The sequence below is a fragment of the Gemmatimonadaceae bacterium genome, assembly GCA_020851035.1.
Classification (GTDB): Bacteria; Gemmatimonadota; Gemmatimonadetes; order Gemmatimonadales; family Gemmatimonadaceae; genus JACMLX01.
On record JADZDM010000007.1, the window covers coordinates 115344 to 173014 of the forward strand.

The window sequence follows — 57671 nt, forward strand, 5'->3', positions numbered from 1 at the left end:
CGAGGTCGGTGCCCGTGCGGATCGCGGCCTTCGTCTCACGCGCCGCGAGCTCGACGAGGAACTGGGTGCGCATCAGGGCGGCATCACCCGGGTTGTCCTCGACGGCCTTGCGGATGATCGGGAGCGCAACGCCCGGGTTGCCGGCGCCGGCAATCGCCTTCGTCACGTCTTCGACCAGGCGCGTGTTCGTCGGATCGGCTGCGATCAGGCCCGTGTAGGCCTGGATCATCTTGTTGGCGTTCGCCGTGTCACGCGGATTGGCGAGGTTGCGGCGGCGGTAGATGTCGCCGGCGATGGACAGCGCGCGACGGCTGCGCGAGTCGATCGCGAGGATCTCCTCGGCCATGGCGAGCTGCGCCTCGTCGGAGGCCTTCGTCTCGAACATCGCATTGAGCAGGCAGGTGCGCGCGATCACGGCCTTCGGGAAGAGGGCGATGCCCTCCCGGGCGGCGGCCATGGCGCGGTCCCAGTTCTTCTCCCGTGCGGCGTTCACGCAGTTCCGCTCCGGCACGAGCTGCTTGCGGGCCTCGACCAGCTCGGCCGAGAGCAGCTTGGCGGCGTCGCCGGCCTTGGGCGCCGTGGCGAGCGTGAGCGGCTGGGCGAGCGACGGGTCACGAACGAGGTGCAGCGTCGCTTCCATGCGCCAGGACTCACCCTCGCGGCGGACGGTGCCCTGCACGAACTCGTCGGCGCGCAGCTGCCGGCCGAGCTCGCGGGCGTCGTTCGACGACAGCGGCTCGTCCTTGCGATAGCCCGAGGCCTCGAGCACCGCATTGATCTCGGTGTTCGGGATCTGCCAGAGCTGCTTGTACGGCACCTCGGAACTCATGCGGCTCCGCAGCGCGTCGGCGGCCTGCACGCCAGAATTGCCAGGGGTGGCACTCCGGAACGTCAGCACCATCATCCGCGGGGTGTTGGGATCCGGAGCACGGGCCACCTGCGCTTCCAGCGCGGTGGTCAGGGTGCCGGCAACAAGCCCGAGCCAGGCGATTTGAGGAATCCGGACGCTCACTTACGACCTCCACGATGGTGATGCCAAATGAGCTGCCGCGTCGTGCCGCAGCCCCGAGATCTGCAGGTGGGCGAAGAGGGGTTCGAACCCCCGACCCCCTGTGTGTAAGACAGGTGCTCTAACCAGCTGAGCTATTCGCCCGACGGACTCTCCACCCCTGCAGACGACCACATCAGGCCTTCACGCAGTTGTAGTGCCCCCCGGGCGGAAAAGTGCCCGCCGCCCGTAACAGTGGCAAGCGCCGCATGGCAACGAAGTGCGCCCGGCGCATGCACTTAACCGGATCGTAACGTTCGCACGCCGGCGTCGGCGAGCGCGGGTGTTCGGCCTACTTCAGGATCGCGACCGGGACCAGCACGCAGTACCCCAATACGAGGAGCACGGGGGCAAACGTTGTACCGCCGCGGGCCAGGTCCGCATAGCCCAGCAGCAGCGCAGCAGCAGCGAGCCCCCACCACAGCAGGGGACGGCGCGGAGATTCCGACTCGGAGGTAGCCATAGGACGTGAGGCTACGCGTTCCGCGCGGGTGGGTCAAGCATCGGGGGGCAGCCGGGGCGGCACGGGGGGCAGGCTGCCCAGCAGCGCGTCGAGCGCCGAGCTCTGGGCGGCCCGCTCGAGCAGTGCCTCCCGGGCGCGCATCGCGTCGAGGCGCGCGCGCTGCGCGTTGCGCCGGCGGCGGTGGAGGGGTACCAGCAGCGCCAGCAGGAGGAGGGTGCCGATCGCCCCGTCCGCCACGAGGGCCAGGAAGCCGAAGCTCCAGCGGGTGCGCTGCTGCCAGTCACGCTCGAAATCCCCCGCGGTGACGGCGGCAGCGCGCCGGAGCGCGAGATCGAAGCTCCCGCGCTCCTTCCAGGCCGCGAGCAGCGGGCCGAGCCCGCGCTCCCGGTCGATGGCCGCCAGGTCGGAGACCGCGCGGAGCGCGAGCGCGTACCCCGCCCTCGCCTCGCCGCTGCGCGGATTCGAGAGCAGCGAATCGAGGCCGGCAAGGGTGGGCACGCCGCGGAACACCAGCGCGGCGTTGGTGGCGAGGAAGCCCGTGGTCCGCTCCTCACCGGCGGCGTAGCTGGCGTAGCCTTCGTCGAACCAGCGGGTCGACGCGCCGCCGAGATGGTCGTACAGGGCGAGGTGCGCGAGTTCATGCCGGAGCACCACCAGCGGATCACCGGCGGACGACGGCGCTCCCCGCCCCTGCATCACGATGCGCTGCTGGCCGACGAAGGCGAGGGCCGCGGTCCAGGGAAAGGCGGACCGACCGGCCCACTCGGTGAACGTGGCGGCGTCGGGGGCGAGCATCACCAGCACGCGTGCGCCGCTGCGCGGCAACCCCGGGAAGGTGTCCCGCGCCATGGCGGAGCGCAGCAACGCGTCGGCCAGCGCCGCGTCGGGCGCATAGTGCAGGATGGTGAAGCGGCCGGCATCCCGCCGCAGCGCCCCGGGTGGTGCCGCCGGCAGCGGCCCGGCGGCCAGCAGCGCACACGCGCCCAGCGCGAGCGCGCCGCACCAGCGCCTCAGGCCACGCGCGAGGGAGCGCCTCCGTCCGCGATCGTCACCAGCATCTCCCGGCAGCGGGCACTCCATGGATTGAACTTGTTGACGTCGGCTGCCTTGCGCCACGTGGCGATCGCATCGTCGGTGCGCTCCGCGAACCAGTACACGCGACCCAGCTCGAAGCGGGCCTCGATGAGGTTCGGCCCGAGCTCGATGGCCCGCAGCAGCGCGCCGATCGCCTCGGCGTACTGCTGCTGCTCGAAGTACACGAGACCGAGGTAGAAGTGCGCGTACAGGGTGGCCTTGCGATCGGTGTCGAGCGCGATCGCACGCGTCAGCAGGGCGATGGCCTGGTCGAACTGGCGGCGCCGCAGGTGCACGAAAGCGACGTTGATGGTCGCGAGCGCGTGGTCGGGAATGCGATCCAGCACGTGGTCGAACAGGGCCAGCGCCGCGTCGAACCGCCCCTGCGACATCTGCGCCCAGCCCAGCAGCGTCTCCGCCTGCGCATCGCCGGGGTTGAGCGCGAGCGCCTTCTCCAGCGACTCCTCGGCGGCGGGATAGTCGCCGGTGGCGATGCGGCTCCAGCCCCGCTCGACGAAGGTGGAGGCATTCAGCTCGTCGATGACGCGCGGCTGCCCCTGCACCGGCGTCCCGAACGCCGAGCGGACTTGCGGGGCGCTGCGCGGGGTGGGCGTCACCATCGCCGGCGTCGAGACCACGGCCGCGGTGCTGACCGCCGCCTCGTCCTCCAGCAGCGGGTCAGCCGACGGGAACGAGACCTCGAGTGCGGTCACGGCGCCAGGGGTCTCGACGGGCGACACCGGCGCACCCACGGCCGGCGGCGCGACAACGGCCGGCGTGGCCGGCGCGGCGGGCACGAACTTCACCTTCCACCCGTCCACCAGCGCCTTCACGTCGTGCTGCAGCGCGTCGATGACCTGCGCGTGCAGCGCGACGGACCGGTGCAGGAGGAAGATCCGCTGCTTCAGCGCAAGCGCGTCGCTCGAGTCGACGCCTGCCACCGCCAGCTGGCGGGTGAGTTCGTCGACCTGCGCACGAAGGTGGCTCAGCAGGTCTTCGGCTGAGGGGGGGATGATCGTCACGTACTCTCCGAAATGCGACACTGCGGCTGCCCGGCCGCGAACCCTCTGGACGCGGCTGCTGGAAACAAGAGTATCGGCTGCAGCGATCCGATCACAGACACCGTGCGCGTGCTCCGGGAAGGGTCAGGCCGGGTCGAACGTCGGCGACGGCACGCGCCGCCACCCCCGTACAGTCGCGCCTGCCAGAATCGTGCGCGCGCATCCGGCGACGGGTCAGGAGGCGCGGCGGATGGCCTCGAGGCTGACCTGCGCCTGCCGGTTCCCCGGATCGAGTTCGAGGACGCGCTGCCAGCACCGCTGGGACTCCACCACCTCACCGCGCTGGTATCGCAATTCACCCAGCTTGAGGTAGATGTCCGGCCCCAGGGCCGGCTCCAGCCGCACGGCACGCTGGTACGACTCGATCGCGTCGTCGTAGCGCGCGACGCGGTGCGCGAGATCCCCGACCGTCTTCTGGAACGGCGCGAGGTTCGCCGCGTGGAGCATGCCCCGCTCGACGGCGGCCGCGGCGGCGGTGAGTGCGCCGCGCGTCAGCATCAGTGCCGCGTAGTTGGCGTGCAGGACGCCGACGGAGGGGTGCGTGCGGATGCCCTCCTCCAGCAGCGCCTGCGCCTGGTCCGCATCGTCCCGCGCCGCCGCCACCAGCGAGGCGTAGTGGAACCAGATCGCCGGTGGTGCATCGCCGTCGAAGCGCGTGCGCGCCGACGCCAGCAGCTGCTCGGCACGGGCGTAGTCACCGAGGCGGAACGCGTGCAGTGCGCGGGACAACTCCACCTGCGGCAGCGACGCGCCGCCGATCTGCACCGCGCGCTCGATCATGCGCGCCGCGTCGAGCTCACGACCCAGCCCCTCGTACGCCAGGGCGAGGTGGTGCAGCATGACCGCACCCGTGTCATCGAGCTGGGCGAGCGGCTCCAGCCAGCCCACCGCGTCGTCCCACGCGCCGCGCCGCAGTGCGAGCAGTCCGAGCTGATGGCGGGCCGTCGGCTCGTTCGGTGCCGACTCGACCACCTTCCGGAACTCGCGGGAGGCATCCTCGATCATCCCCGCCTTCGACAGCGCGAGGCCCATCTTCAGTGCCTTCTCGGTGGCGCTGATGCCGGCATCGTGCTCATCGGCCGGCGCCTCGGGCTGCGTGACGGCGATGAGCAGGCCCTGCGAGTGCAGTTCGTACATCGCCTTGCCGACCGCGAACTCGCCCAGCCCGGAGCGCTCGATCACGGCGCGGATCGAGCGGCGGCCGTCGAGGAGGTGCGAGACCTCGGCGAGCTCACCGGAGAGCGGATCGGAGAGGCCGGCGCGGGCCGCGTCCATCTCGAAGACCATGTCGAAGCTCGGGAACCGGCGCTCGACCAGCGACCACTCGTCGGTGCGGCGCGCCCCTTCCATCAGCAGCGACTCGGGGTTGATCGAGACCGTGAGCTGGCGGCCGTCGGGATGCACGTCGGGCTCGAAGGTCCAGATGCCCTGCGTCCAGGTGAAGAGCGAGAAGACCGCCTCCTCGACCAGCGCCCGCAGCTCCCGGTCCACCACGTCGCGTGAGACGAATCCCGCCTCGACGAGCAGCTCGCCGAGCCGACGGCCGGGGTGCTGGAGCTGCAGGCGGAGCGCCTCGTCGAGCTGGTCGCGATTGATGTGTCCGCGCTTGACAAGCGAGTCACCGAGGCGGTCGCGCCGGTTGACGATCGCCCCGAACGAGATCTTGCCCTGCTGGAAGAACACCGACCCGAACTTGGTGCCGTCGACGATGCTGAGACAGCCGGTCTTCTGGCCGAGCGCCAGGAGCTGCAGGACGTCGGGGAAGCTCGCTTCCTTGAGACTGCCGCGAATGGCCATCAGTCGGCGTCCTCGATCAGGCGGGCGGTGAGGTCGGGCCAGCGGTGCACGAAGTTCTCGGTGTCGCCCATGAGGTGTCGCGTGCCGCGCCGCGGCGCCGCGGCGCCATCCAGCTCCGCCGCCACGAAGGCCGGGGTGATCGGTGCACCGGCCAGTGCCGCCGCCGCGTGCAGGCGCCGCACCACGTTCAGGACATCACCCACGGATCGCGCCGGCCGGTCGGCGAGGTGCGAGACGACCTGGTCGCTGACGATGGTGTGGTGCGTGTCGAAGTACTGGTGGATGAGCGCCGCGCGTTGTGCGATGTCGGGGCTGCCCAGCTCGACGACGAGGCCCTGCGCGAAGCGCGTGCGCAGGCGGTCCTCGAGCGTCGCGAGCTGGTTCGGCGGCACACTCGAGGTGAGCACCACCTGCCGGCCGGCACTCTGCAGCGCGTTGAACAGGTGGAAGAGCTCATCCTGCGTGCGCTCCTTCCCGGCGACGGCCTCGATGTCGTCGAGCAGCAGCGCGCCGGCGTTGCGATAGCGCGCGCGCCACTTCTCCACCGCCCCCTCGCGCAGCGCGGTGATGAGCTGCTCCGCGAAGACCGAGGCGCCGACGCAGGCCACCGTCTGCACGCCGGCGTCGATGAGCGCGTTGCCGATGGCATGGAGCAGGTGCGTGCGACCGCTGCCCGAGGGGCCGGTGATCACCAGCGGCACGTACTGCGTGCCCGGCGCGCCGACCACCGCACGGGCCGCGCGGAGCGCGAGCTGGTTGGCGCGACCCTCGTGCAGGCCGGCGAAGGTCCACGCCGGCTCCGGGCGCGGCGGCGGCTCGATCGCGCTCACGGCCTGCTGCACCAGCGCGTGCGCCTCCTTCACCCGCTCCGGATCGCGGAAGATGGCCTGGCCGCTGAGCGAGGCATCGGCCGCCGACCCTTGCCGCTCGAGGTCGCGCAGGTACTCGACGGCGGCGCCGAAGGTGGCGAGCAGGCCGTCGACGTCGGGCGCCTCGCGCAACTGGAGCGCACGATCGAGCACCGCCACGCTGATGCCCTCGGCCCGCCAGCGCGAGGCGGCATCGGCCAGGCGCACGCGCCACTCCTCGACCTGCTCGACCACGGCCGTCGCGACTTCCTGCACGAAGGTGTCGTAGTCCCCCGGACGCGGGGCCGGCTCGACCTCGGCCTCGGCGTGGATGATGACGTTCGCGAGCGGCGTGTGTCCGCGCAGCCCGACCAGCCGGCGCACGTCGGAGACGCCGATGGCGGCGTCACTCATGCCCTGCAGCGCGAGCAGCCGGTTCAAGCCGCCCTGCAGCTCGCGGATGTTCGAGAAGTCCACCCGCGCCAGCTCCTCGAGCACGCCGTCACGGAACCGCGCCGCACGCTCGGCCTGGAGCTTCTGCAGGATCGCGACCCGCGTCTCGTAATCGGGGATGCCGACGTCGACGATCAGGCCGCCGGTGAGCCGTGTGAGCAGGCGGTCGGTGACGTCGGTGATCTCGTCGGGCGGCCGGTCGCTGGACATGACGATCTGCGTGCCGCGCCCCTGGAGCACGTTGAAGAGGCGCAGCAGCTCACCCTGCACCTCGGCGCGGCCGGTGAGGAACTGCACGTCATCCAGCAGCAGGATGCCGGCCGATTCGTAGCGTCGCTTGAACGTGTCGAGCCGTCCGCCTTCGGTGGCCTGGTGGAACTCCTCCATGTAGTCATCGAGCGCCACGTACTCGACGCCGAGGGAGGGCTGCTTGTCGCGCGCAGCATGGCCCACCGCGTGCATCAGGTGCGTCTTGCCGAGGCCGGACGCGCCGTACACGAAGAGCGGGTTGTACAACACACCGGGTGCGTCAGCGACCGCCTTCGCGGCTGCGACGGCGAGGCGATTGGACGAGCCGGTGACGAACGAATCGAAGCGGAGGCGTTGATCGAGTTTCATGGGGTCTGCGGTGTCCAGCCAACGACGACTGGCCTACCGGATTGGGCACTTGAGTCCGCTTGCCCAACAACCGTACAGCTCACCTGCCTGGCACCTGCTCACCCAGGCAACATGGCTACCCCGTCAATCTACCGCCACGTCCCCGACTCCAGCCGTCAGCCGAGGCCCTGGGCCAGCCGGCGCATGGTGAGCCGGAGCAGGCCGAGGTTGGTCCACGGCTCGGCGACGGTCACGAGGAGGAGATCGCCCTGCGGGACGGCGCACACGCGGCCGCGCTCGCCTTCGAGGTGGAGGAAGCCCGGCTCGGTGCCGTCGGCGGCGGTGGCGGCGAGGGCGGCCCGCGCGTAGAGGCGCGCCGCGAGGGCGGCGATGGCATCGGCATCGGTGCCGATGTGGACGTTGCCATCGACGACGATCCCGTCCGTCCGGGAGACCACCAGTGCCGCATGGACGCCGGCGGTATGCATGAGCTCCTCGACCACGCGGTCGTAATTCGCCATGACGGACTCCATCAGAAGCCGTCCGCGGCGGCCCGCGCCGTCGCGACCCGGAGGAGGGCCCGCACGCGGCCGATCGGGACCTGCCGGCCGACGCTCAGCACCGTCAGCGACCCGGCAGGTGCCGGTGCCAGGGCGAGCGTGTCGCCGGCCGTCTCGAGCACCAGCGCGTGCCAGGCCCCGAGGTTCAGGTGCTTCATCGCACGCGCGGCGTCATCGCCGACACCGGCGACGGCGGCGGCCATCGCCTCGAGCACCGCCATGTCGTCGGACGGCTGCGGACTCGCGAGCAGCAGGCCGTCGGCATCCGCCACCAGCGACCGCACGACCTCCGGCCGTGCCGGCGCCGAGGCAATGGTCGCAGAGAAGCCCGAAATGGCAGGATACGAGGCGGTGGGATACGCCGCGCCGGTGGTGCGACCGTTCGGGATCCGTCCCGGCTCCACGCGCGTGTTCACCCTGGGCGTGAAGCGGTGCCCGTTCGGCATGCCGCCGTTCGGCCCATTGGATGCGGCCGCGCCGTTGCCGTCGGCGCCCGAATAGCGGTCGGGCGTGGGCGGTGCGCCGCCGTTGCCGTGGCCATGCGCCGGCGCCGGTTCGTGCTGCCGCGCGCGGTCCCAGTGTGCCGATGCGGCGGACAGGTCGCCGCGTGCTTCAGCGATGCGCGCGAGCACCATCAGTGCGGGCGCGTGCGAGGGGTGACGTTCGAGGCCGCGCGTCGCGAGGCGCTCGGCGGTCTCGAGGTCGCCCTGTTGCCGCAGTGCCTCGGCCAGGTCCGCGAAGACGAGACTCTGCGGATCGGTCGCAAGCACACTGCTCCAACGGCGGATGTCGTCAGCTGCCGGCATGGGCGGAGATCAGTTCCTGTAATTGCGCCGCAGCGTCGCGTGCGATCCGCACCCGCGCCGCATCGGGCGCCGTTGGTGCTGCTGCAAGATAGTGCTCCCACGCGCTCAGCGCCGCACGGTACTCCCCGCGGCGGGCTGCCACGTAACCGAACTGTTCCTGCGCCTCGGGCAGGAGCGGATCGAGCTGTACCGCAGTCCGCACCTCCTCCGCCCAGTCGTCGGGGCGGCCGAGGCCCAGCAGCGCGCGTCCGGCGAGGACGTGCGCGGCGGCATTCCGCGGCGCATGCCCGATGGCGGTGCGGGCGGCGGCGAGCGCGGCCTCGAAGCGGGACTCGGCCAGCGCCCGGCGCGCCTGCGCGGTGAGCATCGCGACGCCGGCCGTGGCCTCCCCGTCGTCCCGGGTGGCCCCCTGCGCATCGGTGGTGAGCGCGCCCAGCGCCGACCACCGCGAGATCCAGCGCGCGGTCTCGAACACGCGCATCCCTGCCGCGGAGGCGATCTGGCGGATGGTCCGGCATCCGTCCACACAGGAGAGCACCCGCCAGCCGTCGGCGGGCACGGCGAGCTCCCCGTCCCCGTCACAGTCGCAGACCAGCGGCACCGCGCCCAGCGACCCGATGCGGGCCTCGATCGCCGGCCACTCGTCGCGGCGACGTGCCGCATCGAGGAAGAGCTCCTCCCCGGACAACGTGAGGCTGGTGGTGGGCTCGAGGGCGCTGGCGGACTCGCCGTCGGTGAAGGAGAACGAGCCCTCGTCGAAGGTGGTGAGCTCGAAGCAGAGGTCGTCGATCAGCCGCCGCGCGACCGTATCACGCATCCGGGCACTGATGACCCCGGTCTCGACGAGGCCATCGACGAGCGAGCGTGGTGGAGTCTGGCGGCTGGCCCAGGTAGCCGCCGCGCCGCGATCGTCGGCATCCACGAGTCCGGCGTGCGTGAGCGCCCCGAGCAGCGGTTCGGGCTCGTCGTCCCAGCGCGCCGCCGTGATGGACCCGTCGAGGAATCGCAGGATCGCCCCGCGCGCGCCGGCCCCGCCGGTCACGCGGAGCGTGCCGGAGCGACGGCCACCGGTCAGCAGCTGGAAGACCTCGGCCAGCCCGAGGTCGCGAAGTGCCCCCTCGAGTGCCATCAGCCCGTTCCCCGCCGCACGGAATCGATGATCACGGGGGTCTGCGGCACCGCAGCATCGTCGTACTCGGCGAGCGCGAGCCGCGCCCGTGTCGCCCATCGGTTCTCGCCGTTCGCGCCGCCGCTCCGGGTGGCGACGCGCCAGTGCGCCAGCGCCTCGGACTCGCGGCCGGCGCGCTGCGCCATGTACCCCTGCAGCGTGCGCACCCCCGCATGGTCCGGTGCAACGGCGGCGGCCCGGGCGATCGCATGCAGCGCCTGCTCCTCACGATTCAGCGCGAGCAGCGCCTCCGCGAGCGCCACCAGCAGGTCCGGATCACGGGGATTGGCGCGCAGCGGGCGCACCAGCGCCTGCATGCCGTCGCTGGGCCGGCCCACATCCACGCGCAGCTCGGCCAGCGCCCGCGCGGCATCGTGGAACGTCGGCACGCTCTCGAGGGCGTGCATCAGCTCCTTCTCCGCCTCGCGGACGCGGCCATCCTCGCGCAGCATCGCGGCGAGCGCCACGCGCACCTGCGCCAGGTCCGGGTCGCCGGCCAGGGCCGTGCGCAGCGCGCTCTCGGCATGCCGCATGACGACGGACGCCGGCGGCATCGGCGCCACCGCCTGCGCGCTGTGCGCCGTGCGCGGCGCCGGCTCCATGATCGCGAGCTGCGGCCCCGTGACACGGCGCAGCGGGATCACCGGCGTGCCGTGCGTGACACGCATCGAGACAGGGGTGCCGCCGCGGCGCAGGGCCACCCAGGCCCCGAGTGGCGTGCGGGAGCGAGTGGTATGTGGTGCCTGGCGGGCCTCGGCGGACTCGCGGATGGCGGCCCGCATCGGCGTGACCGGGGTCTGCGAGTGCAGGATCACGCTGTGCTCGGCGGTGTTCGCGGCCTTCCGCCCACCGCTGAGGAGCATCAGCGCCATCGCGTCGCCATTCATCGCATCATTGACGACGACTTCCAGCGCCGCCTCGGGCAGCTCCGGGTCGAGCGCCATCACGAACCGGAACGGCGCGAACTCCCCCTCGAACGCCATCGCACGCTTCATGGCGCGCACGCCGTCCTGGTAACGCCCGAGTTGCGACAGCGTGAAGGCCAGGTGGTAGGCGGCGTCGATCAGCTCGGGGGCGAGCGCCACCGCACGCTCGAAGGCGCTGCATGCCTCGTTCAGGCGCCGCAACTCGTTGAAGGCGACGCCGACGCCGATCCAGGCGCGCGCGTTCTGGGGATCGGCCTCGGTGACACGCCGGAAGCCCTCCAGGCACTCGGCGTGGCGGCCGAGCTGGCGCATCACCCAGGCGGCGTTGAGGCGGGCGGCGAGTTCCACGCGCGCCGAGCCTCGCACGCGCTGCAGCGCGGCGAGTGCCTCCACCGGGTGCTGCTCCAGCGCCTCGATGATGCCGAGGATGAGATGCGCGCTGCCGCTGAAGACATCGCAGAGCAGCGCCTCGCCGACGGTCGCCCGTGCGGTGACGAGATCGTCGGCGAGGACCAGCATCGCGGCGCGCATCACGCGCGGCGCGCAGGCGCCAGGCATCGCCTCGGCGGCCCGCTCCCAGGCGGCGGCGGCGAGCGCCCACTCGCGGCGCAGGAGGCGTGTCTCGCCGACGGCGGCGTGCACCTGCGCGGCCGGCTCGCCGCGCGCGAGTGCCGTCTCGAACTCGGCCAGCGCCTGGTCGTGGTACCCCGTGTTGCGATAGGCGATGCCGAGGGTGAGGTGCGCGCGACCGTCGGACGAACCCACCACGCGCGCGGCGGGCTTGGGCGGCCGCGCATCGAGCGTGAGGTGCATGTCCACGCGCGCCAGGTTCGGGTCGAGCTGCAGCGCGCGCTGCGCCGCCGCCTGTGCGGCATCCAGCTGGCCGAGGTCCCCGAGCACGAACGCGAGCAGGTGCTGCGGCCAGGCCGCCGACTCGTCGATCGCGAGGGCGCGCTCGAGCGCGGCGCGCGCCGCCTCGGTGCGCCCGCGACGGTAGAGGATCTCGCCGGCCAGGGCGTGCAGCGACACGTCGAGCGGCTCGAGGCCCAGGGCCCGCTCGAGCCAGGCGGACGCGCGATCCGGGTAGCCCAGCGCCTGCTCGACGAGGGCCATCTCGCGCAGCGCGGCGAGGTCGTCGGGGGCACGGTCGAGCAGGTCGCCGAGCACCCTCGCGGCGTCGGCGGGGCGCCCGATGCGGGCGTGCCACTTGCCCAGGGCGAGGGCGGTGGCGGCGTCGTCTGGCGCCACACGCAGCCGGTCGGTGAGCTGCTGCACGCGCTCGGCATCCACCGGCGTGCGCTGCGCGAGCTGCTGCAGGTTCTGCTGCGCCAGCGACATGCGGGCATCGACGTCGAGCGCGCGCTCGAAGCAGGCGGCGGCGTCCAGCGCCAGGCCGCGCCGGGCCAGCATGACGCCGCAGTTGTTCTGCGCACCCGCGTTCGCCACCGGCACGCGGCGCGCGATCGCACGGAGGCGATCCGCCTCGCGGATCGAGACCGTCGGCTGGGACAGGGGCGTCATCGACATGGTGGCGGGGCGGCTGGCGCGCTCAGGCGAGGTGCACGGCGTGCAGGATCCGCTGCAGCGACCCGTCATCGGGCAGGAGCAGGAAGAACCCGCGGAGTGCCTGGCCATCGTCCCGCATCTGGAACTCGCTCTCGACGCAGAAGACGAAGTCGCTTCCGTCGCCGCACTGGAGGAAGGCGGCGCTGAGCACCGCGCGCGCCGCCGCCACCGAGAGTGTCGGCGGCGAGGGCAGCAGCATGAGGTGCATGAACTCGGCGAGCGCGTTGAGGTAGGCGCCACTGAGGATGTTGCCGCACTCGGCGAGCGCGCTCTGCTCGAGGGCGTCAATCCGCGACGACGAACCGCGCGGCCGGTGCAGCATCAGCTCGGCCAGCCGGCAGGCGACCGGCTCGGCGAAGACCAGCAGCGAGCGGCCGGTGAGGTCGCCCAGCATGCGGAGCTGCACCACCGCCACCGCGGCGGCGGGATCCGACACCACGTGGCCCGGCACCTCGTCCAGCCGCGCCAGCGCGATGGTCGGCACGTTGATCATGATCGGCTGCCCGATGAGCGTGGACAGCGCCGTGGCCGCGTGTCCGGCCCCGATGTTCGCCACCTCGCGCAACGCGTCGAGTTGCTCGGGCTTCAGGCTGCGCACGTCTCGGAGAGCCAGCATCAGGGCAGCGAGTTGATGTCGAGGATGAGCGACGGCGTGCCGTCGGGGAGGATCGTGCCGCCGCTGAACAGCGTGGCCGCACCGCGCACGCGCTGCAGCGGCTTGACGACGATCTCCTGCTGGGCGAGGCAGGCATCCACCCGCAACGCAACGCGCCCGGTGGCTCCCTCGAGGACGACCAGATGGCCGGAAACGTCAACTGCCGGCGGGAGGCCGAGATGTGAGCGCAGGCTCACGGTGCGGGCGCGGTCTCCACCGCCGGCCGTGGCGTCCGCCCCGCCCAGCGCGCCGCCGTCCGGCGTGGCGAGCTGCGTGGAGTGCACGAGCGTGAGCGGGATGGCATACACCTCCGACGCGACCCGCACCAGCAGGGCACGCAGCATCGCCACGCTGAGCGGCAGGCGGAGGGTGATCGCGGTGCCGTCACCTCTCGCGGTGACGAGGTCGATGCGTCCGCCGAGCGCCTGCACGCGGGCGAGCACGGCATCCATGCCCACGCCGCGACCGGAGAGCGTGGTGACGCTGCCGGCGGTGCTCAGCCCCGGCCGCGCGAGGAGCTGGAGCAATGCGCCGTCGTCGTGCACGAGCCGTGCAGCGTCGGCGACCCCCTGCCCCGCCGCGGCGGCCGCGACGCCGGCACGATCGACGCCGGCACCGTCGTCGGCGACCGTCACGGCGACCATCGCGCCATCGCGGACCGCGCGCACGACCACGCGGCCACGCGCGGGCTTGCCCACGGCGCGGCGCACGGCGGGCTGCTCGATGCCATGGTCGACGGCGTTGCGCAGGAGGTGCAGCAGCGGCTCACCGAGTTCGTCGAGCAGCGAGCGATCGACCTCCAGTTCCCGCCCCTCGATCACGAGCTCGACGTCCTTGCCGAGGGCCGCAGCGGTCTCGCGCACGTGCCGGGGAAAGCGATCGAGCACCTGGGCCAGCGGCACCAGCCGGCTCGAGAGGATCGCGTCGCGCAGCTGCATCACCAGGCGCGAGGTGTCCTCGAGGGCACCGCGCACCGCGTCATCGGCGGTGGGCTGCGCGGCGCGCAGCAACCGGTCGCGCGCGAGAACGAGCTCGCCGACCAGGTCGAGCAGGGTGTCGAGGCGCTGCGCGGGGATGCGAACCGTGCGCGCCGCGGCCGCGACGGGCGCGGTGGCGGGTGCGGCCCCTTCATGCGCCACGTGGCAGCCGGCGATGTCGCCGGCCCCGCGCACGGCCTGCTCGATCGCGACGGCGTCACCGCCGGCGCCAAGCCACACGGTGATCGCGCCGTCCCATCCGTCGGCACAACGCGCGTCACTGTCGGGCAGCACCTGCAGCACGGGCGCGACGGCTGCCAGGCGACGCAACACGACCGCGGCGCGGGCCGACGGGATGGCGGTGTCGGCGGCGAGCTGTGCTTGCACCCGCCACTGCGCGCCGGCAGCGGCCGCGGTGGCCTGTCGCACCGCGCGGGCCGCCCCCTGGCGTCCGGCGTCCGCCGCCGGCTGCGCGACGCGGGCCGCGAGCGCGGTGAGTCGCGCGGCGTGAGCCGCGAGCAGCGGCGGTTCCGGCTGCCGTGACTCGGCGGCGTCGAGCGCGAGGCGCAGCCCGTTGGCGAGGTCGACCAGCGCGGCGGGCGTGTCGCCGTCCGCCGTGCCGGCTTCGCGGGCGGCGGTGAGGAGGGTCTCGCCGGCGTGCAGCGCGTCGGTGCACTGGTGCAGGCCGACAGTGGCACACATGCCCTTGAGCGAGTGCAGTGACCGGAACACCGCATCGCGTGCGGGCGCCGATGCGGGGGCGCGCTCGAGCACCAGCAGCTCCGCCTCCACGCGTGCGAGCAACTCGCGCCCTTCCGCGAGGAAGAGCGAGAGGAGTCGATGCGGTTCCATCGGGGTGCGGGCGCGGGTGGGCGCGCGGCGGCGTCAGCCCAGCACGCGCTGCACGGCCTCGATCACGCGGTTGGGCTGGAACGGCTTCACGACGAAGTCGGAGGCGCCGGCCTGCAGTGCCTCGTTGACGAGCGACTGCTGTCCCATGGCGCTGCACATGACGACCTTCGCGGTCGGATCGAAGGTCGTGATCTCGCGCACGGCATCGATGCCCCCCATGCCGGGCATGACGATGTCCATGGTGACGAGGTCCGGGCGGAGCGCCTTGTACTGCGCGACGGCCTGTGCGCCGGTCTCGGCCTGGCCGCAGACGGAGAAGCCGGCCTGCTCGAGGATGTCGCCGACGAGGGTGCGCATGAAGAGTGCGTCGTCGCAGACCAGAACCCGATGACTCATGTGTTGATCCCTGGGCGAGCCGCGCGGCGTCGCGCGGCGTTACTGGAGCAGGAAGTCGTCGGCCAGCGCCGCCACGTCGAGGAGTGGCAGCGTGGTCCCGTCAACACAGACCCGGTGGGCGGGGCCGGCGAAGGCGTCCGGAGCGGCGCCCGGGGGCGCGTCGGCGGTGCGCAGGCGCGGCAGGGCGTCCACCGCGAGTGCGAACCGTCGTCCGTCGAGGTCGAACAGCACCACCCATCCTGGGGGGGTGGCGGGGCCGGCGCCGAGCAGGATTCCGAGATCGACGAGCGGGACGAGCGTGCCCCGCACATTGACTACTCCGCAGACGAACTCAGCCGCGCCGGGCAACCGGATGGCGGCGGTGCGGGGACAGACCTCGCGCGCGCCGGAGGCCAGGATCGCCGCGCACTGTCCCCCGCCTTGCACCAGCATCACCCGCGGTCCGTCGGCGACGGGGTCCGCCCGTCCCGTCGTGGCAGCGTCAGGCGTGGTGCTCGTCGGCGTCGGGGGAAGCGGCGTGGTCGTCGGCATCACTGGCGTGGAACCCGTAGAGGTCGAGCAGATCGGCGCCCGGATCGGGCTGGTGCGTGCCGGCGACGGCGCGCGCTGCGGCCTCCATGTCCGGCGGCAGCGGGGCCCGGAAGGCCATCGGCGCGCCGGTGATCGGGTGCACGAGGCGGAGGGAGGCCGCGTGCAGGGCATGACGCCCCGGCGGCAGGCCGGTCACGCGGCGTCCGCCGCCGCCGCCGTAGGTGTCGTCGCCCATGACCGGGTGGCCGATGGACGAGAGGTGGACGCGGATCTGGTGGGTGCGGCCGGAGTGGAGCTTGCAGCGGAGCAGGTCGCCGCCGTCGAAGCGCGCGAGACGGTCGACGTCGGTGCGGGCAGGCTTGCCAGTGGGGACGATGGCCATGCGATGCCGGTTGTTCGGATCGCGGCCGATGTGGCCCTCGATGGTGACGCGCTCCTCGCGCAAGTGGCCCCAGACGAGGGCGGCATAGCGGCGATCGATGCGGCGGGCGGCGAGGGCGGCGGAGAGGAGGCGGTGGGTACGGTCGGTCTTGGCGACGAGCATGAGGCCCGACGTTTCCTTGTCGAGGCGGTGGACGATGCCGGCGCGTTCGTCGCCGCCCTCGGACGAGAGGTCGCCGCCGCGGCCGACGAGTGCGTGGACGAGGGTGCCGGTCCAGTTGCCGGGGGCGGGGTGGACGACCATGCCGGCGGCCTTGTCGATGACGAGGAGGTGCTCGTCCTCGAACACGACGGTGATCGGGAGCGCTTCCCCGACGATGTCGATGCCGCGTGGTGCCGGGATGGTGACGCTGACTTGCTGGGAAGCTGTCGGCCGGAAGCCGGCCTTCTCGCGCACGGCATCCACCAGCACGTGGCCGTTGGCGATGAGGGTCGCGGCCTGGGTGCGGGAGAGGTCGGCGGCGGCGGCGACGAGCAGGTCGAGCCGCTGCCCGTCTCCCGCCGCGAGGAACGACAGCGTGCGCGGGACTTCACGGGAGCTCATGCGGTGACCGGAGGGCGCTCAGCGCGCCGAGTGTGCGTCGCTGGCGCCGGAGGCGGCAGTGGCAGCCTGGGCCGCGACGCGATCTTCGCGCCAGAGGACCCAGGCCAGAAGGATGGCGCCGCAGCTCACGCCGATGTCCGCCACGTTGAACGTCGGCCAGCGGTGATCGCCGATGCCGACGTCGATGAAGTCCACCACACCCTGCCCCGAGCGCAGCCGGTCCACCAGGTTGCCGCAGGCGCCGCCGAGGATCATGCCGAGCGAGACCAGCTTCGGGGTGTCGCCGTCGGCGGTGCCGCGGTACATGCGCGTGAGGATCACCACGGCGCCGATCGTGAGCGCGGTGAAGATCCAGCGGGAGAAGTCGCCGAGGTGCAGGCCGAAGGCGGCGCCCCGGTTGTAGAGCAGCGTGAAGGTGAGGACATCGCCGAGCACCTCGTGCCGCGTGTGCACCGGCGCCAGCGAGGAGACGGCCCACCACTTCGTCACCACGTCGACGAGGAGGAAGCCCGCGGCGATCGGCCAGAAGAGCCGCGCGTTGGCGCTACTTCTTGCCATCTTCCTCTTTCTGCTTGCAGTTGATGCAGTAGCGCGCATGCGGCAGCGCATCGAGCCGCTCGAAGGCGATCAGGTTGCCGCACTCGTGACAGAGGCCGAACTTCTCGGGGGCGCGGTAGAGCCGGCGCAGCGCCTGGTCCAGGTGCCAGAGGAAGCGCCCTTCCTGGCTGGCGAACAGGAACGCCTTCTCGCGCTCCATGGCATCGGTGCCCTGGTCCGCCATGTGGAACGAGTACGCACTCAGGTCGCCATCGCCCTCGGCGCCGAACCGGTTGCCGTGGTGGCCGAGCTCTTTCAGGACGCGCTTCCGCTCCTCGAGCAGCCGCTTCTCGAAGTGCGTGATGTCCTTCTTGCTGAAGCCCTTCACGTTGGGCTTCGGGGCGCTGGCTGAGGAGCTCATCTCGTCTGGTCCCGTTCCAGGGTGAACCACGCAGCGAGACCGTCGAGGTCCACGGCGGCGCTCCCGGAGGGCGCCGCCTCGCTGTCCTGCACATCCAACGTGGCGGCCAGCACCTCGCCGGCGATCCACGCCTGGTGTTCCCGCGCCGCGTCGCGCACCTGCTGTACCCCGCCGACCGCGAGGTGCACCCGGTCACTGACCGCGAAGCCGGCATCCTTGCGCGCCCGCTGGATGCGGCTGACCAGTTCCCGGGCCGTTCCCTCCCGGCGCAGCGCATCCGAGAGCACGGGATCGACCGCGGCAACATACACCCCGTCACCGGCGACGACGAGTTCCCCGGCGGCGGAGCGGGTGAGCACCACGTCATCCGTTTGCAGTGCATGTGTCACGCCCTCGACGACGATCGTGACCGGTTCGCCACGTTCGAACGCCTGGAGGGCCGCCGACGGCAGCGCATCGACGGCGGCGGCGGCGAGCGGCGTGGCCTTGCCGAACCGCTTGCCGAGCGCGCGGAAGTTCGCCTTGCCGGTGACGCGGACCAGGTCATCCGCCGAGCCGGCGAGCAGCACCTGCTTGATGTTCAGCTCCGATGCGATCAGCGCGGTGAGTGCCTGCACACCCGGCATCTCGTCGCGCGGGACGACACAGAGCAGTCGCGCGAGCGGCTGCCGCACCTTGCGGCCGGCGTCCTCGCGCGCCGCGCGTCCGAGCCGCGACAGCGTCCGCACGGCGGCCATGTCACGCTCGAGGGCCAGGTCGCGCGGCACCACGACGGCGCGCACGTAGGGCGCCGTGTGCACGGAGCTGCCGGTGAGCTGGCGGTGCATCCAGTCGGTGAGGAACGGCGCCAGCGGTGCGAGCAGGCGACACGTCACCGCCAGCACCTCGTGCAGCGTCGCGAAGGCGGCACGACTGTCGGCGGAATCGCCGTCCCAGAAGCGCGCGCGACTCAGGCGCACGTACCAGTTCGACACGTCCTCGTCGACGAACTCCATCACGGCCCGCGCGGCCAGCGTGGGCTCGTACGCCTCGAGCAGGCGATCGGCCTCCGCCTCCACCGCCGCGAGCCGGGAGAGCACCCAGCGATCGAGTGCCGGCCGTTCCGCCACGGCCGGGTCGCGGTCCGACGGGGCCCAGCCGATCAGGTTCGCATACTGCGCGAAGATCCCGCTGTACGTGTTGCGCAGCGTGAGCAGGAACCGGCCGGCGGTCTGCCGCAGCACATCCTCGTCGAAGCGGCGCGGGATCCAGACCTGGCTGGTGCTCACCAGGAACAGGCGCACCGCGTCCACGCCGTGGGCGGCGATGACTTTCCACGGATCGACGGCATTGCCCTTCGACTTCGACATCTTGAGGCCCTGCGCGTCGAGCACGAGGTCATTCACGAGCACGTGGCGGAACGGCGCCGCCGTGCCGGGCGCGTTGTCCGGCAGTGCATCCCCGAGCGCGGTGGCCACGGCCAGAAGCGAGTAGAACCACCCGCGCGTCTGGTCCACGCCCTCGCAGATGTAGTCCGCCGGGTAGTGGCTGGCGATGACGTCGGCGTTCTCGAACGGGTAGTGCCACTGCGCGAACGGCATCGCGCCCGAGTCGAACCAGGTGTCGATCACCTCGGGCACGCGACGCATGGTGCCGGTGCCGCTCGGCGCCGGCCAGGTGTAGGCGTCGATGTGCGGCTTGTGCGGGTCGAAGTCCCCGGGCAGCGGCCGCCCGATGCGCTCGGCGAGGGTCGCGAAGCTGCCGACGACCTCCATTTCGGCCGGATCGGCGTCGTTCACCCACACCGGCAGCGGCGTGCCCCAGTAGCGGTCGCGCGAGATGGCCCAGTCGACGTTGTTCTCGAGCCACTGGCCGAACCGTCCCGACCCCACCTCCGGCGGCTGCCACTGGACCTGGGCATTGCGCGCGATCATGTCGTCCTTGATCGCGGTGGTGCGCACGAACCACGAGCCGCGCGCGTAGTAGAGCAGCGGCGTGCCGCAGCGCCAGCAGTGCGGATACGAGTGGACGAAGCGGCCATCCTTCCACAGCACGTCGCGGCGCCGCAGCTCCTCGATGATCAGCGGATCCGCATCCTTGATGAAGCGGCCACCGACGACCGGCATCGCCTCGGGAAAGCGGCCCCGGGCATCGACGGGCTGGATGAACCCGAGGTTGTGGCGCTGCCCCGCCCCGTAGTCGTCGGCGCCGAACGCGGGCGCCATGTGCACCACGCCCGTGCCGTCGTCGGCGGACACGAACGATTCCGCCACGATCAGCTCGGAGCGCGTCCCCGCGTCGAACTGGACCCAGTCGAGCGGCCGCACGTAGCGCGCGCCGGCGAGGTCGGCGCCCGTCATGTGGCGCACGGCCACCCAGCGATCGGCCCAGTCGCCGCCCAGCACTGCCGCAACCCGCGCCTCGGCGAGGATCACGGTGAACTCGGCGCCCGACTTCTTCTGCAACTCGACATACACGAGCTCCGGATGCACGGCGAGCGCCGCGTTCGACACCAGCGTCCACGGCGTGGTGGTCCACACCAGGATGCGGCGGCGCATGCGGCTGGCCGGGTCGACGAGGTCGAGCGCGATGTAGGTGCTGGGATCCTCGACGTCCTTGTATCCCTGTGCGACCTCGTGGCTGGACAGTGCCGTCTCGCAGCGCGGGCAGTACGGCAGGATCTTGTGCCCCTGCACCAGCAGCCCCTTCGCATGCATGGTCGACAGCGCCCACCACACACTCTCGACGTAGTCGTTGGTGTAGGTGACGTAGGGCCGCTCGTAGTCGAGCCAGTACGCCATGCGCTTGCTGAGCTTCTCCCAGTCGCCGCGATACGTGAAGACGCTCTCGCGGCAGCGGCGGTTGAACTCGGCGACCCCGATGGCCTCGATGTCGCGCTTGCCGCTGATGCCGAGCGCCTTCTCCACCTCGATCTCCACCGGGAGGCCGTGGGTGTCCCAGCCCGCCTTGCGGGTGATGTGGAACCCCTTCATCGCGCGATGGCGCGGGATGAGGTCCTTCAGGGTGCGGGCGAACACGTGGTGGATGCCGGGCCGGCCGTTCGCGGTCGGCGGCCCCTCGTAGAACACGAAGGTGTCCTGGCCGGGCTTCGGCGTGAACGACGGGTCGAAGAGCCCCTCGGCCTCCCAGGCCGTGAGCAGCGCACTCTCGAGGGCATCGGGGGTGTCCAGCGCCGTGAGTTCCCGGTACCGCCCCTGCACGGTGTCGGTCACAGGCGCTCCAGCACCCCGCGCACCAGTGCCGTCAACTTCGGCTGCGCAGCGTTCGCGGTGGCGACGATCGCGTCCAGCGTCGCTTCCTGCAGCGAATCCGGCAGGCACATGTCAGTGATGATCGAGAGGCCGAGCACACGCATGCCACCGTGGCGTGCGACGATGACTTCCGGGACGGTGGACATGCCGACGACGTCGGCACCGAGCGTGCGCAGCATGCGGTACTCGGCGCGCGTCTCGAGGTTGGGGCCGGGCACGGCGACGTAGATCCCCTCGCGGAGGGTGATGCCCTGCGCGGCCGCCACCTCGCGGGCCAGCTCACGCAATGCGGCATCGTACGCCACCGACATGTCGGGGAACCGCGGGCCGAGCGCCGGGTCGTTGGGCCCCACCAGCGGGTTCTCGCCGAGGAGGTTGATGTGGTCCGCGATGAGCATCAGGTCGCCCGCGCGCCAGAGCGGGTGCATGCCACCGCAGGCGTTGGACACGACGAGCGTGGAGGCACCGAGCGCCCGGAGCACGCGCACCGGGAAGGTGACCTCGTGCATCGAGTAGCCTTCGTAGCGATGGAAGCGCCCCTGCATCGCCACCACGGTGCGCCCGCCGAGCGTGCCGCAGAGCAGCCGGCCGGCGTGGCTCTCCACGGTGGAGAGCGGAAAGCCGGGAATGTCGGCGTAGTCGATCGTGGCCTGGACGGTGATCTGCGCCGCCAGCTCACCGAGGCCGGTGCCGAGGATGATCGCCTCCGTGGGCACGGCGGCGAACCGCGCGCGGATGGCCTGCACCGCAGCCGTGATGCGCTCGAGGCTGTGCGGCATGGGCACCGGTGCGACACGGCGCACCGCCTGCAGCTCGACGGTGGCGTTCAGCGAGGGCGTCCCGCTCACGCGCTGTGCTCCGGCATCATGCCCTCGGGCAGGATCCCGTCGGTGAGGGCGCGGATGGTGTCCGGGTCGGTGATCGTCTCCTTGGCGGGCACCACGGCACTCATCAGCGGCGTGGTGCGCGGCTTGATGCGGGAGTCGACGAGGTCGTCGGTGTCGTGCATGTAGGCCTCGACGGACTCCGGGAGCGGGGCGACCACGTTGCGCGAGGCGTCGATGTCCTGCAGGTGCCGCTCGGCCAGGGCCTTCATCTGGGAGAGATACGAGGTGCGCACGCGCTGGAGCTGGTCGAGGTCGTGCGCAATGCGCTTGGCCGTGGCCCGCGACCCATCCACGGCGGCGGCCGCCTCGGCCTTCGCCTCGCGCACCAGCTTCTCGGCCTCGTCGCGGGCCTCACGCAGCAGCTCGTCGGCACGGTTCTTCGCCTCGGTCACCAGGCGGTCCGCCTCGGCCCGCGATTCCTGTCCGAGGCGCTCGGCCTCGAGTCGTGCGGCACCAAGCACCTTCTCCGACTCGCCGCGCGCCTCCTGCAGGACCAGCGCCCCCTCCTTCTCGGCCTGCTCCCGGATGTCGGTGCGGAGCTGCTGCGCGCTGACGAGCGCGTCGTTGATCGCGCGGTCCCGCTCGCGGAAGGAGCGAATCTGCTCGTGGAAGCCGCGCGCCTTCGTGTCGAGGTCATTGATCCGGCGGGCAAGCTCCTCGATCTCGTCGGCGACGCGCACCTTGAACTCGTCCACGCGCGCGCGGTCGTAGCCCCGCAGGGCCGACCCGAACTCCCAGCGCCGCACGTCCAGCGGCGTCAGCCGAAATTGCTCGTCAGACATCAGTTCCTCGCTCCGAACAGCACGGTTCCCAGGCGGACCAGCGTGGCCCCTTCCTCCACGGCGACTTCGTAGTCGTTCGACATGCCCATCGAGAGCTCGGTGGCCGCCGCATGTCCGGCCTCGCGCACGGCGCCGAGGGCCGTGCGCGCACCACCGAAGGCGTGGCGCACGACGGCCTCATCGTCCGTGAACGGCGCCATGCACATCACGCCGGTCACGCGCAGCGCCGGCAGGCCGGCGACGTGCTGCGCGAGCACCTCGAGCCCGTCCGGCGACACACCGCCCTTCTGCACCTCACCGGCCACGTTCACCTGCACGAGCACGTCCAGCACACGGCCAGCCGCTGCGGCGGCCTGCTGCAGTGCATCCGCCAGGCGGACGCTGTCGAGCGAATGCACGAGCGCGAACTGCGGGGCCGCCTTCGCCTTGTTGCGCTGGAGGTGCCCGATGAGATGCCAGCGTACCGGCGCGCTGGTCGCCTGCATCTTGTCGAGCGCTTCCTGCACCTTGTTCTCGCCCACGTCCATGATGCCGCACGCCGCTGCGGCCTCGACGGCAGAGGGGCCGTGCGTCTTGGTCACCGCAACCAGCCGCACCGCCTGACCGTGTCCTCCACGAGCCTGTGCCGCGTCGATCCGGTCCCGCACCTCACGCACCCGGCCGGGCAGGTCAAAAAACTCCATAAGCCCTGAATTTACCGGAGGTTACACGTGAGATCAAGCAATCGGCGCGAGACCGTGTCACGCGCCACGCCGCCAAGGACCGCGAACTCGATGGTGGCGGCAGGACACCGCGCCACCTGAATGAATGCGGCGATCATGCCGTCGGGAGACTGACGCGGCGTCGGCGCGAGCAGCGCGGCAAGGCGGTGCGCGCTGGCCTGCGTCCGCTCCGCGTCGACCCGCGGTGGGCAGAGCGCCACGCGGCTTCCGATGTCGACCAGGCCTGCCCGGCGCCAGCAGGTGACGCCGGCAATCCGGCCAAACTCATCCCGTGATGAGCTCGGCAACAGCAGTGACACCGCCACCGACGCGCCGCGGTCGAGGCGCTGCCGGGCCAGGCGCCCCGCACGGACCAGCGCGGATGAGCCCGCAGACGTGTCCGCCGTGAGCTGTCCAGCCCGGTGCGCGCTCTGCCGCGCGTACCAGGCGGCCGGAAGCAGGGGCACGACCACGACGGAGACATCCCGCCGGACGGAATCGACTGCCTGGCGGTACCACACCGGGTACGAGTCGTTGTCGCCGGCCGTGAACAGCGTGCCGCCCGGGGGCACGTGTGCCAGCAGCTCGCCGGCGATTGCACCAGCGAGATGCCGATCCGGGAGCACGTCCCGGGTGACGGCGGACCAGTTCCCTGCGATCAGGGCCAGCGGCACGAGCACCGCCACCGTCCGGCGCCAGCTACGCCGGTGTGCCACCGCCAGGGCGCCGGCACCGATCCAGAGGCCCCAGCACCAGAAGGCGAGGGCGAAGAAGTAGTCCCGCTCACGCGCCTCGTGGAGCGCCCCCTCCGGCAGGACCCCGATCCCGAACGACGGACCGGCGCGCAGGTTGAGCTGGAGCACCACCCCGATCGTCGCGAGCAGGAACAGGACGAGCATGGCGCGGGCCGTGATGCGATGCACCCGCCAGTGCGCCAGCGCGCCCACACCACCGAGCACCAGCGCCAGCAGCGTGAACGGGGTGCGGCGCCAGTGCGGGACGACGTCATTCCAGAAGCCGAGCGCCACCTGCCAGTCGGCGTACTGTCCGAGGTTGCCGAGTTGCAGCCAGAGTGGCGCGCGCCGCGGCCAGGGTGCCGCGACGTCATACTGCGCGCGCGTGACCACGGCGAGCAGTTCGCGCAGGCCATCCGGCGCGCCCTGGTTCAGGAAGGGATCGTGCCGTGCGCGCAGCAGCAGGATGGCGACGCCGCTCCAGGCCACCAGCACGAGCGGTGCGGCGCGAAGGAGCCACGCCGTGCGCGTCGCACCGGCGACGGATCTCGGCCCGCGCGTGAGCAGGCGTGGATCGACGGTGAGCGCCAGCATCACTGCTGCGGCGAGGAGCCAGCCGCGCGCGAGTGCCGCCGTGGCCAGCACGATGAGCGCACTGCCCAGCAGCGACCACCAGTCGATCCGCCCATCGCGCGTGGTGCAGGCGAGGAGCAACGCAGCCGGCGCGGCGACGAGTGCGCTCAGGTGGAGCGGGATCGACAACGCGGCGACGTAGGCCACCAGCACGCGCGCCGAGTCGTCGTCGCGCGCATGCGCACGCCAGGCGGCGGCGAGCTGCACGACGGCGGCCAGCAGCGACGCGGCGTAGACCTCCGTCTCGGTGGCATTCATCCAGACGGTGCCCATCGCACCCGCGCAGACGGCCATGCTGATGCCGGCAGTCCGCGATCGCGTGACCTGCGTGATGAGTGCGGCGGCGATGCCGCAGGCTGCGGCGGTGCAGAGCGCCGACAGCAGCGAGCCGGCCTGCACTGGTGACAACCCGGGCACCAGCCGCCAGAGCGCCGTGCCCGCGGCGACGTAGAGCGGCGTGCCCGGCGGATGCGGGATGCCGAAGGTGCCGATGGCGGTCGCGAACTCACCGGCATCCCAGAACGTCAGTGACGGAGCCGCGGTGGCGAGATACACCGCGAGCAGCAGGAGGCCGGCCGCCAGCGCCGCCTGTCGCGGCGCGCCCGGCGCACCGGTCAACCCGGCTCCGCGCCAGGCACCGTCGGCGGCTCCACGCCGAGGATGCGATGCACGTCGCGGACGATCGTGGCTGCGATGTCGTCCAGCGGCAGGTCGTTCCGGTCGTCGCCGAACGGCTGCTCCACCTCCTCGGCGAGGAGCTCGAGGCCCATGGTGGCGAAGAAGGTGAGCATCGAGGCGATCACGACCCCGTAGCCGAAATCCTTCGCCAGGCCGAATGGCAGGATGATCGCGTACAGGAGGACGAACTGCTTCACGTACGAGGAATAGCTGTACGGGATCGGCGTGTTGCGGATGCGCTCGCAGGCTCCGGTCACGTCGTCGAACTGCTGGAGGAGTGGCGCCAGGGTGATGCGGGCGTCGGGGGCGACGCGCGCACCGGCCAGGTCGGCATGCACCGCGCGATGGAGCTGGCTGATGATCGCGAGCGGTGCCGCGTCACCGGTGACGCTTCCCGGCGCGCGCAGGTGTGCCGCCAGCGCCACCGGGAAGCGCGCCAGGATGCCGGCATACCGCTGTCGCTCGGCACTGCTGCGGGGCGCATCGCCGAGCAGCGCGTCGAGCTGGTGCGACAGGCCCCGCGACACGTTCACGAGCTGTCCCCACAGGCGTCGCCCCTCCCACCAGCGGTCATAGGCGGTGTTGGTGCGGAAGACGAGCACCAGGCCGAGGATGATGCCGAGGATCGAGAGGAAGGCCGGGCCGATCGGGAGCAGCGAGCCGAAGACGCGCGTCTCGAGGTAGACGACGAGCGCCGCGTACAGGCCCGCGCCGAGCACGTCCAGCGCCAGCATGCGGAAGACATGGCTGCGCGGGACATCGAGCAGGAGTCGGATCCAGTTCTTCGGGTCGTACGCAATCACGTCGGCTCCACGGCAGGTGAACGGCGGCTGGCGGTCGGCAGCCCGGCTACAGGATAACGCGGGCGGACAACCCTGCTCCGCCCTGCACCGCAGGCCAGGCGCGGCCGGGTGGCAGGGCGCGGGACGGCGCACGATCTTCAGGCATCCCCCACCGGACCTGCCGATGACCGCCGCCACCCCGCTCCCGAGCGCCACCCACTCCGAGCACGATCCCTGGCTCGACGCGCTCTGGATGCCCTTCACCGCGAACAAGGCGTTCAAGGCCCGGCCGCGGCTGCTCACCGCCGCCAAGGACATGCACTACACCGCGGACGACGGCCGCCAGATCCTGGACGGGGCGGCCGGTCTCTGGTGCGTGAACGCCGGCCACTGCCGGGCGCCGATCGTGGAGGCGGTGCAGCGGGCGGTGGCGTCGATCGACTTCGCGCCGGCGTTCCAGATGGGGTATCCGGGCACCTTCCAGCTCGCCAACGAGCTCGCCGCCATGCTCCCGCGCGGCATCGACCGGGTCTTCTTCTCGAACTCGGGATCGGAGGCGGTGGATACCGCGCTGAAGATCGCGCTGGCCTACTGGCGTGCGCGGGGTGAGGGACGCCGCACGCGGTTCGTGGGTCGCATGCGTGGCTATCACGGGGTGGGATTCGGCGGGATCTCGGTGGGCGGCATCCCCGCCAACCGGGACCCCTACGCCGGCCAGCTGCTGCCGCACGTGAGCCACCTGCCGACCACGCACGACCTGGCCCGCAACGCCTTTTCGCGCGGACAGCCGACGCACGGGGCGGAGTTCGCCGACGCCCTCGACGCGATCATCAGCGAGCATGGCGCGGACACGATCGCCGCCGTGATCGTCGAGCCGATGGCGGGATCGACCGGCGTGCTGGTGCCCCCGGTGGGCTACCTCGAGCGGCTGCGCGCAACCTGTGATGCCCATGGCATCCTGCTGATCTTCGACGAGGTCATCACCGGCTTCGGCCGCCTCGGCGCGCCATTCGCCGCGCAGCACTTCGGCGTGACGCCCGACATGATCACCATGGCCAAGGGGCTCACGAACGCCACCATCCCGATGGGCGCAACGGCGGTGCGGCGCGGGATCCACGACACGGTGGTGGGGGCCACGGCGCGCGGCATCGAGCTGTTCCACGGCTACACCTACTCCGGCCACCCGATCGCCACCGCCGCCGCGCTGGCGACGCTCCAGCTCTACCGCGACGAGGGGATCTTCGAGCGCGCGGCGGCGCTGATGCCGCTGTGGGAACATGCGATGCACTCGCTGGCCGGTGAGCCGCACGTGATCGACATCCGCAACATCGGCATCGTGGGTGCGATCGAGATGGAGACGCGCGACGGCGCGGTGGGCGCCCGCGCGATGGACGCCATGAATGCCGCGTTCTGGAACGAGGACCTGCTGGTGCGCGTCACGGGAGAGATCATCGCACTCTCACCGCCGCTGATCGTGAGCGAGTCGCAGGTGAACGAGATCATGGACCGCGTGCGGCGGGTGCTGCGCAGCCTCGCGTGAGCCGGCCGTCGCGCGGGCCGGTCACTTCGCCGAGTACCACATCCGGCCTGCGATGATGACGAGGAAGACGGCGAAGGCGCGCTGCAGGTCGCGGCCGGGCAGTTGCAACGCGAGCTTGGCACCGATGAAGGCACCGAAGAAGAGGCCGGGGGCGAGCAGGAGCGCGGCGCGCCAGTCGAGCGAACCGGCCTTGTAGTACTGCCAGGCGCCGAGGGCACCCACCGGCAGCAGGAGGGCGGCCAGCGAGGTGCCGGTGGCGGTCTTCTGCGCCATCTGCGCGATGACGACGAGCGCCGGCACGATGACGATGCCGCCGCCGATGCCGAAGAGCCCGGACAGCAGGCCGGCGCCGAGGCCGATGAGCAGGAACTGCATGCAGTTGGTCCGTGAAAGGGTGATGCCCATGCGCACCGGTCGACCTGGCGCGCGCCGGTGGCGGTCAGTCGAGGGTGACGAGCATCTTGCCGGTGTTGTCGCCGGAGAACAGGCCGAGGAAGGCCGCGGGGGCCTGCTCCAGGCCGTGCACGGTCGTCTCGCGCGGCTGCAACGAACCATCGCGGAGCATGGCGCCCACCTCGGCCTCGAAGGCGGCGCGCTGCGGCTCGAAATCCGAGACGATGAAGCCCCGCAGCGTGAGGCGCTTGGCGATGATCATCGCCATGTTGCGGGGCCCGGGCGCCGGCTCGTTGTAGCCGGCGATCGCACCACAGACGGCAACACGGCCGAACGGGCGCAGCGCCGAGAGCGCTGCCTCGAGGTGGTCGCCGCCCACGTTGTCGAAGTACACGTCGATGCCCTGCGGCGCCGCCGCCATGAGCTGCCGGTACAGGTCGCCATCGCGGTAGTTGAACGCCGCGTCGAACCCAAGCGCACCGGTGAGCAGTGCGACCTTGGCGGCGGAACCGGCACTGCCGACGACCGTGCAGCCACGATGCTTCGCGAGCTGGCCGGCGACGATGCCGACGGCGCCCGCGGCACCCGAGACGAACACGCGATCGCCGGCCTTCGCGTCCACGAGGCCGAGCCCCGCCCAGGCCGTCATACCCGTGACGCCGAGCACGCCGAGCCAGGCGGAGGGGGGCGCGAGGTCGCGATCGAGCCGGCGGACGGCGCGCGCATCGGCCACGGCGTACTCGCGCCAGCCGAGGAACGAGAGCACCAGGTCCCCGGGGGCCAGGCCGGCCGCGCGCGAGATCACCACCTCGCCGACGGCGCCGCCCTCGAGCGGGGCGCCGACGACGAACGGCGGGACGTACGACTTCGCCTCGTTCATCCGCCCGCGCATGTACGGATCCACCGACATGACGCGGTTCCGGATCAGGACCTGTCCGTCGGACGGCTCGCCGACGTCCACGGTGTGCAGGCTGAAGGTGTCGGCGGTGGGGAGGCCGCGCGGTCGTGCGGCAAGGCGGTACTCGCGGCTGAGTGGCACAGGCGGCTCGGGGGGCGGGCACGGGTGACTGGTGACGGTGCGCGAAGGATAGCGCGCTGCCGGCCCCGCAACCGATACTTTTCCCGCGAGCGGCGGGCAGCGTGCACGCCGACCACACCGAGGAGCCTGCCCGTGCGCCCCGTCGTCTCCGCCTACATCGCCGTCAGCCTGGACAACTTCATCGCGCGAGACGATGGCGCCCTGGACTGGCTCGAAGGGGTGCAGGATGCCGGCGGTGACGACTACGGATACGCGGCCTTCATGGACACCGTGGATGCCGTCGTGCTGGGCCGCAACACGTACGACTCGGTGTGCACCTTCGACCTCTGGCCGTTCGACACCAAGCGCGTGATCGTGGTGACGAACCGCCCGCTGCAGCCGGCGCATGGCGAGGAGGCGTACGCCGGTGCGCTCACGCCGCTGATGGAGCAGCTCGGCCGCGACGGCGTGCGCCGTGTGTACCTCGACGGCGGTGCGGCGATCCGGCAGGGGCTGGATGAGCGGCTCGTGGACGACATGACGCTGTCGATCGTGCCGGTGCTGCTGGGCACCGGCCGGCCACTGTTCACGCGCGGGCTGCCGGAGAGCCAGTGGGCGCTGGTGTCGGTGGAGAGCCACCCGACCGGGCTGGTGCAGATCCGCTACCGACGCAGCTGAGGACGTCCGGCCACGCGTGCCGCGTGCCGCGGCGGGCCCGGGTGGCCCGACGCGGCACGCCACCGGTCAGCGCGGCCGCCGGCCCCACGTGGCACCCGGCGGCTCCTTCATCAGTCGCACCGGGTTCGCCGCCAGCAGGCGCAGCGCTTCCTGCACGGCACGCTCGAGCTGCGGATCGCGGCCGGCGATCACGTCGCGCGGGAAGTTCTCGACCTCGATGTCAGGCCCCACGCCCTCGTTCTCCACGGCCCACTTTCCGTCGCGGTCGAAGAAGCCCAGCCGCGGCGCCACCATGCCGCCGCCGTCCACGAACGGGGCCTGGTCCGACGTCGCGACGAGGCCGCCCCACGTGCGCGTGCCGACCAGCGGGCCGATGCGCCGGCGGCGGAACATGTACGGCATGAGGTCACCGCCCGAGCCGGCCATCTCGTTGATGATCATCACCTTCGGGCCCCAGATGCCGGCCGACGGGCTGGCGAACGGCGTGCGGTCACCGACGGGGTTGTTGAAGTAGCCGTCGAAGTCGCGACCGAGCAGCTCGATGATGTAGTCGGCGGCCGACCCGCCCCCGTTGTACCGCTCGTCGACCACCGCGCCCTGGCGGTTCTGCTGCGCGAAGTAGTAGCGGTTGAACTGCGAGTAGCCGCCCTGTCCCGTGTTCGGCAGGTGCACGTAGGCGAGGCGTCCACCCGAGAGCGAGTCCACGATGCGCCGGTTCCCTTCCACCCACGCCCGGGTGCGGAGCCCTTGGTCGTTGGCGACCGGGACCACGGTGTAGCGTCGCGCGCCATCCATCACGGGCCGCGAGTTCACCGTGATCACCACCTGGCGATTGGCGGTGCCATCGAGCAGTCGGAACACGTTGTCGGTGCCACGCAGCTCCACCCCGTTGATGGCGAGGAGATAGTCGCCGGCACGGACCTCGATGCCCGGCGCCGCCAGCGGGGCGCGCAGCTCCGGGTTCCAGCTTTCCGCATCGTAGATGCGCGTGAACCGGTAGCGCCCCTCGTTCACGACCATGTCGGCGCCGAGCAGCCCGCCGGTGGCGGCCGGCACCTCGGGGAAGTCGCCGCCGTTCACGTACGAGTGCCCGATCGCCAGCTCGCTGCCCATCCAGTCGAGGAGGTAGTTGAGGTCCGTGCGATGGGCGACGAACGGCACGAACTGGCGGTACTGCGCCACCACCTTCGGCCAGTCGGTGCCGTGCAGGTTCGGGACGTAGAAGTAGTCGCGCACCTTCCGCCGCGCTTCCTCGAAGATCTGGGCGTACTCGAGCCTGGGATCCCACCACATGCGCAGCGGTGCCGTGAGCCGTCCCGTGCCTGGCGCGGGCGGCGTGGCGGCCGTCGCGTCCACGAGGACGAGTGCCGGCTGCGCACCGCCGGTGCGGTAGAGCAGCTTCCGGCCATCGGCGCTCACCGCGTACGCGGTGACTCCCGTCGCGTACGCCACCGCCTTGCGATCCTTGAGCGTGTAGCGGTGCACGGGGCCGCCCGGGGCCGCCGGTTCCGCGGTGCCGGAGGCCTCCACGTTCTCCCAGAAGTACACCGTGCCCGCGACGCCCGCCTTCAGCAGGGCGTAGTCACGGCTGGCCACGGCGGGCACCGCGATAATGCGCCGTGCGAGGCCGTCGAAGTCGATCGCGACGACCGGGGTGCGCGGCGGCACGGTGGCCGGCACCGGGACGGCCGGCGTCGTGCCACCCGTCGCGGGGAAGACGGCGGGCACCGGCGCCGGTGGCACCGCCGGTTCGTCGTCGCTCTCGGGCGTGAACGGTGTCGGCTCGCCGGCGCGCAGCACGGCGAGGTAGAGCGCATTCGTGCGCGGCCGCTCGTACGACGTCATGTCGAGCCACTGCGAGCGCAGGGCGAAGTCGGTGCTGGCGAGGAACCAGAGGTACTTGCCACTGGCATCCCATGCGGGCGACGTGGCATCGGCGAGGCCGTCGGTCACCTGGCGCATCTCGCCGGTCTCGGTGTCGAGCACCACGATGGCGCGGTAGTAGGTGCTGAGCCGGCGTGCGAAGGCGATCCACTTCGAATCGGGGCTCCACACCGGGTTCATCGAGCGCTCCGGCACCATGAAGGCATCACCGGCGTACTGCTTCACGGCACCACTCGCGACGTCGACCACCCACAGCCTGAGCGCCACGTCGGTGAACAGGATGCGGCGCGAATCGGGGGACCACGACGGCGTGTACGGGAAGCTCATCCCCGGCAGCGCGATGCTGCGCGGCTCGCCGGCGCCATCCTGCGGGGCGATGACGAGGCGGTACTCGCCGGAGGCGTCGCTGAACCAGCTCACCAGCCGCCCGTCGGGGGACCACGCCGGCGCGCGCTCGGCGCTGCCGCTCGCGTGTGAGAGGTTGCGGACGTCACCCTTCTCGGCGGGGATGGTGAAGATCTCGCCGCGCGCCTCGACGAGGGCGCGGCGGCCGGTGGGCGAGAGGGCGAGGCTGGTGATGCGCGACGAGACGTCGCGCCACTGCGGCATCATCCACGGGAAGTCGCCGCGCACGGTGATGGACACCGGTGCGGCACGCCCGGTGCGCGGATCGAGCAGGTGCAGCCGTCCCGCCTGCTCGAACACCACCGCACCACCGCCCGCCTCGAGCGTCTTCACGTCGAAGTCGGCGAACCGCGTCACCTGGCTGACGGCCCGCGTGCGTGACTCGTACTTCCACACGTTCTGGACGCCGTCGCGGTCGGAGAGGAAGAACACGTCGTCGCCGACCCACGCCGGATCCAGTTCCTTGGAGTTGACGAGGCGTGGGATGGTGTCGAGCGCGAACGACTTCAGGTCCAGCACCCAGATCGGCTTGTTCTGCCCGCCGCGGTAGTTGCGGCGTTCGTCGTCCCAGGAGCTGGCCATGCGATAGGCGACGTGTGTGCCGGCCGCGTTGATGTGGCCCTGGAAGGCGCGCGGCATGGGCATCGGCGCCTCGGGACCACCGGTGACCGCGACGGTCCAGAAGCGCTGGGTGGCCGTCGGGGCACTCGACTGTCGACCACTCGCGAACACCACGCGCTGGCCATCGGGAGTCCAGCCAGTCGCGAGGTCAGCGCCCGGATGCCAGGTCAGGCGCGTCGGTTCCCCGCCCTCCACCGGCACGGTGTAGACATCGGCATTGCCGGCGTACGTGCCGGTGAAGGCCACGGTCCGCCCGTCCGGGGAGAGCCGGGGCTGGGCCGTGGTGCCCTGGAAGGAGGTGAGCCGGCGGGCCTGGCCCCCGGCGCGGTCCACGATCCAGATGTTGCTGGCGTAGGCGAACGCGATGTGGCGCTCGCTGACGCTGGGCTGGCGGAGCAGCAGCGTCTCCTGGGCAGCGGCGCGCGGGGCCGCGATGCAGAGCGCGACAACGAGGACGACGGGATGACGGAGCATCGGCGGATCGGGCTGGTGGGAGGGCGTCGCGGTCCGCAGACAGACCGGCGGCGTTCGGGTGCGGCGCCGGCTGAACATGCGCTCCGGCACGCGGTCCCACCACGGCAGCCGGACAGCGCCGGCGCCATTTCCGTCAGCGGGAGACGGCGGTCTCCCCGAGCCAGCGTATCGCGTCGTCCCGGCTGCGGAACACCTCGAGCAGGTCGGGCTTGTCGTCGCCGTGCAGCGCCTGGAACATCCGTGAGACGCCGTAGAGGACGTCGGTGGGGGCGATGATGGCGTTGCGCGTCTGGTGGCCGGTCTCGGCGCGCTCCTCGTACAGCGCGAGGAGCCGGTGCAGCCCGGCGCTGGTGACGCCCATGTGCGTCACTGCGGACAAATCGACCAAGTCATCCACAGAGGCATCGTAGTCCGGCACCAGCAGCGCCTCGAAGGCCTCGAGCAGCTCGCGATCACCGATCGGGCCGCTGAACGTGACCGTCCGCCGTCGCAGCGTGGTGTCGAGCTGGAAGGTGATCGATGCGGTGGGCGCATGGGTGCGGTTCACGCGGAGAGAATTACGTGAACCCCGGCCGTCGTGCAAGCGGCGGAGGCCGCTGTTCCGGCGAAATGTTGCTTAATCCTCCCTAATTTTCCCGTTTCGACTCGCCGCGTTACGAGCTCGGCGGTAACGGCGCGCCGGGACCGGCCGCTCAGCGCGTGTCGAGCGCGGCAAGGAGGCGCTCGACGAAGCCGTTCACGGCACCGTTCTCGATCCAGCGCACCACGGCGACGAGGTCATGGTCCGGGTCGACGATCACGATGTTGGTCCCGTTGCCCACGTGGAAGAACATCGTGGCCGGACCGGCAGGCATGTACTTGCGGTCGGTGTTGAGGAACCAGTTCATGAAGCCGTACGTCGGCTGCGCCGGCGTCGGCGTCCGGGCCTGGCGGACCCACGCCTCCGACAGCACCTGCCGGTCGTGCCAGCGCCCGTTGCGCAGCGTGAGGTAGCCGAAGCGCGCCATGTCGCGCGCGCTGATGAACAGTCCCCCGCCCCAGTGTCCGCCACCCGAGACGGACTGCACGGCCTGGCCGTCCATGAGCACCCACGACGTCTCGTAACCGGTCCACTGCCAGGTGGTGGACGCGCCGATCGGCTCCATGATGAACTCGCGCAGCACGGCGGGGAGCGGCCGGCGCCAGACCTGCAGCGCGGCCAGTGCCAGGGCGTTCACGCGCACGTCGTTGTACTCGTACACCGTGCCCGCTGCGACCCGCGGGCGCGAGCGCCACTGCGACGGCTCGCCCGTGGGGCGGTCCGCCCACTCCGGCTTGCCCCAGAGCGTGCCCTCCCAGTCACTCACCTGCCGCAGCAGGTGATTCCACGTGATCGTGCGGTTGTGCGGGGTGCCGAACGGATCAAGCAGCGTCACGGCACTGGTGCCGGGCCCGCCCGGGAGCGCCGGCACGGGGCCGACGGCCCGAAACACCGAGTCGTCGAGACTCCGGATCAGCCGGCGGTCCAAGGCCACGCCGACGACCGACGACAGGAGGCTCTTCGTGACACTGTGCGTCATGTCCACGCGGTCGGGGTCGCCCCACTCGGCCACGATGTAGCCGTGGCGGAGGATCACGCCGGTGGCGTCACCGCGATCGCGGAACGGGCCGACCGCCGCACCATAGGGTTCGCGGCCGAAGGTGCGATAGTGGTTCTCCTCCATGCTGCGCGGGTTCTTCACCTCGCTGGCGATGGCGAAGGCCACCGCCGCCGCGAGCCGCGCCGAGTCGAGGCCGGCCTGTGCCGCGGTGCGGCGCTCCCAGGCACTGCCAGCGGCCGGGAAGTAGGGTGCGACCTCGCCGCGCGTGGTGGCCACCCGCGGGCGCTGGGCGGCGACGGCACCGGCGAGGAGGAACGCGGCGCCGGCGAGCACGGCGCAGGCGGTGGAGCATCGACGCGACGTGGGCAACTGGATCATCCGGCAGGAGACGGCGGCGTCCCGGATCCCGTGCCGGCGCCGCGAGGAACGCGCGCTATTCGGCCGGCGACTCGCCGGTGACCTCGACGACGTTGCCGTCGGCATCCACCATCACTTCGGGTTCGTCCGGCAGGCCGTTGCGGCGACGCTCGAGGCGCTCCTCGCGCTTCGCATCCTTCTTCGCCTTCCGCTCGATCTCCTTCCGGCGCTTCTCGAAATCGTAGTTCGGCTTCTTCGCCACGGCGTTCCCTCCCGCTACAGTGATGCGGCCGGGCTTGAACGCGGCTGCTGGGCGCACCGGACGAGCGTACGCATCGGACAGGGAAGATAGCCTGTCGGGGCCGCCGGTGGCGGCGGCGGCCCGTGCGGACCGCGTCACCCCTTCGGCTGCCGCGCCCGGACCCGCACGAGGTCGCGATACATCGCCTCGACCTTCTCCCGGGCCCACGGAGTCCGCCGGAGGAACTTCAGGCTGGACGGGATGCTGGGATCGCTGTTGAAGCAGCGGATGTCGATCTTCTGCCCCATCGCATTCCAGCCGTAGTGCGCGACCAGCTCCTCGAGGATGCGCTCGAGCGTCACGCCGTGCATGGGATTCGTGTGCTCGTGGGCGGGGGCCATCGGGTGGGCGGCGGGTGCGGATGGGGGTGGACCGGGCCACGAAAGATGCCATGCCAGCGCCGTCGGTGCGCGCGACACGGCGTCCGGGGCCGGGGGGGATGGCTGGCGAAACCGGCGCCCCCGGGCGAGCGTATTCCCACCATGCCACAGCAGACCCCCGCCGACGTTCGCGCGCCCGCCTCCGCCACACCGGCCCCCGGCCAGTCCGGCGAAACGCCGGTGCCGGCCGCGACGCCAACGCCGATCTCGCGCGAACAGGCAGAGTTCCTGCGCGCGCGGCGCACGGCGCTGAGCAACCAGCTCGAGTCCACACAGGAGCGACGCGACGAGGTGGCCGAGCAGCTCCGCGACAGCGACACCCAGGCCTCGGAACGGCCGGGACTCGAGAGCCGCCTCAAGGTGCTGGACGATCGCCTGGTGCAGCTGGAGGGCGACATCGCGCGCAACTCGCAGCAGCTGGCCAATGCGCCGGCATCATCGAATCGGACCGCGACCGGCACCACCGCGCCTGCGCGCCGCGACCGGCCGTTCAACGGGTTCAACCCGAACCTGGTGACCATCCTCGGCTTCGCGATGCTCTTCCCGCTGGTCTTCCAGTTCGCGCGCCGCATCTTCTCGCCGGACCGCGGCCCCCGCGTGGATCGGCAGCTGGCGGCCGAGCAGGCGGCGATGAACGAGCGCATGCTCCGGCTGGAGAGTGCGATCGATGCCGTCTCGATCGAGGTGGAGCGGATCGGCGAGGGCCAGCGCTTCCTGACCCAGGCGATGACGGATCCGGTGGAGGCTCGCCTGCACGGCGGCCTGGTGCCGGAACCGATGAGCGTGCGGGCCCGCGGGGCCATCGATCCCGCCTGACGGCGCCGGCGTGACCGCGCCGGTGGCCGGTCACGGATTAGACTGCCCGGCCATGACATCGACTCCGGGGTCCGAGCTCCCGACCGGCCGTGCAGGCCTGTCCCGTGACATGGGGCTGGTGGCCCTGACGGCAACCGGCATCGCGTCGATGGTGGGCGCCGGGATCAACGTCGTGCCGTTCATGATCCAGCGGAACGTGCCCGGCATCGGGGCCTGGGTGCTGCCGGCCTTCCTCTGCGCGGCCGTCCCCGCCCTCTTCGCGGGGCTCGCGTACGCGGTGCTCGCCTCCGCGATGCCGCGGGCCGGCGGGAGCTACGTCTACGCGAGTCGCGCGCTCAATCCCTACCTCGGCTTCATCGCCAGCTTCTCGCAGTGGTTCGCACTCTGCGTGGCGATCGGCGTCGTGTCGTACGTGCTGGTGCCGTTCCTGCGCGACATCGCACTCGCCGCCGGCGCCGAGGGTGCGGCGGCCGGCCTCGAGTCCACGCTGGCCAGGCTCGCCATACCGCTGGCGGTGCTCTGGCTGTTCACGCTCGTGAACGTGCTCGGCATCCGCTCCTACGAGCGGATCCTGGTGCCGCTGCTCGGGCTGACCTTCGTGCTGGGCGGCATCGTGATCGTGGCGGGGTTCCTCTTCGACGAGGGCGACTTCGCGCGCGCCGTGCTGCAGCGCGAGGGCCGGTCCCTCGCACCGCGGGCCGCGGCCGCACCCACGCTGCGCACCTTTCTCACGGCGGCGACGGTGCTCTTCAGCGGCTTCATCGGCTTCGACTCGATCGCGCAGGCCGGCGGCGAGGCGCGCAACCCGAGCCGCACCCTGCCGCTCGCGATCGGGCTGGCGGTGCTCTGCGCCAGCGTCTTCTACATGCTCTTCACCGCCGCCGTCTACCACGCCGTGCCGTGGAGCTACGTCGCCGACGAGGCGATGCGCCGCGACGTGAACGCGCCGGGCCTGCTCGGCTACGTGCTGCCGCGTGGATGGACGGTGGCCATCGTGGCGGGTGGCGCGGTCGCGCTCGCGAAGGACGTGCCCGCGATGCTGCTCGGTGTCTCGCGCCTGATGTTCGCGTGGGCCGAGGACGGGATCTTTCCGCGGTCGGTGGCGGCGCTGCATCCCCGGCACCGCACGCCGCACGTCGCGATCATCGCCAGCGCCGCGATGGCCACGGTCTCGGTGCTCGGCTGCCACCTGGCGGGCAACATGTTCCTCGGCGTCGACATCCTCGTGACGGCGATGCTCGTGAACTACATCCTGATGTGCGTGTCAGTGCTCACCCTGCCCCACCGGAACCCCGCGCTGGCGGCCGAGGTGCGCGTGCTCCCGAACCGCACGGCGCAGGTGGCGGTGGCGGTGGCGGGCATCGTCGTGCTGGGGGGCTTCCTCGGCATGCACACGGTGAAGGACCTGGCCGCACCCGTCACCGCCTGGTACTTCCGCTCCACGCCGGTGTGGGCGCTGGTGATGGGCGTGGCGACGGTGATCTTCCTCCGCGAGATGTCCGCGCTGCGCCGCCGCGGTGTGGACGTGCCCGCGATCTTCGCCACCCTGCCCCCCGAATGAGCGCACGATGACCACAGCCGCCGAACGCATCACCCTCGCGCCCGACCTGACGATCGCCCGTGTGGTGACCGGCCTCTGGCAGGTGGCGGACATGGAGCGGGACGGCACGACACTCGATCCCGATGCCACCGCCGCGCGCATGGCCCCCTATGCCGAGGCGGGGTTCACGACCTTCGACATGGCCGACCACTACGGCTCGTCGGAGGTGATCGCGGGCCGGTTCCGCCGCGGCCATCCGCAGCGCCCCGTGCAGCTGTTCACGAAGTGGGTGCCCCGGCCCGGCCCGGTCACGCGCGAGGCGGTGCGCGAGGCGGTGGAGCGTGCCGCGGTGCGCATGGGTGGCGGGCCGGTGGACCTCATGCAGTTCCACGCCTGGACGTTCGCGGATGCCCACTGGCTGGACGCCCTCTCCCACCTGCACGAGCTGCAGCGCGAGGGGGCCATCCGGCACCTCGGCGTGACCAACTTCGACAGCGCGCACCTGCGGATCGCGGTCGCAAGCGGGATCCCGATCCTGACCAACCAGGTGTCGTTCTCGCTGCTCGACCAGCGGGCGGCGGGCCGCATGGCGGCCACCTGCCTGGAGCTCGGCGTGAAGCTCCTCGCGTACGGCACGATCGCGGGAGGGCTGCTGTCGGCGCGCTGGCAGATGCGACCCGAGCCGCCGCGCGACGACCTCACGACGTGGTCGCTGATGAAATACGGCCGGTTCATGCAGGCCGCCGGCGGGTGGACCGCGCTGCAGCGGGTGCTCGCCGTCACCTCGGCGATCGCACAGAAGCACGGCGTGTCGATGGCGAACGTCGCGGCGCGGCACATCCTCGACTTCCCGGCCGTCGCCGGCGTCATCATCGGCGCACGCCTGGGCGAGCGCGAGCACATCGACGACAATGCGCGCATTGCCACCCTGCGCTTCGACGAGAGCGACCGCGCGGCGCTGCGCGACGTGCTCGGGACGCTGACGCCGATTCCCGGCGACTGCGGCGACGAGTACCGCAAGCCGCCGTACCTCACCGCCTCGGGTGACCTCAGCCATCACATCGAGGCCTTCCCGGCGCCGTACGCCGTGACGCGGGTCAGTGCGAGCCGGTCGTACTGCCTGAGCGGCACGCCGTGGGAGCCGCTCGCCGGCTACAGCCGCGCCGTGCGACTCGGCAACCGGATCCAGGTGTCGGGCACGACGGCCACGCACGGGTCGAAGACCATCGGCGGCACCGACCCTGCCGCGCAGACGCACTTCGTGGTGGACAAGATCGAGGGCGCCCTGGTGTCGCTGGGGGCACGCCTCGACGATGTCGTGCGGACGCGCGTCTACGTGACCGACATCGCACAGTGGGAGCCGATCGCGCGGGCGCTGGGCGACCGCTTCGGCCACATCCGTCCCGCGAACACGATGGTGCAGGCCCCGCTCATCGGGAGTGAGTACCTGGTGGAGATCGAGGCCGATGCGGAAGTGACCGACTGAGCAGCTGACGGGCGCACCGGCGGACGGGCGCGCCGCGTCAGGAACTGCACGAGAGCATCGAGGAGCCCGGCTTGTGCCGCGCCCACTCGGGGCGCATGCCCGCCAGCTCGTCCGGCACCTCGTCGTACGGCCGCCGGAGCACGGCGAGCAGGGTGTGGACGAGCGACTCGTCGCCGGCTTCCGCGCGTTCGATGGCCGTCTGCGCGAGGTGGTTGCGCAGCACGAACCGCGGGTTGACGCCATGCATGCGTGCCCGCCGTGCCGCGGCCGTGTCGCCCGGGGCGAGGGCGGCGTGCCATCGCTGCAGCCAGTCCGCCAGCGCCGCGCGGTGCCGGTCGAGGCGTTGCGCGTCGTACGAGACGGTGCCGAGCTGTTCGACGACGTCGGTCGTGTCGGTGCGCACGTCCGGCAGGTCGCCGAGTGCACGGAAGAACCTGGTGAAGTCCAGCGCGCAGTCCCGCAGCAGCGTCCACGCCTCGGCGATCAGCGCGTCTTCCGCCTCGCCTGCGTCGACGATGCCGAACTTGGCCCGGGTCATCCGGCCGGACTCGTGGCGAAAGGTGCCGGCATAGCGGTCGAGCCCCGCCTGGAGCGCGTCGGGGCCGTCGAAGAGCGGCGCGATGGCGTTGGCGAGTTGCACGAGGTTCCACTGCGCGACGGCCGGCTGCTGCCCGTAGCGATAGCGGCGGCCGGCGGCATCCGTCGTGTTCGGCGTCCAGTCGGGATCGTAGTCCTCCAGCCAGCCGTACGGTCCGTAGTCGATCGTGAGGCCGAGGATCGACATGTTGTCGGTGTTCATCACGCCATGCACGAAGCCGACGCGCATCCAGTGCGCGACCATCACCGCCGTCCGTTCGCAGACCTCGAGGAACCACTGCGCGCGCCGGGACGCGGGATCGCCGTCGATGTGCGGGAAGTCGCGGGCGATGGTGAACGCCACCAGCCGCTCCAGGAGCGCGAGGTCACCGCGGGCGGCGAGGATCTCGAAGTTGCCGAACCGGATGAAGGACGGCGCCACGCGGCAGACGATCGCGCCCGGCTCGAGCCGCGCATTCCCGTCGTAGAACATGTCACGCAGCACGCGGTCACCGGTGGCGACGAGGGAGAGCGCGCGCGTGGTGGGCACGCCGAGGTGGAACATCGCCTCGCTGCACAGGAACTCGCGGATGGACGAGCGGAGCACCGCGCGTCCGTCGGCCGCGCGTGAGTATGGGGTGGGACCGGCGCCCTTGAGCTGCAGCTCCCACCGCTCGCCCGAGGCGTTGACGGTCTCGCCGAGCGTGATCGCGCGGCCATCACCGAGCTGGCCCGCCCAGTTCCCGAACTGGTGGCCGCCGTAGCAGGCGGCGTACGGCGCCATGCCGTCGTAGAGGGCGTTGCCGCCGAAGACCGCCGCGAAATCCGGCGCAGCCACGTCCGCCGGCGAGAAGCCGACCAGCGCCGCGACATCCGGCGCATGTGCCACCAGGCGCGGCGCGGCAACCGGGGTGGGTGCCGCATGGCTCCACGCTGCGTGCCGCACCTGGCGACGCTCGGGCGTGCGGTCGGGATCGCCGGGCAGTTCCCGGACGAAGCGGTTGTCGAACGTCAGCGGGGACGTGGGCATGGAGGAAGGTACCGGGGCCTCGCGCGGGCCTGCCGGATTCAGGGCCCGCCGGACTCAGAGTCGCCGGTGCACCAGCGCGGGGAGCCGGCGCCGGATCGCATGCATCCGCTCGCTGTCGAATGGTGCGAGCGCAATACCCTCACCCTCCTCGACACACGCGACCACGTCACCCCACGGATCGACGATCATCGAGTGGCCCCAGGTTCGCCGCCCGTCGGCATGCACCCCGCCCTGCGCGGCGGCCAGCACGTAGCACTGGTTCTCCACCGCGCGGGCGCGCAGCAGCAGCTCCCAGTGCCGTTCTCCGGTGGCGTGCGTGAACGCCGATGGCGCGCAGATCAGGTCGAGCGGCGGCTGTCCCGGCGTGAAGGCCAGTGCGCGGAAGAGCTCCGGGAAGCGGAGGTCGTAGCAGACACTCAGGCCGACGCGCAGGCCGGCACCCAGCACCGACACGGGCGCGCTGCCTGCCTCGAGCACGGTGCCCTCATCGTACGACGCGTCCCCGTCGGCGAAGGCGAACAGGTGCATCTTGTCATAGCGTGCGGCGAGGGTCCCGTCGGGGCCGAACAGCAGGCTCGCATTCCGCACCCGGTCGGTGCCGGCGGCCAGGATCGGCACCGTCCCGCCCAGCAGCCAGACGGCATGGCGGCGCGCGAGCCCCGCCAGCGCCTGCTGGATCGGCCCGTCGCCCGCCCGCTCCGCGATCTCACGGCGGCCGGCGTCGTCGGTGCCCATGCGGCAGAAGTACTCCGGCAGGGAGATGAACGTTGCCCCGCGCGCGGCGGCCTGCGCGACCAGGTGCGCGGCCGTCGCGAGGTTGTCGGCCACGTCGGCGGACGAGACCATCTGGATGGCAGCGAGCGTCGGCATCCACCAAGCCTATCGGGGCGTGGCCGCGGAGGGGAGCGAGACCGGGCGCGCTTGACCTCCGCGGTGCCGGCGGTGTTCGTTCGCGATGCACTCATTCCGCCAGACCGCCGTCACCGCCCTGCTCGTGCTGCTCACCGCCTGCGGCGGTGGCTCCGACAACGGTGGCGTCACGCCGCCTCCCGTCGTGCCACCGGTGGTGACGCCCCCGGTGCTCGGGCAGGCCTACACCCCCAGCGGCCACGCCGCCGCCGGCGACGTGTTCGTGCACATGTTCGAGTGGCGCTGGCCGGACCTGGCACGCGAGTGCGAACAGTGGCTGGGCCCGCGCGGATACAAGGCGGTGCAGATCTCCCCGCCATCCGAGCACGCGATCATCCGCAACGCGGGCGCGTTCTTCCCGTGGTGGCAGCGCTACCAGACCGTGAGCTACAAGCTGGACCAGTCCCGGTCGGGCACGGAGGCAGAGCTCCGCGACATGGTGACGCGATGCAAGGCGGTGGGAGTGGACGTGTACGCCGACGTGGTGATCAACCACATGACCGCCGGCAGCGGCACCGGGAGCGCGGGCACGGTCTACACGAAGTACAGCTACCCGCCGGTGCCCTACTCGCCCATCGACTTCCACAGTGCCTGCGGCATCGACTCCTACGCGGTGGCGTCACAGGTCCAGAACTGCGAACTGGTCGGTCTCGCCGACCTCGAGACCGCGTCGGAGGGTGTGCGCGACCGGATCGCCGCCTACCTGATCGCGCTCAACGCCCTCGGCATCGCAGGCTACCGCGTGGACGCGGCGAAACACGTGCCCGCGATCGACCTCGATGCGATCCTGACCCGTGTGAACAATGCCGCGGCGGCGGCAGGCCGGCCGAAGCCTTATGTCTTCCTCGAGGTGATCCAGGGGGCGGGCGATGCCGTGACGGCGCTGCAGTACTACGGCGTCGGCTTCGCCTCGGGCGGCGCCACCGACATCACCGACTTCAACTACGGCAACCAGGTCAGCAGCGCCTTCTACGGCCGCGGCGGCCTCACGCTCTACTCCGCACTGCAGTCGATCAGCAGCGCGGTGCTGCCGTCCGACAAGAGCGTGGTGTTCATCGACAACCACGACACCCAGCGTGGCAGCGCATTGTACTACGCCGACTCCACCTACGAACTGGCGGCGGTGCTGATGCTCGGTCACTCCCAGGGGTACCCGAGCCTCATGTCGAGCTACGGCGTCGACCGCTCAGGCCAGCTCTCACGCGACGCCGGCCCGCCGTCCGACGGCAGCGGGAACACCATCGGCACGTACACGCCGGATCTCAACTCGCGCTGCACCGTGCTGTTCGGCGAGGTCCAGGCCGGCCAGTGGATCTGCGAGCACCGCAGCCTGGCCATCTCGAACATGGTCGCCTTCCGGAAGGCGACCGCCGGCACGCCGACCAGCAACTGCGGACGGGCGGACTGGCAGGTGGCGGGCGACCCGAACCGCGTCGCGTTCGGCCGCGACGGCGCCGGCTTCGTCGCGATGAGCCTGAGCGCGACGGAAGGCACGACGGCGCTGCCAACCCGGCTCCCGGCCGGCACGTACTGCAACGTCGCGCAGGACACGTACATCCCGGGTCCGGGCGTGTCCGGCACCTGCACCGGCACCGGGGTGGTGGTCGGGGCCGACGGCAGCGCGGCGATCACGCTCACGCGGCGGAGCGCCGTGGCGTTGCACGTCAAGGCGCGCCTGAACTGACGCGCCGCCGGCCGCCGGTGCGTCAGGCCGGCTTGTAGACCATGCACCAGAGCGACCAGAGGAGCGGCACCGCCGCCAGCCAGCCGGTGGCATTCCATCGCCCGTAGGTGCGCCGCAACTCCGCATCCTGGCCCGGCCCGAAGCGCAGCATCTTCCGCTGTGCCGGCACCAGCACCAGCAGCCAGACGGTGGTGGAGAGCGAGAGACCGATGATCGCCTCGCGGATCCAGCGCGTGCCCCACATCGGATAGCCGCGGCCGAGCGCGAGGGTCACACCGGTGCCGACCAGCAGGATCGCTCCACCGAGCGTGAACACCCAGTCCGTGATGACGATCGCCCGGGCCGGCAGCCGGAAGTCGATACGTTCGCGCTCGCGGAACATGATCGCCGCCCAGACGCCGGTGACGATCACGTTGCCGGCGAAGAGGATCGCCGCGAGGACATGCACCACGCGGATCGCACGAAGCGCACTGTCGGACAGGATCATGGCGGGACGGGCACGGCGACGGGTGGGGAGGAACGACGGTCTCGTGGCGGCGAGGCGCGGCGCAATCTGCGCGGCGGCCGCACCACCCGCCACGCATGCGCCGCGACGCCGCGCATGGCGGTCGACAAGAAACGAAAAGCCCGCACAGGGCGGGCTCTTCGGCTCAGCTTCTCTCGTGGTGCGTGCCCGGCGTCAGCCGAGCTTGTCCATCGTCTTCGTTTCTTCCGCCAGCAGGTAGTAGAACGTGACGCGGCTCTTGTTGCGCTCGGTCTTCATGCGTGACGCCACGCGCTGGATGCCGGCCTCGGCGTCCTCCGCAGAGAGCCCGAGCTTCTTGGCGGCATAGCCGACCTTGACGCGCTCGAGCTCTGCCGGATCACTGGTGGAGACGAGCGAAGAATCCTTGTTGCGGAGGGCAATGCCACAGTACTTCACGATGGACGCGACCGCGGCCTCATCGACGTCCGACGCAAACTTCTTCACGTCCTCGACATACTCGCTCACGCAAACCTCCTGGAAGGAACCCACGGTGGATGTGCTGCTGAGAATATTCTAATCAGCACCGTAGGGTGCGACTCGGCCGCTGGAATGTCAATCAGGGAAACGGCGTGATGGCTCGGGGTTCGTGACCCTCGCCGTTGAAAGGCTGAGTTCGCCAGCAAGGACGGTGGCGCGACGATTCCGGGGCATACTCGTCTGTTTCTGACCAAGCAGTCCCGCCGCGATCCCACCCTGTCCCGCACGATGTCCCTCGTTCCCCCCGTCCTCCGCGGTCACCCGCCGCTACGCGCGTCCCGCCGACTGCGATGCGCCATGCTGGTCGTCGTCGCGGCCTGTGGCGCGGGGTGCGGCGGCGTCACCGAGCCGGGAACCGCCGGGGTCCCGGTCACCGGTGCCTGGCGTTACACCGCGCGGCAGAGCGCACCTGCGGTGGCCGACCTTGCCGGCACGCTGCAGTTCTCCACGCAGCGCGGCGCGGGCATTGCCGGCGCACTGGACGTCGTGGAGACCGACGCGCGGGGCGTGCAGCGGCGGATCGCCGGTCCGCTGGCCGGGCGCACGGTGGACTCGACCACCGTCGACTTCGACCTCAGCGTGAGCGGGGCGACGCGCCGCCACGTGGGTATGGTGCGCGGCGATTCGCTGACGGGCACCTGGTTCGAGCAGTCGTCCGACGGGGGCGCTCCCACGGCCTCCGGCAGCTTCCGCGCGGCACGGACGCCCTGACCGGCCCTACGGGATCGGCTGCGACGGCGCGGCGCGGATGCCGTCGCCGAAGGTCACGGCGAGCAGCAGCACCAGCTTCGTGGCCGGCAGGCTGCTGGGGGCATCCGCCCACTCGGTGAGTGTGTGCTGGTTGCCGCCACGCGACCGGCCGATCGCGATGCTCGGCACGCCGCGCACCACGCCCACGTTGCCGTCGGTGCTCCCGGTCGCGATCGCCTCCGGCGCACCGGGCAGCCCGTCGATGCCGAGCTGCTTCTGGATGTCGATGGCCGTCTGGACCAGTGGGTGCCGTCGTGCCGGTTCGAGTTGCGCAGTGGTGCCGCCGGCCTGGTTCTTCTGGTCGACCTCCACGCGCAGCCCCACCCGCTCACGCGTCGCGGCCTCCTGCGCGATGCGCCCGATGGTCCGGTCCAGCGAGTCGAGCAGGATCGGGTCCACCGAGCGCAGGTCGACGGTGAAGTAAAGCTCCTGCGGCACGCCGTTGAAGATCACGCCGCCGTGCACCTGGCCGATGTTCACCACCGCGCCCTCCGGCAGCGCCGGGAACTGCAACGCGTAGATGCGCTGGATCGCATCCGCGAGGGCCTTCACCGGGGTGGGCTTGCCGCGGGAGGTGACGGTGTGCGAGCCGGGGCTCGTGAAGACGTACTTCGTCCAGTAGATGCCGAGCGCGCCGTAGTTGATCGGGCCGAGGCCACCGTCCATGGAGATCAGCAGGTCGGGCTTCGGGTTGTGGTCGAACCAGTAGTTCATGCCCCGCAGGCCGAGTTCCTCCTGCACGGTGGCGACGAACACCAGGTTGCCGCGGGTGCGCACGCGGGCGGCGTTGAGGGCGCGGATGGTGGCGAGCATGTTGGCCACCGAGGCGCTGTTGTCGAAGACGCCAGGCCCGTGCAGCGTGTCGCCCGCCACGCGCACCGTGAGGTTCGTCTCGAGCGGGTGGACGATGTCGAGGTGGGCGGCGAACACCACGGTCGGCCCGCCACCGCTGCCGGCACGCACGCCGGTGACGTTGCCGATGGAATCGGTGCTCACGCGCAGCCCTTCGGCTTCCATCGCGGCGCGCACGTAGGCGGCGCGCTGTGCCTCATAACGTGACTTGCCGGGCATCTCCGCGATGCGGATCCACTCCTCGACGTGCTTCGGCATGCCCTGCTCGACATGGGCGAGCGCGGCGCGCACGTCGGGGCGGCGCAGCACCGCCGCGTCCCAGGCTGTCGGGTAGGAGGCCTGGGCTGCGGCATGGGCAATGGGCAGCGCGGCCGCCAGGAGGATCGCAGCGCACGAGTGACGTGGCAGGGGCATCGGTGGGAGCGGCGTGTGTGGTGGGTGAGGCGGGCGCGGGAACGATATCAACGTGCGCGCACGGCAGCCCTCGCGCAGGCGGGGAGCCGGAAGGCACCGATCCGGCTGGAGTACGACGTGGCGCCGGCCGCGAGGTAGTCACCGACGTACCAGATCGTGCAGTCGTCGCGGGGGTCGATGGCCGTCTGCGTGTAGTCCTCCCATCGGAGTGTGCCCGACTGCGACCCGGCCCCGTGCACGAGCACCTGCTCCCTGAGCGTCAGCCTGCCGCGTGGATCGCCGGCGCGCCGGCCCGCGAACCGCTGCCCCGGCGCGGCCGTCGCGGACCCGAACGAGTACCCGATCCCGATGTCCCCGAAGCGATCGATGGCGGGGCTGCCGAGCCAGCGAAAGCCGCTGTCGGGGGCGAAGGTGCCCTGCTGCGCCACGTGCAGCGTGCGATCGGCGTTCACGCGCAGCTCGTACCAGCGCACGCCGCCGCCACGCGACTCGGTGTCCACCGAGTGCACGGCCACGATCGACTCGCGGTTGCCGATGCGCCGGTACACCACGCGGGCCATCAGCTTGTCGCCCTGCGCATCGAGGCGCCGCTCCACGCCCGGTTGCGGCACGCAGTTCGTGAGCTGCCCGCCGCACAGGTACCGGTACGGGGCCACCGCGATCGGCACCGGACCGCTGACCCGCGTCTGCGTGACGTCGTTCCAGTCCACGTGAAAGCTCCAGGCGTGGAGCACGCTGTCGGTGAGCTGGCCGCGCAGCTGTGTGCCGCCGGCGGCGAGCATGATGTTCGGCGCGCCGGCCGGCGGCAGCGTGGGGCCGTCGAGGTCGACGTTGTTGAGGAAGTTCACGCCACTGATGACCACGCATTGCTCTGTGGCCGGTTCCCCGCGCAGCATCCGCGCGCGGTCCACCACGCAGGCGTGCTTCTCGATCACGTCGTCGCCGGTGCTGGTGGGGACGTAGTAGCCGTCGGGCCACACCGCTGGCCGCGGATAGTCCGGGAAGAGCGGCCGGATGAACTCGTAGCGATACCAGGCGCCGGTGGGATCGGCGGTGGCGCTCACCGCGTAACACATCGCGTAGGTGCCCGAGTCGCGCGGGGCCGGGGGACGCGGGCCGAGGGTGTCGATCGCCGGCGCCGGCACGAACAGCGGCACCGCGGGGCCGGGCTGGTCGGCGCGAAACGGCTGGCTCAGCCGCGCCGGTCCACCGGGTGCCGGCGGCTCCGGATCGTCCGCGTGCCACTCACTGCGCTGGAACACCGGGATCACCACCAGCCAGCGATCGGCGAGCTGATCGTAGCGCGCAACGGCGTCGCCGCTGTTGCGCCGGCCGCAGGCGCCGCCGGCACCGTGAAAGAGCGTATTGGTGGGCACCGGGCCGTACAACACGCGACCGGTGCTGTCGAAGCGCGCGCCGCGCCGGCTGAAGATCGCGAGCCGCGTGTTGACGACCTGCACGATGTGGTCGCGACCGACCGCCAGCGTGTTGTCGGACGGATTGCGGAGCGCAGCGCGCCCCTGTGGGCCGGTGAAGCCGTTTCCCAGTCCCTCGAACGACTCCACCAGCGCCGGCGCATCGGCGGCGCCCATCGCCACCTGCTCCACGCCGGCCGCCGTGAGCGGCGCTGCGGGCCGGCGGGCGTGGCACCCCGACAGCAGGAACACGAGCGGGGCCAGCCAAAGCGCACCCGTCCCGCGCCGCCACACCCGACGTCGCTCGGCATCACGATTCCACGTCACGTCCGGTCGTCCTGTTGCTGATGAGGGAGGAGGGATACCCTGCCAGCCCAAACTGCCGGACAGCCAGCCGGGATGCCAGCCACCACGGCCGAGTCCGGAGCAAGGCGACCCCAATTCCCATGCCGCATTGACGGCGCGCGCTCCGGGGCGCAGTGTCCCAAGTACGAACGAAGTCCGGTGTCCCCGAGGAGGTACCACATGGTCTCCACCGTACGCGCGGCATTCGTCGGTCTCGCTCTCATCGGCTGCAGTGCACACGCTGGCGCACAGGCGGCTGCGCAGGCCCTGGCGGCCGCGGACCGCGTGCAGTTCATCAAGGTGATCGCACGCGACTACGTCTTCGACGCCCCCGCCACCGTGCAGGCCGGCATCGCCACCATCCAGCTCGTGAACCAGGGTGCGGACATCCACCATCTCACCGTCCAGGAGCTGCCTGCAGGCCGCACGGTGAAGGAGTTCTTCGATGCCACGCGGGTGGGCCGCGCACCGTCATGGAGCCGGAGCCTCGGCCAGACGGCGACGATCGCCAATGGCACGGAGACGTTCATCTCGTTCCGCATGCCGCCCGGCCGCTACATCCTCTCATGCATCATTCCCGCGAGTGACGGCCGGTCACACGTGGCGAAGGGCATGTATCAACTCATCACCGCCACCGCCGGCCCGGTGGCGGCGACGGCGCCACGCCCCCCTGCCCCGCGACGTCCCTGAGCATCGAAGGGCAGCGTCCGCCCGCGATGCACCGTGTTGGACGCTGCCCTCCGGCGAAGCAGGGGTGCTTCTGCGCTCGTCACCGCGCCACCGCACGCTGGGCAGTCGGTGCCAGGCGCGTCACCTCACTTGACCGAGACGGTCACCGAGGTGGTTCCGACGGCGAGGCTGCCTTTCCGTGCCGTCACGGTGACCACGATGCTGGCCGCCGAGCCGAACGTGATCACCTGGCGTCGCAGGTTGGTGCCGGCCATCGTGGCGACATTGCCGAGCTTCCACGCGTAGACCAGCGTCGGCGCGTCGGCGGCGGTGACACCGGCCGGCACGCCCGCAGTGATCGTGCAGGTCCGCGCCACGCAGCTCGAAGTGAGCGACATCGTGGCAGCGGGTGCCGGAGTGGCCGGCGCCGGGGCTGGGATCGGTGCGGGGGCCGGCGTCGTGCCGGCGACGGGCAGGCGACGCAGCGTGAGCAGTCGGTTCGGCGTGCCCGCCATCAATCCCTGTATCCCACCGCTCGTACTCTCCGCGATCAGCCAGGCTGCCACCGCATCCGGCGTGGCGGCCTTGTTCACGCCGAGGTACGCCGCCGCCGCGCCAGCGACGAAGGGCGTGGACATCGAGGTCCCGGAGCCGATCACGCCGGCAGCGTCGGACGACGAGCCGGCACCGAGGATCCGCTCACCCGGCGCGCTGAGGTCCACGCACCTGCCGCCATTCGAGAAGGCGGCGCGGATGTCGACGGCGCCGTTCGCCGTGGCGCCGACGGTGATCGCGCCCGGCGCGCGGGCCGGGGAGGTGCCACAGGCGTCCGCGCCCTCGTTGCCGGCGGCCACCGCCACCACGATGCCGGCGGCACGCAGGCGATCCACGAGGGCATCGACCACCGTGCTGCCGCCACGGAAGCCAAGGCTCATGTTCGCCACCATCGGCCCGGCCACGCGCCGCTTCTCCGCGATCACCCAGTCGACGCCGCGTGCGAGCTCCACGTTCGTGCCCGACCCCTGCGCGTTGAGCACCTGCACGTCGAGCAGCTGCGCCAGCGGTGCCGTACCGAAGGTGGTGCCCGCGGCCAGCGACGCCACGTACGTGCCGTGCCCCTGCACATCCCCGCTGGTCTTGGCCCTGGCGGCGAAGGCATCGTAGCCGCCGACCACGCGCCCGCGCAGGTCGGAGTGCGTCCAACGGATGCCGGTGTCGAAGATGGCGATGCGCACGCCGGCGCCATCGGTGCCGAAGCGCGTGACCCTGCCATTCAGCGGCAGCGCCACCTGGTCGATGCGATCGAGGGCCCACGACGACGTCGTGACAAGGCCGGTCACGCTCGAATGCATCTCACGCACGGGCTCCACGAGCGCGACGGCCGGGTCGGCGCGCAGCGCCCGTGCGTCAGCCGTGGTGCCGCTCAGCACCGCGGCGTGGAGTGACGTGAGCACTTCCACCGCCGGCTCCACCTCCACCACCCTGGCGCTCACACCCGGTGCGGAAATGGTGGCGCTCGTGCGCAGCGACGGCAGCCCGCGCACGATGCGGCCGATGGCGGCCGACGCATCGCCGGTGGTGTCGCGCAGCAACACGATGTACGACGTCGGCCGCTCGGCCGGTGCCGACGAGGCGGAGGTGGCCGTCGGGCCGTCAGTGCAGCCGGCGAAGATGAGTGCGGTGACGGCGAGGACGCCGGACGACAGGGGAAAACGGGACACGACAGCGCTCCATTCCGGGATGGTGGCACATGTCGTCCGACCTGCGCATGGCATCGCGGACGCCCCAGGGGTCGCCGCGGATGTGTCTGTGCTTCGGTGACCGCCCGGGCTCGGGCGAACCGAGCTGGCTGGCTGTGCGGACCGCCGTCACCGGCGGGGTGCTCTTATCGGACAACGAGACCAGAAGCAGTCTCGACCATTCAGCTCAATACTTGAGTTCGTTGAGCCCGATTGCCCGCGCCGTCTGTTTCGGCGGGGTCAGGCGCTGGCCGGCATCCCGTCGTCGTCGCAGTGCCGGCCCTGCACGGCGGTGAGCATGGCGAGGGCCTCCCGGGTGGCCGCCACGTCGTGGGTGCGCACGATGCGGGCACCGGCCTGCACCGCCAGCACGTGGGCCACCACGCTGCCGATCACACGGCGGCGTGCCTCGGCCACCCCGGTGGCGAGGCCGATGAAGCGCTTCCGTGAGGCACCGACGAGCAGCGGGTACCCGACGGCACCGAGCCGGGCCAGCCCGCGCAGTAGCGCCAGGGAGTGCTCGGGGGTCTTGGCGAAGCCGAGGCCGGGGTCGAGCACGATCGCGTCCGACGTCACGCCTGCCGCGCGCGCCAGCGCGACCTGCGCGCCGAGTTCCGAGAGCACGGCGGGCACCGGGTCGTGCCCGTAGGCGGCGTGCACGTATGTCGCCATCTCGCTCACCGCGCCGCGTGAGTGCATCAGCACCAGCCCGGCCCCGGTCTCGGCCGCGAGCGGGAAGAGCTGCGGATCGAGCCGGCCGGCCGACACGTCGTTGATGATGTGCGCGCCGGCCGCGAGCGCGGCGCGTGCCACAGCGGCCTTGGTGGTGTCCACCGACACGAGGAGCGCGGGGCAGTGCTCGCGCACTGCCTCGAGCACGGGGAGCACGCGGTCCAGCTCCGTCGCGAGCGGAACCGCGCGCGCGCCCGGCCGGGTGGACTCACCACCGATGTCGATGATGGTGGCGCCATCGCGGAGCGCGCTCGCCGCGTACTCCACGGCCAGCGCGACCGAGTAGCGCTCGCCACCGTCGCTGAAGGAGTCCGGCGTGACGTTGCAGATCGCCATGATCTGCGGCGTGGAGAGGTCGAGGACCGTGTCACGCAAACGCCACCGCGCCGCAGGTGCGGCCGGTGGCGTCCGGGTGCTGGCGCCGTCTTCGCGCCGCGGCATCAGCGCAGTCGGCGTGCCGCTGCGCGCGCCCTCATGCCGGCTGGATGCCGGGCCCGCCGAGCAGTGGCGGCGCGATCCGCTTGGGCTCGGGCACCTGCGCCACGACCGGGGGCGTGACCACCGGCGGGGTGAGGCTCGAGGGCGGGTCGATGCGGGGCGGGAGGATCTGACCCTGCACCAGCAGCCCGATGTCCTCACGGGTCAGCGTCTCACGCTCGAGCAGGTTCTTCGCCAGCGAATGCAGCAGGTCGATGTTCTCCTCGAGTGCGGCCTTGGCGCGGTTGTACGCCTCCTTGATCACGCGGCTGACTTCCGCATCCACGAGCTGGGCGGTCTTCTCGCTCACCTCGCGGCGGCTCGTCAGCTCACGGCCGAGGAACATTTCCTGTTCGTTGTCGCCGACGAGGATCGGCCCGACGGCATCCGAGAGCCCCCACTGCGACACGTAGCGCCGCGCGATGCCGGTGGCCTGCTGGATGTCGCTGCTGGCACCGGTGGTCACGTGGTCCCGACCGAAGATCAACTCCTCGGCCGTGCGTCCGCCGTACGCCATCACGAGGCGTGCCTCGATCTGCTCACGGGTCACACTCACGCGATCGTCTTCCGGCAGCGTGAACGCGACACCGAGTGCGCGGCCGCGCGGCACGATCGTGACCTTATGCAACGGATCGTTGCCCTTGATCTTGATCGCGCAGACGGCGTGTCCGGCCTCGTGGTACGCGGTCAGGCGGCGCTCCTCGTCGCGCATCACGAGCGACTTGCGCTCGGCGCCGAGCTGCACCTTGTCCTTCGCCTCCTCGAGGTCGGTCATGTAGATCTTGTCGTGCCCGCGGCGCGCGGCCAGCAGCGCGCCCTCGTTCACGAGGTTCGCCAGGTCCGCACCCGCCATGCCCGGCGTGCCCTTCGCCAGCGACGTCACGTCGACGTCATCGGCGATCGGCTTGTTGCGGATGTGCACGCGCAGGATGCCCTCGCGGCCGCGCAGGTCCGGCGCGTCGACCACGATCTGGCGGTCGAAGCGGCCCGGGCGCAGCAGTGCGGGATCGAGCACGTCGGGACGGTTGGTCGCCGCGATCAGGATCACGCCTTCGTTGGACTCGAAGCCGTCCATCTCGACCAGGAGCTGGTTGAGCGTCTGCTCGCGCTCGTCGTGGCCACCGCCCATGCCCGAGCCGCGGTGACGGCCCACGGCATCGATCTCGTCGATGAAGATGATGCAGGGTGCGCTGGCCTTGCCCTGCTCGAACAGGTCGCGCACGCGGCTGGCACCGACGCCGACGAACATCTCGACGAAGTCCGAGCCCGACATGCTGAAGAACGGCCGGCCGGCCTCACCGGCCACGGCACGTGCGAGCAGCGTCTTGCCGGTGCCCGGGGGACCCACCAGCAGGGCGCCCTTCGGCAGGCGGCCACCGAGCTTGGTGAACTTCTGCGGGTCCTTCAGGAACTCGATGATCTCCTGCAGCTCGACCTTGGCCTCGTCGGCGCCAGCGACATCGGCGAACGTCACCTTGGGGGTGTCGCCGGTGAGGAGCTTCGCCTTCGACTTGCCGAACGAGAAGGCCTTGGCGCCGCCGGCCTGCATCTGGCGGAAGAGGAACAGCCAGAAGCCGAACAGCAGCACGTACGGGAGGATGTTGATCAGCACCGAGGCGATCGACGTGCGCGCCTGCTTGGCGCTGACGTCGACGCCGGCGTTGCGCAGCGCCTTCTTGTCGTCATCGGAGATCTCGCTGACGAGGGCGGCGGAGAAACGGGAGATCTCCTTGCCCTCGACGTTGATCGGGACCTTGGTCTCGACCTGCACCTCGCGCCCGTCCACCACGACCACCTTCTTCAGGTTGCCCTTGGTGAGCTCGCGGTCGTAGAGCGTCCAGCTCAGCACCGGCGTGTCGGCCCCGCCCCGTGACGTGATCGTCACGAAGGTCACCGGGATGAGGATGATGAGGACCCAGAAGGCAAGCGTCTTCGAGAACTTGCCCCAGTTGAATCCGCCGCCCTTGTTCGGGCTCGGGTTGTTCGGCATGACGGGCATCTACAACAGGCTCGCAATGTAGGGAACGTGACGGAAGCGCTCGGCGTGGTCCAGGCCGTACCCGACCAGGAACTCGTTCGGCGCATCAAAACCAACGAACCGCACCGGGTGCGACAACTCGGTCGCGATATGCTTGTGCAGCAGCGCACAGATCTCGAGCGACGCCGGTTTCCGCTCACTCAGCAGTTCGACGAGGCGCCCCAGCGTGCGCCCCGAGTCCACGATGTCCTCCACCAGCAGGATGTGCCTGCCCTCGAGCTTCGTCTCCGGGTCGTACAGCAGGCGCACGACGCCGCTCGAGACCGTGGCATCGCCATAGCTCGACGCGACGAGGAAGTCGACCGCGAGCGGCCGGTGCACCTGCCGCACCAGGTCACTCACGAAGATGAAGCTGCCCTTCAGGAGGCCAAGCACAAGGAGATCGCCGTCCGGATACGCCTCGGTGATCTGCGCCCCGAGCTCCCGGCACTTCTCCGCCAGGGTGGCCTCGTCGTACACGATCCGCTTGACAGCACGTCCTTCCAGCCGTGGGTCCACCTTCAGCACGTCGCTCACCGCTTCAGAGATCTCCCGATGACGTCGGTCATCGCGTTGCGCGTCGTTGCGGCACACCCATCGTACCCAGACGATCACATTGCCGGGACTGCGCCTGAACGCTCACCCCCAGGCCAGGGGACTCGGGCGCCGGAAGCGCTGTCGCAAGATAAAGCTCCTTCACGCTCCGCGTGGTGCCCGCCGATCGGACGGGGAGACCGCCGCAGGAACTGCTCCAGCCCGCTCCATGGACCACTCGTCCCGCCGGCTGGTCACGCGGACGCCGCCTGCCAGCGGCATGCCCTGCCCCGTCACCCGGTGAGTAGTAAACGATGCGAGACGGGCTGTTCCTCGACGGTCGAGCGCGACGCCGATGCGGCCGGCCACCTCGGGCCAGCAGAGTGCGGCCTCGTCCCGATCGGGGAGGCGCCGCGGGTCGCGCGGCACGCTGACGCGAAGACCGCCGTCCTCCACGCGCGGCTGCCAGTGCCGGTCCACGAGTCGGGCCACATCCAGCCGCCAGGTGGCCGCCCGTGTCCCCACTGACAGCAGCCACGCCCGGAACCCCGGCTCGGCGCGCTCCAGTGCCGGCAGGAGGTCGAGGCGGACGCGGTTCCGCAGGTGGCGGCGATCCAGGTTGGAGGGGTCGTCGCGGAACGGCACGCCGAGGGTCAGCGCCCGGTCGCGAACCACCGCGCGCGGCCAGTGAAGCAGTGGGCGACGCACCGGCCCCGGGGCCAGCAGTCCGGCCAGGCCGCGGACGCCGGCGTGCCGAAGCAACCGGATGAACACCGTTTCCACCTGGTCATCCTCAGAGTGCGCCGTAGCCACCGGCGCCCCGAACTCGGCCGAGACCGCAGCCAGGAACTCCCAGCGGGCCGCGCGCCAGGCGGCTTCGCGGCGCGGGAGGGCGTGCGCCGCGGCCCCCGTGCGGACCGGGATGTCACGGGGCCCGGCCCAGGCGGCCACCAGCGCCACCGCGTCGCGGGCGGCCCGCCCCGTCCCGTGATCGAAGGTCGCGATCGCGGCCACCATCGACGGCTGGGACTCGAATACCTCGGCCGCCATCACCATCGAGTCCGCGCCACCCGACACGGCCAGCACCACCGGCCGTTCGAACGATGCCACCAGCCACCTCTCGCGCGGCGACGACGGTGCCGTTAGGATTCCGCCCAGACCCTCAACCGGTGGAGCGGGCGTGGAAACGAACGGCATTCTCGGCACCCTGTGGATGGGAATCGGCCTTGGCGCGTACTTCCTGGCACTGACCTGGATCAACGTGCTGCTCGGATCGTTCCTGTCACCGCTGTTCATCGTGCCGATGACCTGGCTGCAGGACAAGGTCTCCGGAAAGCCGGCACCGCGCAGCTAGCGCGTCCGCGCAGCTAGCGCGTCCGCGCTCGTGAGAAAGGCAGCGGGGCGTCCTCGGATCGAGGGCGCCCCGCTGTGTCTTGTCCACCGTCGGCGTCAGTCGCCGTTGGTCACCGGCTGCCCGTAGACCTCGTGTGCGGGCAGCACCACACGCTGCCCGAGCGTGATCGCCTGCCCGGCGAACTCGGCCAGCCCGCCGCCATGGTAGCCTTCCTCGCGGTGTTCGGTCGTGTCCACGCCCGCCAGCTCGTCGGCGAGGGTGAGCCGGATGCGGGTGACGGCATTGACGAGCATGACCACAGTGGGCGTCATCACGGAGACGAACGCGATCGTCGCCAGGACGGCGATCACCTGCACGCCGAGCAGGTGGGCGTTGCCGACCAGCAGGCCATCGGCGCCGTCCTTGTTGATGCCCTTCGTCGCGAAGACGCCGGTGGCGAGTGCCCCGACGATGCCGGCCACACCGTGGCAGGCGAAGACGTCGAGGGCGTCGTCGATCCTGGTGCGCGCGCGGAGCTGGATCGCGACGTAGGCGCCGGCCGAGCCGAGGCAGCCGATGGCGACGGCACTCAGCGGCGAGACGAATCCGGCGGCCGGCGTGATCGCGACGAGCCCTGCGACGGCGCCGGTGGCGGCGCCAACCGCCGTCGCGTGGCGAGTGCGGACCCATTCCACCGCCACCCACGCCAGCAGGCCGGCCGCAGCGGCGGTGTGCGTGGTGATGGCGGCGTTCGCCGCGATGCCGTTGGCGGCGAGGGCCGAGCCGGCGTTGAAACCGAACCAGCCGAACCAGAGCACACCCGCGCCGAGCAGCGTGAGCGGGACGTTGTGCGGCAGGATCGCGGTGCGTCCCGAATCGTGGCGCCGGCCGAGCATGCGCGCGAGGATGAGCGCCGCCACGCCGGCGCTGATGTGCACGACGGTGCCACCGGCGAAGTCCAGCGCGCCGAGGGAGCGCAGCCAGCCGCCATCGGCCCACACCCAGTGCGCCAGCGGCACGTAGACGAGCGCGCCCCACAGCAGTGCGAAGAGCAGGAATGCCGGGAAGCGCATCCGCTCCACGACCGCGCCGCTGATGAGCGCGACGGTGATGCCGGCGAACATCATCTGGTAGGCGGCGTAGAGCACGTGCGGCACGGCGGCGGTGTAGGTGGGGTTCGGGTCGCCACCGACGCCGGCGAGGCCGATCCAGGCGAATCCACCGAGCCAGGACGAGCCGGGCGAGAACGCCAGCGAGTAGCCCGCCACCACCCAGAACACCGACATCACCGCCAGCGCACCGAAGCTCATGAGCATCGTGTTCAGCACAGCGCGGTTGCGCGTGAGGCCACCGTAGAAGCAGGCGAGCCCCGGCACCATCATCAGCACCATCGCGGTCGAGACGAGCACCCACGCCGTGTCGCCAGCCACCAGTGTCGACACTGGCGTCATGACGCCACCTGCCGCTGCGCAAGTCGCTGCACGGCGTCGGCGGTGACGGGGGTGAGGGCGGCGGTGTCCTCCTCGCCGGTGCGGATGCGCACGACACGG

General features: G+C 71.4%; 51 protein-coding genes and 1 tRNA gene (2 of these 52 cut by a window edge). 9 read left to right on the plus strand and 43 right to left on the minus strand.

Annotated features, from left to right (window positions below; genetic code table 11):
- From IT355_07480 to IT355_07590, 23 genes are all read right to left on the minus strand, one after another.
- Positions 1-1012, minus strand: partial view of a hypothetical protein gene (locus IT355_07480; protein MCC7053095.1) — the 5' portion only. 716 nt of this gene lie to the left of the window's left edge; only the first 1012 of its 1728 coding nucleotides appear in the window; it begins with the start codon at positions 1010-1012; its stop codon lies off the left edge, out of view.
- 67 nt (positions 1013-1079) lie between these two features.
- Positions 1080-1153, minus strand: a tRNA-Val gene (locus tag IT355_07485).
- 391 nt (positions 1154-1544) lie between these two features.
- Positions 1545-2591 carry a hypothetical protein gene (locus IT355_07490; protein MCC7053096.1) on the minus strand — a complete coding sequence of 349 codons (1047 nt, stop codon included), beginning with the start codon at positions 2589-2591 and terminating at the stop codon, positions 1545-1547.
- On the minus strand, positions 2522-3607 hold the full coding sequence (locus IT355_07495; protein MCC7053097.1) for a tetratricopeptide repeat protein: 1086 nt from the start codon (positions 3605-3607) through the stop codon (positions 2522-2524). Before IT355_07495 ends, IT355_07490 begins: the two co-directional genes overlap by 70 nt.
- A 213-nt stretch (positions 3608-3820) precedes the next feature.
- Entirely contained in the window at positions 3821-5443 is a 1623-nt protein-coding gene (locus IT355_07500; GenBank protein ID MCC7053098.1) for a DUF4388 domain-containing protein, read from the minus strand.
- Positions 5443-7362, minus strand: a complete 1920-nt coding sequence (locus tag IT355_07505) for an ATP-binding protein (GenBank protein MCC7053099.1) — start codon at positions 7360-7362, stop codon at positions 5443-5445. The genes IT355_07500 and IT355_07505 overlap by 1 nt, the downstream gene beginning before the upstream one ends.
- Positions 7363-7517: 155 nt before the next feature.
- Positions 7518-7862 carry a roadblock/LC7 domain-containing protein gene (locus IT355_07510; protein ID MCC7053100.1) on the minus strand — a complete coding sequence of 115 codons (345 nt, stop codon included), beginning with the start codon at positions 7860-7862 and terminating at the stop codon, positions 7518-7520.
- A gap of 11 nt (positions 7863-7873) precedes the next feature.
- Positions 7874-8707, minus strand: coding sequence for a roadblock/LC7 domain-containing protein (locus tag IT355_07515; GenBank protein ID MCC7053101.1), 834 nt, complete (start codon positions 8705-8707; stop codon positions 7874-7876).
- A complete protein-coding gene (locus IT355_07520) occupies positions 8694-9836 on the minus strand; it encodes a DUF4388 domain-containing protein (GenBank protein MCC7053102.1) in 1143 nt (380 codons plus the stop codon). Before IT355_07520 ends, IT355_07515 begins: the two co-directional genes overlap by 14 nt.
- Positions 9836-12322, minus strand: a complete 2487-nt coding sequence (locus tag IT355_07525; GenBank protein ID MCC7053103.1) for a tetratricopeptide repeat protein — start codon at positions 12320-12322, stop codon at positions 9836-9838. Before IT355_07525 ends, IT355_07520 begins: the two co-directional genes overlap by 1 nt.
- 28 nt (positions 12323-12350) lie before the next feature.
- A complete protein-coding gene (locus IT355_07530; protein ID MCC7053104.1) occupies positions 12351-12983 on the minus strand; it encodes a chemotaxis protein CheC in 633 nt (210 codons plus the stop codon).
- Entirely contained in the window at positions 12983-14851 is a 1869-nt protein-coding gene (locus IT355_07535; GenBank protein MCC7053105.1) for a chemotaxis protein CheW, read from the minus strand. The genes IT355_07530 and IT355_07535 overlap by 1 nt, the downstream gene beginning before the upstream one ends.
- 33 nt (positions 14852-14884) lie before the next feature.
- On the minus strand, positions 14885-15247 hold the full coding sequence (locus IT355_07540; GenBank protein ID MCC7053106.1) for a response regulator: 363 nt from the start codon (positions 15245-15247) through the stop codon (positions 14885-14887).
- 39 nt (positions 15248-15286) lie between these two features.
- Entirely contained in the window at positions 15287-15679 is a 393-nt protein-coding gene (locus tag IT355_07545; protein MCC7053107.1) for a chemotaxis protein CheW, read from the minus strand.
- Between the two features lie 49 nt (positions 15680-15728).
- On the minus strand, positions 15729-16763 hold the full coding sequence (locus IT355_07550; GenBank protein ID MCC7053108.1) for an RluA family pseudouridine synthase: 1035 nt from the start codon (positions 16761-16763) through the stop codon (positions 15729-15731).
- Positions 16764-16781: 18 nt separating this feature from the next.
- Complete coding sequence (lspA, locus tag IT355_07555) at positions 16782-17321, minus strand: signal peptidase II (protein MCC7053109.1); 540 nt, start codon at positions 17319-17321, stop codon at positions 16782-16784.
- The gene (locus IT355_07560; protein MCC7053110.1) at positions 17308-17721 is read right to left on the minus strand and encodes a TraR/DksA C4-type zinc finger protein; all 414 of its coding nucleotides are present in this window, start codon (positions 17719-17721) and stop codon (positions 17308-17310) included. Before IT355_07560 ends, lspA begins: the two co-directional genes overlap by 14 nt.
- Complete coding sequence (locus IT355_07565; GenBank protein ID MCC7053111.1) at positions 17718-20933, minus strand: isoleucine--tRNA ligase; 3216 nt, start codon at positions 20931-20933, stop codon at positions 17718-17720. Before IT355_07565 ends, IT355_07560 begins: the two co-directional genes overlap by 4 nt.
- Positions 20930-21751, minus strand: a complete 822-nt coding sequence (locus IT355_07570; protein MCC7053112.1) for a purine-nucleoside phosphorylase — start codon at positions 21749-21751, stop codon at positions 20930-20932. Before IT355_07570 ends, IT355_07565 begins: the two co-directional genes overlap by 4 nt.
- A gap of 65 nt (positions 21752-21816) precedes the next feature.
- A complete protein-coding gene (locus IT355_07575) occupies positions 21817-22641 on the minus strand; it encodes a DivIVA domain-containing protein (GenBank protein ID MCC7053113.1) in 825 nt (274 codons plus the stop codon).
- A complete protein-coding gene (locus IT355_07580) occupies positions 22641-23324 on the minus strand; it encodes a YggS family pyridoxal phosphate-dependent enzyme (GenBank protein MCC7053114.1) in 684 nt (227 codons plus the stop codon). Before IT355_07580 ends, IT355_07575 begins: the two co-directional genes overlap by 1 nt.
- Positions 23325-23335: 11 nt before the next feature.
- Positions 23336-25327 carry a DUF2723 domain-containing protein gene (locus IT355_07585; GenBank protein MCC7053115.1) on the minus strand — a complete coding sequence of 664 codons (1992 nt, stop codon included), beginning with the start codon at positions 25325-25327 and terminating at the stop codon, positions 23336-23338.
- Positions 25324-26190 (minus strand): hypothetical protein, encoded by an 867-nt coding sequence (locus IT355_07590; protein MCC7053116.1) that lies wholly within the window; start codon positions 26188-26190, stop codon positions 25324-25326. The genes IT355_07585 and IT355_07590 overlap by 4 nt, the downstream gene beginning before the upstream one ends.
- Before the next feature lie 163 nt (positions 26191-26353).
- On the opposite strand from IT355_07590, the gene IT355_07595 reads away from it, so the two are divergent.
- Complete coding sequence (locus IT355_07595) at positions 26354-27709, plus strand: aspartate aminotransferase family protein (protein MCC7053117.1); 1356 nt, start codon at positions 26354-26356, stop codon at positions 27707-27709.
- A gap of 21 nt (positions 27710-27730) precedes the next feature.
- Here IT355_07595 and IT355_07600 read toward each other — a convergent pair whose 3' ends face one another.
- Positions 27731-28084, minus strand: a complete 354-nt coding sequence (locus IT355_07600) for a sulfite exporter TauE/SafE family protein (GenBank protein ID MCC7053118.1) — start codon at positions 28082-28084, stop codon at positions 27731-27733.
- A 64-nt stretch (positions 28085-28148) separates the two neighbouring features.
- Entirely contained in the window at positions 28149-29141 is a 993-nt protein-coding gene (locus IT355_07605) for an NADP-dependent oxidoreductase (protein MCC7053119.1), read from the minus strand.
- A 132-nt stretch (positions 29142-29273) separates the two neighbouring features.
- On the opposite strand from IT355_07605, the gene IT355_07610 reads away from it, so the two are divergent.
- Positions 29274-29798 carry a dihydrofolate reductase gene (locus IT355_07610; GenBank protein MCC7053120.1) on the plus strand — a complete coding sequence of 175 codons (525 nt, stop codon included), beginning with the start codon at positions 29274-29276 and terminating at the stop codon, positions 29796-29798.
- 66 nt (positions 29799-29864) lie between these two features.
- Here IT355_07610 and IT355_07615 read toward each other — a convergent pair whose 3' ends face one another.
- The 5 genes from IT355_07615 to IT355_07635 all read right to left on the minus strand — a co-directional run bounded on the left by IT355_07615 (position 29865) and on the right by IT355_07635 (position 35761).
- Positions 29865-33182 carry a PD40 domain-containing protein gene (locus tag IT355_07615; protein MCC7053121.1) on the minus strand — a complete coding sequence of 1106 codons (3318 nt, stop codon included), beginning with the start codon at positions 33180-33182 and terminating at the stop codon, positions 29865-29867.
- A 133-nt stretch (positions 33183-33315) separates the two neighbouring features.
- Positions 33316-33729, minus strand: a complete 414-nt coding sequence (locus IT355_07620; protein MCC7053122.1) for a hypothetical protein — start codon at positions 33727-33729, stop codon at positions 33316-33318.
- Positions 33730-33874: 145 nt separating this feature from the next.
- Positions 33875-35140: a serine hydrolase gene (locus tag IT355_07625; protein ID MCC7053123.1), complete on the minus strand. Its 1266-nt coding sequence runs from the start codon at positions 35138-35140 to the stop codon at positions 33875-33877.
- A 55-nt stretch (positions 35141-35195) separates the two neighbouring features.
- Complete coding sequence (locus IT355_07630; protein ID MCC7053124.1) at positions 35196-35381, minus strand: hypothetical protein; 186 nt, start codon at positions 35379-35381, stop codon at positions 35196-35198.
- Between the two features lie 134 nt (positions 35382-35515).
- Positions 35516-35761, minus strand: a complete 246-nt coding sequence (locus IT355_07635) for a DUF2132 domain-containing protein (GenBank protein ID MCC7053125.1) — start codon at positions 35759-35761, stop codon at positions 35516-35518.
- Positions 35762-35902: 141 nt separating this feature from the next.
- On the opposite strand from IT355_07635, the gene IT355_07640 reads away from it, so the two are divergent.
- Genes IT355_07640 through IT355_07650 form a run of 3 tightly spaced genes read left to right on the plus strand, consistent with a single transcriptional unit; the run spans position 35903 to position 39642 of the window.
- Entirely contained in the window at positions 35903-36616 is a 714-nt protein-coding gene (locus IT355_07640) for a hypothetical protein (protein ID MCC7053126.1), read from the plus strand.
- A gap of 52 nt (positions 36617-36668) precedes the next feature.
- A complete protein-coding gene (locus IT355_07645) occupies positions 36669-38177 on the plus strand; it encodes an APC family permease (GenBank protein ID MCC7053127.1) in 1509 nt (502 codons plus the stop codon).
- 7 nt (positions 38178-38184) lie between these two features.
- On the plus strand, positions 38185-39642 hold the full coding sequence (locus IT355_07650; GenBank protein MCC7053128.1) for an aldo/keto reductase: 1458 nt from the start codon (positions 38185-38187) through the stop codon (positions 39640-39642).
- A 37-nt stretch (positions 39643-39679) separates the two neighbouring features.
- On the opposite strand, the gene IT355_07655 is transcribed toward IT355_07650, so the two are convergent.
- Positions 39680-41248, minus strand: a complete 1569-nt coding sequence (locus IT355_07655; protein ID MCC7053129.1) for a YdiU family protein — start codon at positions 41246-41248, stop codon at positions 39680-39682.
- A gap of 54 nt (positions 41249-41302) precedes the next feature.
- On the minus strand, positions 41303-42118 hold the full coding sequence (locus IT355_07660; GenBank protein MCC7053130.1) for a carbon-nitrogen hydrolase family protein: 816 nt from the start codon (positions 42116-42118) through the stop codon (positions 41303-41305).
- Positions 42119-42203: 85 nt separating this feature from the next.
- On the opposite strand from IT355_07660, the gene IT355_07665 reads away from it, so the two are divergent.
- Positions 42204-43841: an alpha-amylase family protein gene (locus tag IT355_07665; protein ID MCC7053131.1), complete on the plus strand. Its 1638-nt coding sequence runs from the start codon at positions 42204-42206 to the stop codon at positions 43839-43841.
- 22 nt (positions 43842-43863) lie between these two features.
- Here the strand turns inward: IT355_07665 and IT355_07670 are convergent, their stop codons facing one another.
- Positions 43864-44328 carry a DUF2269 family protein gene (locus tag IT355_07670; protein MCC7053132.1) on the minus strand — a complete coding sequence of 155 codons (465 nt, stop codon included), beginning with the start codon at positions 44326-44328 and terminating at the stop codon, positions 43864-43866.
- Between the two features lie 192 nt (positions 44329-44520).
- Positions 44521-44832 carry a DUF2853 family protein gene (locus IT355_07675; protein ID MCC7053133.1) on the minus strand — a complete coding sequence of 104 codons (312 nt, stop codon included), beginning with the start codon at positions 44830-44832 and terminating at the stop codon, positions 44521-44523.
- A 309-nt stretch (positions 44833-45141) separates the two neighbouring features.
- On the opposite strand from IT355_07675, the gene IT355_07680 reads away from it, so the two are divergent.
- Entirely contained in the window at positions 45142-45555 is a 414-nt protein-coding gene (locus tag IT355_07680) for a hypothetical protein (protein ID MCC7053134.1), read from the plus strand.
- Positions 45556-45561: 6 nt separating this feature from the next.
- On the opposite strand, the gene IT355_07685 is transcribed toward IT355_07680, so the two are convergent.
- Together IT355_07685 and IT355_07690 are read right to left on the minus strand one after the other, a co-directional pair.
- Complete coding sequence (locus IT355_07685) at positions 45562-46860, minus strand: M20/M25/M40 family metallo-hydrolase (GenBank protein MCC7053135.1); 1299 nt, start codon at positions 46858-46860, stop codon at positions 45562-45564.
- 47 nt (positions 46861-46907) lie between these two features.
- The gene (locus tag IT355_07690; GenBank protein MCC7053136.1) at positions 46908-48602 is read right to left on the minus strand and encodes a hypothetical protein; all 1695 of its coding nucleotides are present in this window, start codon (positions 48600-48602) and stop codon (positions 46908-46910) included.
- A gap of 198 nt (positions 48603-48800) precedes the next feature.
- On the opposite strand from IT355_07690, the gene IT355_07695 reads away from it, so the two are divergent.
- Positions 48801-49310, plus strand: a complete 510-nt coding sequence (locus IT355_07695) for a hypothetical protein (protein MCC7053137.1) — start codon at positions 48801-48803, stop codon at positions 49308-49310.
- A gap of 125 nt (positions 49311-49435) precedes the next feature.
- Here the strand turns inward: IT355_07695 and IT355_07700 are convergent, their stop codons facing one another.
- The 5 genes from IT355_07700 to tilS form a co-directional block, all read right to left on the minus strand.
- Positions 49436-51010, minus strand: coding sequence for a S8 family peptidase (locus tag IT355_07700; GenBank protein MCC7053138.1), 1575 nt, complete (start codon positions 51008-51010; stop codon positions 49436-49438).
- 258 nt (positions 51011-51268) lie between these two features.
- Positions 51269-52201: a dihydropteroate synthase gene (folP, locus tag IT355_07705; protein MCC7053139.1), complete on the minus strand. Its 933-nt coding sequence runs from the start codon at positions 52199-52201 to the stop codon at positions 51269-51271.
- A gap of 31 nt (positions 52202-52232) precedes the next feature.
- The gene (gene ftsH / locus IT355_07710) at positions 52233-54227 is read right to left on the minus strand and encodes an ATP-dependent zinc metalloprotease FtsH (protein ID MCC7053140.1); all 1995 of its coding nucleotides are present in this window, start codon (positions 54225-54227) and stop codon (positions 52233-52235) included.
- Between the two features lie 9 nt (positions 54228-54236).
- Positions 54237-54737, minus strand: coding sequence for a hypoxanthine phosphoribosyltransferase (gene hpt, locus IT355_07715; protein MCC7053141.1), 501 nt, complete (start codon positions 54735-54737; stop codon positions 54237-54239).
- Between the two features lie 213 nt (positions 54738-54950).
- A complete protein-coding gene (gene tilS, locus IT355_07720) occupies positions 54951-55898 on the minus strand; it encodes a tRNA lysidine(34) synthetase TilS (protein ID MCC7053142.1) in 948 nt (315 codons plus the stop codon).
- 70 nt (positions 55899-55968) lie between these two features.
- Between tilS and IT355_07725 the strand changes: the two genes are divergently transcribed.
- Positions 55969-56142 (plus strand): hypothetical protein, encoded by a 174-nt coding sequence (locus IT355_07725; GenBank protein MCC7053143.1) that lies wholly within the window; start codon positions 55969-55971, stop codon positions 56140-56142.
- Between the two features lie 95 nt (positions 56143-56237).
- On the opposite strand, the gene IT355_07730 is transcribed toward IT355_07725, so the two are convergent.
- Positions 56238-57572 carry an ammonium transporter gene (locus IT355_07730; protein ID MCC7053144.1) on the minus strand — a complete coding sequence of 445 codons (1335 nt, stop codon included), beginning with the start codon at positions 57570-57572 and terminating at the stop codon, positions 56238-56240.
- Positions 57569-57671: the end of a P-II family nitrogen regulator gene (locus IT355_07735; protein ID MCC7053145.1), read on the minus strand. It continues 290 nt past the right edge of the window; only the last 103 of its 393 coding nucleotides appear in the window; its start codon lies beyond the right edge, outside the window; the stop codon is at positions 57569-57571. The genes IT355_07730 and IT355_07735 overlap by 4 nt, the downstream gene beginning before the upstream one ends.

Coding starts and splice junctions, on each gene's coding strand:
- IT355_07490 (MCC7053096.1), bottom strand. CDS start 2,591: ATGGAGTGCCCGCTGCCGGGAGATGCTGGTGACGATCGCGGACGGAGG.
- IT355_07500 (MCC7053098.1), bottom strand. CDS start 5,443: ATGGCCATTCGCGGCAGTCTCAAGGAAGCGAGCTTCCCCGACGTCCTG.
- IT355_07505 (MCC7053099.1), bottom strand. CDS start 7,362: ATGAAACTCGATCAACGCCTCCGCTTCGATTCGTTCGTCACCGGCTCG.
- IT355_07510 (MCC7053100.1), bottom strand. CDS start 7,862: ATGGCGAATTACGACCGCGTGGTCGAGGAGCTCATGCATACCGCCGGC.
- IT355_07515 (MCC7053101.1), bottom strand. CDS start 8,707: ATGCCGGCAGCTGACGACATCCGCCGTTGGAGCAGTGTGCTTGCGACC.
- IT355_07520 (MCC7053102.1), bottom strand. CDS start 9,836: ATGGCACTCGAGGGGGCACTTCGCGACCTCGGGCTGGCCGAGGTCTTC.
- IT355_07525 (MCC7053103.1), bottom strand. CDS start 12,322: ATGACGCCCCTGTCCCAGCCGACGGTCTCGATCCGCGAGGCGGATCGC.
- IT355_07530 (MCC7053104.1), bottom strand. CDS start 12,983: ATGCTGGCTCTCCGAGACGTGCGCAGCCTGAAGCCCGAGCAACTCGAC.
- IT355_07535 (MCC7053105.1), bottom strand. CDS start 14,851: ATGGAACCGCATCGACTCCTCTCGCTCTTCCTCGCGGAAGGGCGCGAG.
- IT355_07540 (MCC7053106.1), bottom strand. CDS start 15,247: ATGAGTCATCGGGTTCTGGTCTGCGACGACGCACTCTTCATGCGCACC.
- IT355_07545 (MCC7053107.1), bottom strand. CDS start 15,679: ATGCTGGTGCAAGGCGGGGGACAGTGCGCGGCGATCCTGGCCTCCGGC.
- IT355_07550 (MCC7053108.1), bottom strand. CDS start 16,763: ATGAGCTCCCGTGAAGTCCCGCGCACGCTGTCGTTCCTCGCGGCGGGA.
- lspA (MCC7053109.1), bottom strand. CDS start 17,321: ATGGCAAGAAGTAGCGCCAACGCGCGGCTCTTCTGGCCGATCGCCGCG.
- IT355_07560 (MCC7053110.1), bottom strand. CDS start 17,721: ATGAGCTCCTCAGCCAGCGCCCCGAAGCCCAACGTGAAGGGCTTCAGC.
- IT355_07570 (MCC7053112.1), bottom strand. CDS start 21,751: ATGCCGCACAGCCTCGAGCGCATCACGGCTGCGGTGCAGGCCATCCGC.
- IT355_07575 (MCC7053113.1), bottom strand. CDS start 22,641: ATGTCTGACGAGCAATTTCGGCTGACGCCGCTGGACGTGCGGCGCTGG.
- IT355_07580 (MCC7053114.1), bottom strand. CDS start 23,324: ATGGAGTTTTTTGACCTGCCCGGCCGGGTGCGTGAGGTGCGGGACCGG.
- IT355_07595 (MCC7053117.1), top strand. CDS start 26,354: ATGACCGCCGCCACCCCGCTCCCGAGCGCCACCCACTCCGAGCACGAT.
- IT355_07600 (MCC7053118.1), bottom strand. CDS start 28,084: ATGCAGTTCCTGCTCATCGGCCTCGGCGCCGGCCTGCTGTCCGGGCTC.
- IT355_07615 (MCC7053121.1), bottom strand. CDS start 33,182: ATGCTCCGTCATCCCGTCGTCCTCGTTGTCGCGCTCTGCATCGCGGCC.
- IT355_07625 (MCC7053123.1), bottom strand. CDS start 35,140: ATGATCCAGTTGCCCACGTCGCGTCGATGCTCCACCGCCTGCGCCGTG.
- IT355_07635 (MCC7053125.1), bottom strand. CDS start 35,761: ATGGCCCCCGCCCACGAGCACACGAATCCCATGCACGGCGTGACGCTC.
- IT355_07640 (MCC7053126.1), top strand. CDS start 35,903: ATGCCACAGCAGACCCCCGCCGACGTTCGCGCGCCCGCCTCCGCCACA.
- IT355_07645 (MCC7053127.1), top strand. CDS start 36,669: ATGACATCGACTCCGGGGTCCGAGCTCCCGACCGGCCGTGCAGGCCTG.
- IT355_07650 (MCC7053128.1), top strand. CDS start 38,185: ATGACCACAGCCGCCGAACGCATCACCCTCGCGCCCGACCTGACGATC.
- IT355_07655 (MCC7053129.1), bottom strand. CDS start 41,248: ATGCCCACGTCCCCGCTGACGTTCGACAACCGCTTCGTCCGGGAACTG.
- IT355_07660 (MCC7053130.1), bottom strand. CDS start 42,118: ATGCCGACGCTCGCTGCCATCCAGATGGTCTCGTCCGCCGACGTGGCC.
- IT355_07665 (MCC7053131.1), top strand. CDS start 42,204: ATGCACTCATTCCGCCAGACCGCCGTCACCGCCCTGCTCGTGCTGCTC.
- IT355_07670 (MCC7053132.1), bottom strand. CDS start 44,328: ATGATCCTGTCCGACAGTGCGCTTCGTGCGATCCGCGTGGTGCATGTC.
- IT355_07680 (MCC7053134.1), top strand. CDS start 45,142: ATGCTGGTCGTCGTCGCGGCCTGTGGCGCGGGGTGCGGCGGCGTCACC.
- IT355_07685 (MCC7053135.1), bottom strand. CDS start 46,860: ATGCCCCTGCCACGTCACTCGTGCGCTGCGATCCTCCTGGCGGCCGCG.
- IT355_07695 (MCC7053137.1), top strand. CDS start 48,801: ATGGTCTCCACCGTACGCGCGGCATTCGTCGGTCTCGCTCTCATCGGC.
- folP (MCC7053139.1), bottom strand. CDS start 52,201: ATGCCGCGGCGCGAAGACGGCGCCAGCACCCGGACGCCACCGGCCGCA.
- ftsH (MCC7053140.1), bottom strand. CDS start 54,227: ATGCCGAACAACCCGAGCCCGAACAAGGGCGGCGGATTCAACTGGGGC.
- IT355_07730 (MCC7053144.1), bottom strand. CDS start 57,572: ATGACGCCAGTGTCGACACTGGTGGCTGGCGACACGGCGTGGGTGCTC.